Origin of the sequence: Nguyenibacter vanlangensis (genome assembly GCF_038719015.1) — a bacterium.
Classification (GTDB): Bacteria; Pseudomonadota; Alphaproteobacteria; order Acetobacterales; family Acetobacteraceae; genus Gluconacetobacter; species Gluconacetobacter vanlangensis.
Genome location: NZ_CP152276.1, coordinates 658341 through 714692 on the forward strand (window position 1 = coordinate 658341; position 56352 = coordinate 714692).

Below are 56352 nucleotides of genomic sequence, written 5' to 3' on the forward strand. Positions count from 1 at the left end.
CGGGCATGCTGCCCTCATACCGGCCGACGATGTTGCCCGCCGGGTCGATGCGCGCGCGCATCCCGGCCTCGGCCATCCAGGCGGCGATCCGGTCCAGGGTCGCCGCGTGCCCGCCGCCCAGATAGGGCCGGAACAACTGCCCCGGCACGTCCGAATAGGGTACCTCGCCCAAAAGGTCGCACCGCGATACCGCGCGGGCACCGGAGGGGCGATCACGCAGGAGCGGATCGGGCGTCGCGGTCACCATGCCGCCACCATGCCGTCGCTGCGCGGGTCGGATGCGCCCTCGATCAGGCCGGACGGATGCAGGACCAGGGCGCCGGCATGGCCCATGGTGGATGTGAAGGCGGGCATGGGCTCCAGCGCGTGTCCGGCCCGGGCCAGGCCGGCGATGACGTCCGGAGCGAACCGGTCCTCATATTTCAAGCTCGTGCTGTCCTCGCCCCAGGTCCGGCCGAGCAGCCAGCGCGGCGCGGTGACGGCCTGCTGGAGCGTCATGCCGTAGCGGGCGTAGCGGGTGAACAGGGCGGCCTGGGTCTGGGGCTGGCCCTCGCCGCCCATGGTGCCGTAGACCATGGTCCGCCCGTCCGCGAAGCGGGCGCCGGCCGGGTTGAGCGTGTGGAAGGGCTTGCGGCCGGGACGCAGCGCGTTCCAGCCATCCTCGGCCAACCGGAAGCTGCTGCCGCGATTCTGCCAGACGATGCCGCTGCGCGGCAGGACCAGGCCCGAGCCATATTCGAAATAGATGCTCTGGATCATGCTGACGGCGACGCCGTCAGCATCGACGGCACCCATCCAGGTGGTGTCGCCGGCCTGGGACGGCCGGGGCCAGGGGGATGCCGCCGCCGGGTCGATCGCGGCGGCCATGCCGTCCAGCCCGGCCGCGTCGTCCAGGATGGCCTGGGCATCGGTGGTCATGAAGGCTGGATCGCCGACATGGGCGTCGCGATAGAGGAAGGCCTGCTTGGTGGCTTCGACCAGTCCGTGAATATGGTCGAACCCGTCGGGGCGGTCGGCGCGCAGCCGGTCGAAGATGGCCAGGATCAGCAGCGAGGCCACGCCCTGGGTCGGGGGCGCCATGTTGAACAGGCGCGCGCCGGTGATATCGACATGCAGCGGGGGCCGGACCGTCGCGTGGTGCGCGGCGAGGTCGGCAGCGTCCAGCGGGCTGCCGAGGCGGCGGAGATCCTCGGCGATGTCGCGGGCCAGGGGGCCGCGATAGAAGGACTCCAGCCCGTCGGCCGCCAGGCGGCGGAAGGTCTGGGCCAGGGCCTGGTTATGCAGCATGTCGCCCGGCGCGGGCGGCCGGCCGCCCGGCAGGAACAGGTCGCGGAAGCCCGGAACCGCCTCCAGTTCAGCGGCCTTGGCCCGGGTCAGGGCGGCGCCGCCCTCGGTCACCGGTACGCCCTGTTCGGCGTAATAGATCGCATCGCGCAGCAAGCGGTGCAGCGACAGGCCCGGCTGGATCGCATGGCTGGCGGCCAGCGCCCGGTCCCAGCCGGAGATCGTGCCCGCGACGCTGTTGGCCGCGAGCGGACCGCGCCAGGGGATCGTGTCGTGGCCGGCGGCGCGATAGAACGCGGGGTCGGCCCGGCCCGCCGCCGCCCCGCAGGCATCGATCGTCTCGGCCCGGCCGTCCGGCCACAGGACCAGCCAGAAGGCGTCGCCGCCGATGCCGGTCATGTGCGGATAGACCACCGACAGGGTTGCGGCGGTGGCCACCACGGCTTCCAGCGCCGTGCCGCCGTCGCGCAGGACGTCCAGCCCGGCCTGGCTGGCCAGATGATGGGGGGATGTGACCATCCCCCGATGCGAGCGGGGCGTGTGCAGCATGGCCTATTGCCCCCCAGCCTTTTGCGCGGCCTTTTGGGGCGCTTTTTGAGGCAGCGGAACGCGGCCGGCCAGCCCGGCGTCGTGCAGCGCGGCCGCCACGGCGAACAAGGCGGCCTCGCGCCCCGGGGCGGCGATCAACTGGATGCCCAGCGGCAGCCCGCCGGATGCCGCCAGCGGGGCGCTGAGGATCGGCACGCCGGCCAGGCTGAGCGGCTGGGTATAGAGGCCGAGATTGGCCCGCGCGGAGACGGGTTGCCCGTCCACCAGGATGGTCGGCTGGTCGATCAGCGGAGCCTCGCCCACCGTGGCCGGCGCGATCAGCACGTCGGCCGAGCGAAACAGGGCGTGCACCCGTTCGCGGAACCAGGTGCGGAAGCGATGGGCCTGCAGCACCGTGCTGGCCGGCAGCAGCGCGCCCGCCATCAGCCGGTCGCGGGTCGCCGGATCGTACTGCATGGCGTGGCGGCGCAGGCGCGGCAGGTGCAGCGTGCCGCCTTCGGCCGCGGTGATGACGAAGGACGCGGCGCGGGCGCGCGCGACCTCGGGCAGTTCCACGGTCGGGCAGTCCCCGGCATGGGCGGCGAAATGCGCGGCGACGGCATCGATCGCCCCGGCCAGCGGCGCGGTCACGTTCTGCGCGAACCAGCCGCCCAGGCGCGCGACCCGCAGGTCGGACAATCGCGGCAGCTCGGCCATGGGCGCGCCGCGCATGATGTCATACACGACCCGCAGGTCGGACAGCGTGCCGGCGAACGGCCCGACGACATCCAGGCTGGCCGCGAACGGATAGGCGCCGTCATGCGGGACGGTGCCGTAGGTGGGTTTGAGCCCCCAGACGCCGCACAGCGCGGCGGGAACGCGGATCGAGCCGTTGGTATCCGACCCCAGGGTGAAGGGCAGCAGGCCCGCCGCGACCGAGGCGGCAGAGCCGCCGGACGAGCCGCCGGCCAGGCGCGTCAGGTCATGGGGGTTTCGGGTGATGCCGTAATGGGCGTTGTCGGTGGCGAATCCGTAGGCGAATTCGTCCATGTTCAGGCTGGCCAGCGGGATGGCGCCGGCGCCGCGCAGCCGGGCGACGACGGTCGCGTCCCGGGTGGCGGGACGCGATTCGCGCAGCACGATCGAGCCGGCGGTCGTGACTTCGTCGGTCACGTCGAACAGGTCCTTGACCCCGAACGGCACGCCGGCCAGGGGGCCCGGATCCTCGCCGGCCGCGATGCGGCGGTCGATCGTCTCGGCCTCGGCGACCGCGCGGGGGCCGAAGATGCGGGTGACGCTGTTGATCCGGGCGTCGCGGACCTCGATCGCCGCGATCGCGGCGGTGACGGTGGTGACGGCGCTGCGGCGGCGATGACGGATATCCGCCGCGAGCGCCAGGGCGTCGGGGAAGGTATCCGGGGAAGCAAGCGGGGGGGTATCGGTCTGGTCGGTCATGTCGGGCGTGCTCACGGCCGGTATTCGAAGGCGGGTTCGCAGGAATCGGGCAGCGGAAATTCGTGCAGCAGCCGGGCATAGGTCTGCAGCAGCGCACGGTTGGCGAGCACGCCCGGCATGAAGCCGTCGGCGATGGTCAGTCCGATATCGCGCGCCGCGGCCGCGACGAGCGCCTCGTCGGGGATGCGGTCGCTTTGATGGTCGCTCATCGAATAAATCCTCGTTCCGTTGGACCTGCCGCCTCGTGTCGCGTGCGGCATGGGTCGGAACGGATCATGCATCCGGAGGATCGAGGCTGACCAGTTCCGGCGTGGCATAATTCAGCAGGGACTCCAGATGCCATGCCCCGTCGGCCACGAACAGGTCCCGCCCCAGGCCGCGCGCCAGCCGTTCCACGCCGAAGCGCATGCCGCTGATGGAGGCGCCGGACAGGCCCATGCTGGGGGTCGCGCCGAAGGTGAAATTGTGGATGGCGGCCAGCATCGGCGCCAGCGGGTCGGCCGGATCGCGCGGCAGGAACTGGTAGGCGTCGCCCAGATAGGGATGCGCGGCCAGCAGGGCGTTCTCCTCGCCCGCCGGGGGGGTGAAGCGGTCCTGCCACAGGGCGACCGAACCCGCGAAGGAGGCCGTTTCCGGCCGGCGGGCCAGGTCGGTGGCGAAGCCGGTGCCGATGATCACGAAATCGAAGCGCATTTCGCCGTCCGGGGTGCGCATGACGATCTCCTCGCCGTCCATGCGCGCGCCCGTCCAGCCGCATCCGGTATGGTAGCTGAACGTCGGATGGCGGCGGCAGCGCCAGAACGTGTCCTGCGGCGGCGGCTGGTTGAGGTCGTAGATATGGCGCATGAAGCGCCAGCGCAGCGTGTCGGGCAAGGAGGGAAAATGGGCGAGGAAGCCGGTATTTTCCATCCAGCGATACGGGTTGACCGAGGGGATGACCCTGCGCCGCAGGCATAGCGCGACCGAGGCGGCGCCGGATTCGAGCGCGGTGGCGGCATTGTCGAAGGCCGAGGCCCCCGCGCCGAGCACGCCGATCCGCTTGCCGCGCAGGGCGGCGAAATCGATCCGTTCGGAGGTATGGGCATAGGCGCCGCGCGGCAGGGCCTGGCGGATGAAGTCCGGCACGTGCCACGCGCCGTTGCCGTCGATGCCGGTGGCCAGCACCAGCTTGCGCGCCAGATGGCGGTATTCCCTGCCCGCCGAATCGCGGAAGGTCAGGCGCAGCAGCCCGTCTTCGGGCTCGACGCGTTCGAAGGAGCGGTCATTTTCGACCGGAAGCGCGAGACTGTCGCGATACCAGTCCAGATAGGCCTGCCAGTCCTGGCGGGGGATCTTGTCCAGTTCGGCCCAGGCCTGGGCGCCGTAGCGGGCCGAGTACCAGGCGCGGGGGGTCAGGCTGGGCACCCCCAGGTCCGGACCGGTCACGTATTTCGGCGTCCGCAGGGTGATCATGCGGGCGAAGGTGATCCAGGGTCCCTCGCCGCCGCGCGGAGCGCGGTCGAAGATGCGGATATTGGTGACGTTGCCGCGGCGCAGGCCGAACCCGGTGGCCAGGCCGCCCTGCCCCGCGCCGATGATGGCGACGTCCAGCACGGGCTCGCCATCGCGGACCAGCCGCGGCGTCCAGTCATGGCGGGGATAGTCGATGACCTCCAGGTCCCGCCGGACGGCGTCGTTCAGGACGGCCAAGCCCCCCGTTTCGGTCGCGGTGTGGCTGTCGGCGGTCATGGGCGCCCCCTTTTGAAATGATCACGCGGCAGTATCAGGCGGATGGTCCGTGTCCCCCGACACGGACCGAGTTCCCCAACTCGCACCATCCTGGAATCGAAACTAACCGGATCGCGGGGTGTTTCGTCCAGTATAATAAAATGATCATCTTGTTGCCGATTGGGAAACGCCGAGACGGGCTTATCCGGGCGATCGCGGCGGATGGACGGGCGGGGCCTGCATCGCGCGCAGGGTGGCGCGGACCTCGGCGATGAGCTGTTCGAGGGCGGGGGGCAGCCAGCGCGCGTCGCGGACATAGGCGCCCAGGTCGGTCACGGCGCGCGGATCGTCCAGCGGGACATGGGCCAGGGCGCCGCGGCCGATATCGAATTCCAGCGCCAGGCGCGACTGGAAGGCCAGGCCGGCGCCGGCCATGACCATGCGGTTGGTCAGTTCGATCGACCCGGTTTCCAGCACCATGTCGATCTGGTCGCGCCAGGGGCGGAGCATCGGTTCCATGACGCGATGGAGCGACAGCGAGTCCGAGGGCAGGATCAGCGGCTGGTCCAGCAGGTCCTGGATGCCGATCCGGCGGCGCGTGGCCAGCGGGTGGTCGGTGCGCATCACCACGCCCACCGGGAAATGCGCCACCGCGACCTGGCGCAGTTCGTCGGGCGGTTCGAGGGAGAAGGCGATGCCCAGGTCGGTGGCGCCGGTGCTGAGCGCGGTGACGATCGCGGCGGGCGAGCCTGTCTCGGCATGCAGGTCGATGCCGGGATGGGATTGCGTCATGCGGGTGAGCAGCCGCGCCATCAGGTCGCCGGCGACGCCTTCGACCGTCATCAGGCTGATGCGGCCGCCGCGCAGGCCGCTGAGTGCGGCGATCTGCTCGTCGGTGCGCACCGCGTCCTGCATCACGGTGATGATGTGGCGGGAGATGATCTCGCCCGCCGCAGTCGGCACCATGCCGCCGGGCAGCCGGTCGAACAGCGGGCAGCCGATCTCGTCCTCCATCTGCGCGATCTGGCGGGTCAGCGCGGAGGGGGTGACGTTGAGCCGGCGCGCGGCCTCGCGGACCGATCGATATTCGCGGACCGCGTTGAAATAGACGATGCAGCGCGCATGCAGGCGCATGACCCGCGCCACCCGGTCGGCGCGGATCATGCGGCGCCCCGGATGATCCGGCCGGGCCGGCGCGCCGCGGCGTCATGCAGCAGGCGTTCGACGATTTCTGCCGCGACCAGGGCGGCGATGATTTCCGGCCGCTTGTCGCGGATGCCGCGATCGCCGATCGGGCAGACCAGGGTGGCGATGCGTGCCTCGGGCAGGCCGATGGCGCGGAAGGCGGCTTCGAACCGGCGGCGCTTGGTCCGCGAGCCGATCAGCCCGACATAGCGGAAATCGCCGCGCTCCAGCGCGGCGGAGACGATCAGCGAATCCAGCGCGTGGCTGGGGGTGAGCACGAGAATGCCGGCCCCCGGCGGGGCCGTGGCGATGGCGGCCTGCCAGTCGGCGGTGACCCGGGCCTGGACCCGCGCGGGCACGGGGCCGAATTCCTCGGCCCTGGGGTCGATCCAGGCCAGGTGCAGCGGCAGCGGCGCCAGCGCGTGCGCCAGGGCGCGGCCGACATGACCGGCGCCGAACATCAGCAGATGCGGCCAGGCGGCGCGGTCATCCGCCGCCTGGCGGCGCAGGTCGGCCACCAGGGCGGCGTCGGCGCGGGCGATCCGCACCCGGACCACGCCGCCGCAGCATTGGCCGCTCTCGGGCCCCAGCACGAAATCCTGCTCGATACCGGTTTCGGGGCCAGTTTCGGGGCCAGTTTCGGCGCCGGTTTCGGTGCCCGCCGGGCCGTCCTGCAGCAGCGCGCGGGCGCGGGCCAGGCAGTCCCATTCCAGGCGGCCGCCGCCGATCGTGCCGGCCTGCCAGTCGGGACCGGCCAGCATGAAGGACCCGGCCTCACGCGGGGTGGAGCCGCGCGCGGCCGTGACGCGGATGCAGGCCATCGGCGGCCCGTCCGGCTGCCAGCCGGACAGGGCGGCGAGGAGGTCGTCCATGGGCAGGGCCTAGCCGCCCGCGCGGGGGCGGAGCCGTTCCGCCGTGCGCAGGATGGTCTCGGGCGTCGCGGGGGCGTCCAGCCGCGGGCAGGTGCGGTACGAATCCAGGCTGGCCAGCGCGTCGGAGATGGCGTGGAGCACCGCGACCCCGTGCACGAAGGGAGGCTCGCCGACAGCCTTGGAGCGGAAGATCGTGTCCTCGCGATTGGGGGCGGCCTCCAGCAGCGCCACGTTGAAGATGCGCGGCCGGTCGGAGCAGGCCGGGATCTTGTAGGTGCTGGGGGCGTGGGTGCGCAGGCGGCCGGCCGAATCCCAGACCAGTTCCTCCATCGTCAGCCAGCCGGCGCCCTGGACGAAGGCGCCTTCGATCTGGCCGATATCGATGGCCGGGTTCAGCGACCGGCCGGCGTCGTGCAGGATGTCGACCCGTTCGATGCGCGTCTCGCCGGTCAGCAGGTCGATCGCGACCTCGGCGCAGGCGGCGCCGTAGGCGAAATAATAGAAGGGACGCCCCCGCCCGGTATCGGGATTCCAGGAGATCTTGGGCGTCTTGTAGAAGCCGCTCGACGACATCGACACGCGGGCGAGATAGGCGGCGCGGGTGAGGTCGGGGAACGGGACGATCGTCTCGCCGACATGCACGCCGTCGGGCAGGAAACGCACCGCGTCGGGTGCCACGTTCCAATGACCGGCGGCGAAGGCGATGAGCCGGTCCTTGATCCTGCGCACCGCGTCCAGCACCGCCATGCCGTTGAGGTCGGCGCCCGAGGATGCCGCGGTGGCCGAGGTGTTGGGCACCTTGCCGGTGGTGGTGGCGGTGATGCGCACCCGGTCGGACGCCAGGCCGAATTCGCGCATGGCGATCTGCACCATCTTGGTGTGCAGCCCCTGCCCCATTTCGGTGCCGCCGTGATTCACCTGCACCGAGCCGTCGGTATAGACATGCACCAATGCGCCGGCCTGGTTGTAATGGGTGGCGGTGAAGGAGATGCCGAACTTGACCGGGGTCAGCGCGATGCCGCGCCGGACGAACGGGCTGTCGCGGTTCGCCGCGCGCAGGGCGGCGCGGCGGTCGCGGTAGGTGCAGTCGCGCGCCAGTTGCTCCATGATCTCGGCGGCGATCGAATCCTCGACCGTCATGTGGTACGGGGTCAGGTCGCGCGTGCCGGTGCCGTAGACATTGCGCAGCCGGACATCCAGCGGGTCGAGCCCGGTGGCGAAGGCCACTTCCTCGATCACCCGTTCGGCGGCCACGATGCCCTGGGGGCCGCCGAAGCCGCGATAGGCGGTGTTGGACTGGGTGTTGGTCTTGAGCGGTTCGGAGCGCAGCCGGACGTCAGGATAGTAATAGGCGTTGTCGGCATGGAACAGCGCGCGGTCGGTGACCGGGCCGGACAGGTCGGCCGACCAGCCGCAGCGCGCCGCCAGCACCATGTCGACCGCCAGGATGCGGCCGTCATCGTCGAAGCCGACGTCATATTCCACGACGAAATCATGCCGTTTGCCGGTCATGACCATGTCGTCGTCACGGTCCAGCCGCATCTTGGCGGCGCGGCCGGTCAGTTCGGCGGCCAGGGCGGCCAGGCAGGCCGGGGTGTTGGCCTGGGATTCCTTGCCGCCGAATCCGCCGCCCATGCGGCGGATTTCGGTCGTGACCAGGTTGCTGGGGCGGTCCAGCACGTGGGCGACCATGTGCTGGGTTTCGGTCGGGTGCTGGGTCGAGGACCAGACGCGCATCTCGCCTTCCTCGCCCGGCTGGGCGAGGGCTGCCTGGCCTTCGAGGTAGAAATGCTCCTGCCCGCCCATGGTGACCTGTCCGGACAGGCGGCGCGGGGCCGCGGCCAGGCCGGCCAGCACGTCGCCGCGGGTCATTTCCAGCGCGCGCCAGACCAATGCCCCGCCGGCCGCGCGGGCCTGGGCGATGTCCAGGATCGCGGGCAGTTCCTCATACTCGATCCGCGCCAGCCGGGCGGCGCGGCGGGCGGCGGCGCGGGTTTCGGCCACCACGGCGAAGATCGGCTGGCCGTAATAGGAGACCAGGTCTTCGGCCAGCAGCGGCTCGTCGTTCTTGCCGACCGGGCTGATCTGGTTATGGCCGGGGATGTCGGCGGCGGTCAGCACGCGCACCACGCCCGGGGCGGCGCGCACCGCATCGAGGTCCATCGACAGGATGCGGGCATGGGCCCGGGTGCTGAGGCCCGGGACGACGTGCAGCAGGCCCTTGGGCTCGGGCATGTCGTCGATATAGGTGGCGCTGCCCGATACGTGCATCGCGGCGCTTTCATGCCGCAGGCTGCGCGAGGCGCCGCCGGCGACGATCGGGCCGTCAGCCGGGAGAGACGCGCCGCGCGCGAGTCCGGAGGCGTCACGGGCCGGAACGGGACCGGATTCGGCGGATATCGGATCAGACATCGGCGGCCTCCATCCGGCCCGCGAGCCGCGTTTCGGGTGGATGGGCGCCCGGCGCGGTTTCGGCGAACAGGCGGGTGAGCAGGTTGGCGGCGACCGTGCGGCGGTACCAGTCGCTGGCCCGCATGTCCGAGATCGGCGCGAAATCGGCATCGAGCGCGGCGCGGGCGGCGGCGAGTGCCGCGGCGTTCCAGGGGCGGCCGCGCAGCGCGTCCTCGGCCCCGCGGGCGCGCCTGGGGATGGCGGCCATGCCGCCGAAGGCGATGCGGGCGTGGGTGACGACCCCGTCCGCGTCCAGGGTCAGGGCGAAGGCGCCCAGCAGGGCCGAGATGTCCTGGTCGAACCGCTTGGAGATCTTGTAGGCGCGGAAGAGCGTGCGGGGACCGGGTGCGGGGATGGTCACGGCCTCGACGAACTCGCCCGGGGCGCGATCCTGCTTGCCGTAGGACAGGAAATAATCCTCGAGCGGCAGGGTGCGGCGCGCGGCGCCGCGCCGCAGGTGCAGGGTGGCGCCGGCGGCGATGAAGACCGGCGGTCCGTCGCCGATCGGCGAGCCGTTGGCGATGTTGCCGCAGACCGTGGCGGCGTTGCGGACCTGAGTGGAGCCGATGCGGCGGATGATTTCTCCCGCGTCCGGCAGCAGGGCGGCGATGCTGTCGCGCGCGTCCTGATAGGTGACGGCGGCGCCGATCCTGAGCCCTTCGGCATCCTGCGTGATCGTGCGCAGGTCGGGCACGCGGCCGATGGCCACGATATGCGGCAGATCGCGCAGGCCCTTGGTGACCCACAGCCCGACATCGGTCGCGCCCGCGACGATGGTGGCCTGCGGGTCGGCCAGCAGGGTTTCGGCCAGAGCGTCGGAATCGGCGGGGATGGTCACGCGCCCCGCCGGGCCGGCGAGCCGGACGCCGCGCCCGTCGGCCTGGGCCTCCAGGGCGGCCAGGCGGTCGGCGATGGCCTCGGCCTGTGCGTCGAAATGATCGGCCCCCGCCTGCATCGCCTGCTTCATCGCGCGCACGATGGGGGCGTAGCCGGTGCAGCGGCACAGATTGCCCGCCAGCGCGTCGTCGATCGAACCGTCGTCGGCCACCGCCCCCGGCGCCTTGCGGTGGGCGACCATCGACATGACGAAGCCGGGGGTGCAGAAGCCGCATTGCGAGCCGTGCTGCTCGACCATCGCCTGCTGCACCGGATGGAGCGTGCCGTCCGGCGCGCGCAGGTCCTCGACGGTGAAGAGCTGCGCGCCGTCCAGCATGCACACGAACTGGATGCACGCATTGAGCGCCCGCCAGACCAGGCGCCCTTCTTCGCGCCGGACGACCATCACGGTGCAGGCGCCGCAATCGCCCTCGTTGCAGCCTTCCTTGGTGCCGGTCAGGCCGCGCTGCTCGCGCAGCCAGTCCAGCACGGTCAGGGTCGGCGGGCAGTCGGGCAGGTCGTAGAGCCTGTCGCCCAGATAGAAGCGGATGGAATTGCGCATCATTCGGTTCCGTCGATCAGAATATGAGCCAGAATATGAGCGCTCTGGCCGCCCAGCCCCCCTCAAGGCAGACAACCGGAACACGGAGCGGGCGATGGACAGGCTGCCTGGGGACGCGCACGCCCGCGGCGGGGCGCGGAACAGGCATCTCCGGACAGGTCCCTGCCTCCCCCGAGGCAGACCCGCTCGGGCAATTTAGCGGGTCCGTCCCGCCTGGCAAAGAACAGTCTTGATTCCGGCCGTTGGTGCGGGTCCCCTCACTTCGGGCCGCCTCACTTCGGGCCGGCGGGAAGGTCGCCGCTTGTCCGGTTCAGCCGGAGCTGGGCCGTGAGGTCGGGTGCGAAGCAGGGCCGCTCGACATAACGTCCGGCGCCCCGCACGGCGCGCAGGTCGCCATCGGTCCAGACCAGGCGGCCGCCGCTGATCGTATGGCGCGCCAGGCCGGTGACCTGCATCCCCTCGAACACGTTGTAATCGACATTCTGGTGATGGGTTGCGGCCGAGATCGTGCGGCTGGCCGCGTCGTCCCACAGCACCAGGTCGGCGTCGGCGCCCGGGACGATCGCGCCCTTGCGCGGGTAGATGTTGAAGATCCGCGCGGTGTTGGCCGAGGTGACGGCCACGAATTCCTGCGGTGTCAGGCGCCCCGTGCGCACGCCGTGATGCCACAGGACGCTCATCCGGTCCTCGATCCCCGGCGTGCCGTTGGGGATGCGGGTGAAATCGTCGCGTCCCTGCAGTTTCTGGGGCGCGCAGAAGCAGCAATGGTCGGTGGCGGTGGTCTGGAGCTGTCCCGAGGCCAGGCCGGCCCAGAGCGCCTTCTGGTGGTGTTTCGGGCGGAAGGGCGGGCTCATGACGTGTCGGGCGGCGCCCAGCCAGTCGGGATCGGCGTAGACGCTGTCGTCGATCACCAGGTGCTGGGCCAGGACCTCGCCATAGACGCGCTGGCCGCGGGCGCGGGCGGCGGCGATCGCGGCGGTCGCGTCCTCGGTCGAGACATGGACGATGTAGACCGGGGCGCCGAGCAGGCCGGCGATGGCGATCACGCGCTGCGCGGCCTCGCCCTCGACCGCGGGCGGGCGGGAGAGCGGATGCGAGTCGGGGCCGGTCAGGCCGCGCCGCAGCAGGTCCTGCTGGAGGAAGGCGACGGCGTCGCCGTTCTCGGCATGCACGTTGCACAGCGCGCCCAGTTCCAGCGCCCGGCCGATCGAGCGCAGCAGCACGCCGTCATCGACCATCAGCGCGCCCTTGTAGGCCATGAAATGCTTGAAGGAATTGACCCCGCATTCCCGCGTCAGCGTGCCCATCTCGGCATGGACCTGGTCGTCCCAATGGGTGACGGCGACGTGGAAGGAATAATCGGCCACCGCCTTCGCGGCCTTGGCGCGCCAGTCCTTCCACGCCGCCAGCAGCGAGCCTCCCGGCTGGGGGATGACGAAATCGATGATCATGGTCGTGCCGCCCGCGACGCCGGCGGCGGTGCCGGTTTCGAAATCGTCGCTGGAGACCGAGCCCATGAAGGGCATTTCCATATGGGTGTGCGGGTCGATCCCGCCCGGCATGACCAGCAGGCCGCCGGCATCCAGCACGTCGCAGCCGGTAGGCGCCGCGATCGCGGGCGCCACCTGGGCGATCCGTCCCGCATCGTCGCACAGCACGTCGGCCCGCCAGCTTCGCTCGGCCGTCACAACCGTTCCGCCACGCACCAGAAGCATCGTCGGTCTCCTTTTCGGGTGCCGGGCCGCCCGTCATGGGAAGCGCCGGCCCGTTCCGCCATTCCTGCCGCAAAACAGAGCAAATCGCGTGCCGCAGGGGAATAGTGCCGCACGGGAATAGCCGGTTTCGTGATGCTGCAGATGACAATAGCGCGCCCCGTCCCTATCGTTACGGTGATCAGACGAGAGGTATGGCCGGATGCCGGACAGTCCGTCGAAAGCCTGGTTCGCGGCCAAGCGCTACGGCTACGGGGCCGGGCGGCCCATCGCGTGGCAAGGCTGGGCGGTGCTTGCCGTCTTCGTCGCGATCCTGGTATCCGCCCGGGCGATCCTCGGATTCCTCGGAATCGGCCGTGCCGGCATGGTCACGACCATTATCGATGCCGTCGCCCTGGCGGTGCTTCTGGCGATATGCGCGTTGAAGACCGAGGGTGGCTGGCGGTGGCGCTGGGGTGAGCGGCGCTAGCGGGGACGGCGCATGTTTCCGGCTTGCCAGCCGGGCGCAAAGGCGGGACGGTACCTCATGCGCAGTTCCGCTTCTTCTCCCCCGTTCGTGCCCCGTCCCGTTCGCCGCCAGGAGCAGGCGGCGGGGGCGCCGCGGCGGGCCAGCACGCAGCAGATCTTTCGCGCGGCCGAGCGCCTGTTCGGGCGTGACGGGTTCAAGGGCGCCAGCATGGCGGCGATCGCCGCCGAGGCCGGGCTGCCGAAGGCGAACATCCATTATTATTTCGGCACCAAGGAAGAGCTGTATCGCGCGGTGCTGGAGAACATCCTGACCGACTGGCTGGCGGACGCCACGGTGTGGATTCGTCCCGACCAGACGCCGCGCGCGGCATTGGAGGGCTATATCCGCGCCAAGCTGGCGTTCTCGCGCGAGCGGCCGGATGCGTCGCGGATCTTCGCCCACGAAGTCCTGCAGGGGGCGACGCATATCAGCGTCTTCCTGCAGACGTCGCTGCGGCGGCATGTCGAGGAGCTGGACGAGACGTTCCGCGCCTGGCAGCGCGCCGGGGCGATGCGGGCGGTGTCGGGGCCGCATCTGATGTTCTGCCTGTGGGCGATGACCCAGACCTATGCCGACATGGGGGCGCAGATCGGGGCGGTGCTGGGCCAGCGCACGCTGCGCGAACAGGATTACGAGGACGCGGCGCGGACGATCCTGACGCTGGTGATGGCCGGATGCGGCGTGGATTGAAATACGGGCAATTGCGCCGTTTTGTGCCTTGTTTCTGGTCGCTTCTGGTCGTCTCTACGATCTTTTGTCTGGAAATTCCACTAACTTGACTCATTGGTCAGAATTTTCGCTACCATATCGAAAGAATCCGGCATAGGCTCGGCACGGATTATGTGCGGTGCGGTGCGCGCGCATGTCGGCCCGGCCGATACGCGTGTATAACCATGTGACTATAACCGTGCGGCGGGGATCCGACCGGTTCGGAAACGATCGGGCGAATGGCTGGAGGTAGCGAATGAGCGAGGCGGGCGGCCTGCGGAGCGGGGACAATGTCACCGTGGATGGCGCATCGTTATGGAACGACATCCTGGAGACCGCGCGTTTCGGCGCGACCCCGAAGGGCGGGATCAGGCGCCTGACCCTGACCGAGGAGGACCGGCAGGTGCGCGACTGGTTCGCCGCCGCCTGCCGGGCGCTGGGATGCAGCGTCAGCCATGATTCGATGGGCAACCAGTTCGCCCGCCGCGAGGGCGCCGACCCGTCCCTGCCGCCGATCACCATGGGCAGCCATCTGGACACGCAGCCGACGGGTGGCAAGTTCGACGGGATCGTCGGCGTGCTGGGCGGCCTGGCGGTGCTGCGGGCGTTGCGGGAATCGGGGCATGAGACGCGCCACCCGATCGAGGTCATCAACTGGACGAACGAGGAAGGGGCGCGATTCGCCCCGGCGATGCTGGCATCGGGGGTGTTTGCCGGCGTGTTCACCGAGGCGGAGGCGCTGGACAAGACCGACCGGGCGGGGGTGCGCTTCGGCGATGCCCTGGCGGGGATCGGCTATCGCGGGCCGGAGCCGTGCGGCCGGCACCCGATCGCGGCCTATTTCGAACTGCATATCGAGCAGGGGCCGATCCTGGAAGCCGAGGGCAAGACGATCGGCGTGGTGACCGGCGTGCAGGCCATACGCTGGTACGAAGTGACGGTGACGGGGCGGGATTCCCATGCGGGCAGTACGCCGATGACCATGCGGGCCGATGCCCTGCTGGCGGCGGCGCGGATGATCGAGGCGGTCAACGCGGTGGGACTGGCGCATGGGCCCGACGCGGTGGCGACGGTCGGGCTGGTCGAGAACCGGCCCAACAGCCGCAACGTGGTGCCGGGCGAGGTGTTCCTGACCATCGACCTGCGCGATCCCGACGATGCGGTGGTCGGGCGCATGGAGGACGCGCTGCGCGAGAGGATCGCGGACATTGCCGCGGCATCGGGCGTGCGGGCGGATTTCGCGCGCGTGTGGGATGCGCCGGCGGTGCATTTCGACCCGGCCTGCATCGAGGCGGTGCGGCAGGCGGCGGAGTCCTTCGGCTATCCGGCCCGCCGGATCGTGTCGGGCGCGGGGCATGACGCGGCGTATCTGGCGCGGGTCGCGCCCACCACGATGATCTTCGTTCCGTGTGCCGGCGGGTTGAGCCACAACGAGGCCGAAAGCGCGGAACGCGGCGACGTGGCGGCCGGGGCGAACGTGCTGCTGCGGGCGGTGCTGGATGCCGACCGGCGGCTGAACGCCTGACGCCCCTGCCCTCTCCGTCCTTTTTTCCCGCCTTACCTGACCAGCAGATCGCAGGAGTTACGCGATGTCGGCGACCAATCACGACGCGTTCTGGATGCCTTTTACCGCCAACCGGCAGTTTCGCCGCACGCCGCGCATGCTGGTCGCGGCCGACGGCATGTATTACACCGCCGATGACGGGCGCCGGGTCCTGGATGGCTGTGCGGGGCTGTGGTGCGTCAATGCCGGCCATAATCGTCCGCGCATCACCGAGGCGGTGCAGAAGACGATCGCGACCCTGGATTTCGCCCCGACCTTCCAGATGGGCCATCCGCTGGGCTTTGCGGCGGCCGACCGCATCGCGGCGCTGGCGCCGGGCGACCTGAACCATGTGTTCTTCTGCAATTCGGGGTCCGAGGCGGCGGATACGGCGCTGAAGATCGCCATCGCCTATCACCGCGTGCGGGGCGACGCGGCGCGCACGCGGCTGATCGGGCGGGAGCGCGGTTATCACGGCGTGGGATTCGGCGGGATTTCCGTGGGCGGAATTTCGGGCAACCGCAAATTATATGGCGGGCTGCTGACCGGGGTCGATCATCTGCCGCACACCCATGACCTGGCGCGCAACGCGTTCTCGAAGGGCTTGCCGGAGCATGGGGCGGAACTGGCGGACACTCTGGAGCGGATCGTCGCCCTGCATGACCCGTCGACCATCGCGGCGGTGATGGTCGAGCCGATGGCCGGATCGACCGGCGTGCTGCCCCCGCCGGTCGGCTATCTGCGGCGGCTGCGCGAGATCTGCGACAAATACGGCATCCTGCTGATCTTCGACGAGGTCATCACCGGTTTCGGTCGGCTGGGCGGGCCGGCCTTCGCGGCCGAGAAGTTCGGCGTGATCCCCGACATCATGACCTGCGCCAAGGGGGTCACCAACGGTACGATCCCGATGGGCGCCGCCATCGTGCGCGAACATGTGCACGCGGCCTTCATGGACGGCCCCGAGAGCGGGATCGAACTGCCGCACGGCTATACCTATTCCGGCCATCCGGTGGCCTGCGCCGCGGCGATCGCGACGCTGGACACCTATGCCGAGGAGAATTTGTTCGCGCGGGCCGACGACCTGGCCCCCTATTTCGAGGAAGCGGCCCATGCGCTGCGCGGGCTGCCGCACGTCGTCGATATCCGCAATGTCGGGCTGGTCGCCGGCATCGAGCTGGAGCCGCGTCCGGGCGCGCCGGGCGCGCGGGCCTATGAGACGTTCGATCGGGCGTTCCGCAAGGGCGTGCTGGTGCGCTACACCGGCGACGTGATCGCTGTGTCGCCGCCGCTGATCATCGAGAAGGCGCAGATCGACCAGTTGTTCGGCACCATCGCCGACATCGTGCGCACGCTGGACTGAGCCGGCCCCCTTTCGCCCGTCGATCCGTCAGGAGACCCCGCCATGACCGAGAGTTCGTCCCCTGCCCCGGACCCCTCGCCGACCGGTTCCTATGCGCCCGACCTGTATAATGCCGACCTGGCGCCGGTGCCGCCCGAGCGGCGGGACTGGAGCTGGGTGAACATGGCCACGGTGTGGATGGGCATGGTCCATAACATCGTGGCCTATGAGGCGGCGTCGGGGCTGATGGCGCTGGGATTTTCGGCGTGGCAATGCCTTGAGATCGTCGCCGTCGCCTATCTGATCCTGTTCCTGGCGATGTGGTTCAACGCCAGGGCGGGGACACGGTACGGCATTCCGTTCTGCGTGCTGATCCGTTCGGCCTTCGGGCCGTTCGGGGCGCAGTTGCCGGTGGTGTTGCGCGGGTTCTGCGCGATCTTCTGGTTTTCGGTCCAGTCCTATGCCGCCGCGCAGGCGGTGGATGCGATATTCTCGACCCTGAATGCGGGCTGGGCGTCGCTGCAGGCGCCGTTCCTGGGCATGCAGCTTCGCATGTGGCTGGCGATGGCCGCGATCTGGGCGCTGCATGGCTGGATCGCCAGCCATGGCGTGCATCGGATCCGAAATTTCGAGCTGGTCGCCGGGCCGCTGGTCATCCTGGTCGGATTGCTGGCCACGATGTGGGGATTGCATGTGGGCCACGGGCTGGGCCCGCTGTTCGCGCAGCCGTCGCATCTGCACGGAGCGGAATTCTGGTCGCGGTTCGCCATGGGGGTGACCGGGATGATCGGGATGTGGGCGACCTTCGCCGTCAATATTCCCGACCTGTCGCGCTTCGTACGCTCGGAACGCGACCAGGTGGTGGGACAGGCGATCGGGCTGCCGGTGACGGCGCTGGTCTTTACGCCCATGGGAATCATCACGACCTCGGCGACCGTTATCCTGTTCGGCCACCCGATCTGGAACCCGGTGGAGCTGCTGGTGGCACTGGGCCATCCGGTGGTGACGGTGCTGGGCGGGGCAACGCTGGTGCTGGCGACGCTGTCGGTCAACGTCGTGGCCAATATCATGCCGGCGGCCTATGACCTGGTGAACCTGATGCCTCGGCGCCTGGACTTCAACCGCGCGTCGCGGCTGGTGCTGGTGCTGGGCGTCTTCTTCATGCCCTGGCTGTGGTTCAACGAGGCGGCGAGCATCTATCGCGCGCTGGACCTGATCGGCGGGCTGCTGGGGCCGGTGACGGGGATCATGCTGGCGGATTTCTATGTCGTGCGCCGCCAGGTGCTGGACGTGCCGGACCTGTACCGCCACCAGGGCCGCTATGCCGGACGGAAGGGCTGGGGCCTGCCGGGTCTGGGGGCATTTGCCGCCGGCGGGCTGGTGGCCTCGGCGGGGCACATCCTGCCGGGCCTGGCGGGGTTGAACGCGGTCGCATGGTTCGTCGGCGTGGCGGTGGGCGCCGGCGCCTATCTGGCGCTGGCCCGCCGGCAGCCAGTGCCGGCGGACGACACGGCCGAGGCGCTGTCACGGGCCTGAAACGGCCCTTTCAGGGATGGGCGGGAAGCGGCCGGCCGGGTTCGAACCGGGCAATCGCGCAGGCATGGTCCTGCAGTTCCTCGCCCGAGGCGCGGTCGCCCGAGAGGGGCTTGACCATGTCGTCCAGCAGGATGAAGCCCGGATGCCCATCCGGCCAGACCGTGCCGACGACGACGAGCGTGTGCTCGCCCATCTCGCGCGCCGGGTCGGCCAGCGCGGCGGCCAGGCGGCGGAACGGCAGGGCGCCGGCCAGGTCGGCGCCGTCGATCCGGGTGGCGCGATAGGTATGGCCGTCCAGCACCAGGTTGGTCCATCCGTGGCCGATATGCGGACGCGCCCAGTGCAGGGCGACGCGGATATCGGGCGCCAGGCAGTCGATATGGATGTGCAACTGGTTCTGCGACCGGCTGTAGGCCGAGTTGACGGATAGCGCCATCGTCTCACGCGGCATGGTATGGCCCAGCCGCGCCAGGGCGCGGTCGAGTTGGTGCCAGGCGGCGCCGAAATAATCCGGCGCGTCCGGCGACAGCAGGGACGCGTCCTCGATCCCCGTCACGCGGGCGGTCGGGATCAGCAGATACTGCGCGCGGCCCGTGCGGTCCTTGAGCACCGCATAGCCGGCGGCGGGATCGACCGCTTCGCAGGGGGCTGGGGTCTGCTGGCCGACCTGGTTGGGCACGCAGCGCCCATGGACGATGCGCCACAGCACGTTGGGGTCGTGCGGATCGGGCCGGGTGGGGCCGCTGGCATGGGCGACCGCGAGCCAGACGCCGGCCAGCACGAGGGCCGGCAGGCCGGCATGGGAGAGGACATGTTTCATGATTCGGCGGGTTCTTCGATCCGGGCCGGGAGGGAGAGGATTTCCGCCAGGCGGTCCAGGCGGCGGCGCACGCTTTCGCCGCGGACGGCGGAACGGCCGCCCGCCAGATGCAGCGCCAGGCCCTGCGCGGTTTTTTCGATCCAGGTGCCGTCCAGCAATTCCGCGGTCCCGCCGCAGACCGTATAGGCCAGGCGCAGCGCCAGCCCCAGCGTGACCGCGCGGATATAATCCTCGGACGGCAGGAGCAGGCGCGAGGGCTGGAGGAAATCCTGGCCCAGCTCGGCCTCATAGCGCACGGCGAGGGTCAGCGCCACGGCGGCGCGGGCCGGGTGGTCGAAGCCCACGCCCTGCATGCGCAGGATGCGCAGATAAGTCTGTTCCGCGCGATATTCGGGATGGTCGTACGACCCGATATCGGACAGCAGGCAGGCGGCGCGGCGCAGCCTGCGGGAAGACGCGCTTTCGTCGGCGAAGAGCGGGGCCGTCCAGTTCATCAGCCGGTCGGGCAGGGTTTCGCTGCGGCCGAGGCGGGCGCACATTTCCCGGGCCACGGCTTCCTGCGGGTCGAGATGGGCGACCGAGGCGGCGACGCGGCGCATGTACCAGCCCTCGCGCAGTCCATCGACGCAGAACACCACGCGGGTGGGCTGCAGCCGGCGGACCAGCCGGCGCAGCACGATGGCGGCGAAGGGCACGTCGTCCAGGCGCTTGCGCGGGGCGCCGGGCAGCCGGTCGAGCGTGCGGCGGGGCGCGGTGGCGGCCCAGTCGGCCATTTCCTTCGCCGCGTCGCCGGACAATGTGTAGAGATGGACGATGTTCAGCGGGTAGTTGGTGCGCGCGATCTGCAGCCGGGCCAGCGCGCGGAAGGCGCCCCCGACCAGATAGAGCGGCCTGCCCTGCAGGGTATCCAGCCAATCGACCTGCGCGATGTCGGCATCCGCGATCGCACGGGCCTTCTGCAGGTCGCCTTCGGCGCGGTCGTTCAGGCGGATGACGCCCAGGCGCAGGGTGCAGGCCTCGTGCTTCTGGCCGCCGGACAGGCGGATCAGCTCCAGCGATCCGCCGCCGATATCGGCCACCAGCCCGTCGGCCTCGGGCAGGCCGGCCAGCACGCCGGTGGCGGAGTAATCGGCCTCTTCCTCGCCCGACAGGACGCGGATCGGCACGCCGGGCATGCGCGCGCGCAGGGCGGCGACGAATTCCGGGCCGTTGGAGGCGTCGCGCACCGCGGCGGTGGCCAGGATCTCGAACGGATCGGCCTCCATCCCCCGGGCGATGGCATAGAAACGGTCCATGACCTGCATGGCCATGCCGACGCCGCCTTCGTTCAGGCGGCCGGTCGCGTTCAGGCCGCGCCCGAGCCGCAGCACGGATTTTTCGTTGAAGATGGTGATCGGGTTGCGGCTGACGCCGTCGAAGACGACCAGCCGGACCGAGTTCGACCCGAGATCGACGACGGCCGAGCGGCGATGGGTGCCGGCGGTCATGCCGCCCCGCGCGTTACGAAAGGGGCGGGCGACGGAGCCGCCTTGGATTGCGTCATGGCGAAATCCTCAATCATCGAGAATCCGGTCCTGGTGGCGGGGCAGCGGCGTGCCGACGCGGATCTGGGCATCCTGCGCCGCCAGGCCGCGTCCGGACAAAGACGGGTTGGTCATGAAATAATCGTGCGCCGAAAACGGCCGGGCCCCGGGTTCCAGCCGCCGCCATGCCCCGTTCTGCTGCAGGATCCAGGCTTGCAGATTGTCCTTGAGGTCGGTGACCATGATCTGGTCGAGGACCTGGGCGTGGACGGTGGGGTCGCGCATCGGCACCATGCTTTCGACCCGCCAGTCCATGTTGCGGACCATCCAGTCGGCCGACGAGATGTAGATCTTGGCGTGGCGCGACGGCAGGCGGTGCCCGTCGCCGAAGGCGAAGATGCGGGCATGTTCGAGAAAGCGCCCGACGATCGACTTGATGCGGATATTCTCGGACAGGCCGGGCACACCGGGACGCAGGCAGCAGATGCCGCGCACCACCCCCATGATGCGCACCCCGGCGCAGGAGGCGCGATAGAGCCGGTCGATCAGGTCGGGATCGACCAGCGAATTCATCTTCAGCCAGATCTGCCCGGGACGGCCGGCGCGCACATGCTCGATCTCGCGCTGGATCAGTTCCTCGATCGTGCGGCGGACGGTGACGGGCGAGAACGCGATGGCTTCCATGCGCGTCGGCACCGCATAGCCGGTCATGTAATTGAACAGGCGGGCGGAATCGCGCGCCAGTTCCGGATCGCAGGTGAAGAAGGACAGGTCGGTATAGATGCGCGCGGTGATCGGGTGATAGTTGCCGGTGCCGAAATGGGCGTAGGAACGCAATGTCCCGCCCTCGCGCCGGACCACCAGGCTGAGCTTGGCGTGGGTCTTGAGGTCCGAGAAGCCGAACACGACCTGCACGCCCGCGGCTTCGAGCGCGCGGGCGAGGCGGATATTCGCTTCCTCGTCGAAACGGGCCCGCAATTCGACCATGGCGGTCACGGACTTGCCGGATTCGGCGGCCTCGATCAGCGCCTTGACGATCGGGCTGTCGCGCGAGGTGCGGTAGAGCGTCTGCTTGATCGCGACCACCGCCGGGTCCAGCGCCGCCTGGCGCAGGAACTGCACCACCACGTCGAAGCTTTCGAACGGGTGGTGGATGATCATGTCCTTCGCCCGGATCGCGGCGAAGCAGTCGCCGCCGAAATCCAGCACGCGCTCGGGGAAGCGGGGCGTATAGGGCGGGAAGAGCAGGTCGGGCCGGTCGTCGACGATCAACTGCCTGGTGTCGACGACGCCGATCAGGCCAGGCTGGATCTCGACCTCGTCGGGCGGCACGTCCAGTTCGGCGGCGACGGCCCGGCCCAGGTCGGCCGGCATGTGCGAATCGATGTCGAGATGGATCACCACGCCGCGGCGCCGGCGCTTGAGCGCGGTTTCGTAGGAGCGGACCAGGTCTTCGGCCTCGTCCTCGAATTCCACGTCGGTGTCGCGGATGACGCGCAGCACGCCCCATTCGCTTGCCACCAGCGCGGGAAACAGCCGGTCGATGCACAGCGCGATCAGGCTTTCCAGCATGATGAAGCGCGCCGCGCCGGACGGGCTGAGGGCGGCCGGAAGACGGATGAAGCGTTCGATCTGCGCCGGCAGCAGGATCATCGCGCTCATGACGAAGCGGCCGGTGTCCTTGGCTTGCAGGCGCAGCGACAGGGCCAGGCCCATATGCGGGATGAAGGGCAGCGGATGGGCCGGGTCGATGGCCAGCGGGGTCAGGACGGGAAAGACCCGGTCCATGAAGAAATGATCCAGCCAGTCGCGCTCGGCGTCCGTGACGGTGTCGAGGCTGCACAGCACGATCCCGGCCTCGGCCAGTTGGACGCGCAGTTCCTTCCAGATGCGCTGCTGCTCGCGCAGCAGGCGGGCGGTCCGGTCGCGGACGGCCGCGAGCTGCTGGGCCGGGGTCAGCCCGTCGGGCGAGGTGGTCAGCAGCCCCTCGCGCACCTGGCCGACCAGGCCGGCGACGCGCACCGAATAGAATTCGTCGAGATTGCCGGCGCTGATCGACAGGAAGCGCAGCCGCTCGAGCAGCGGGTTGCGGGGATTGTCGGCCTCTTCGACGACGCGCTGGTTGAAGTCGAGCCAGGAGAGTTCACGATTGATGAAGCGCGCGGGCGAATCCATGTCCGCGATCGGCGGGCCGGCGACGGCGCCCGCGGTCGCCGCGGCCGGGCGCCGCCGTGTGGTCGTGGTCGTTTTTTTGCGAACCGTGCGCGCGGTGGCCCGGCGCGGGGGCTGTCTGCCCGTCGGTTTTGTCAATCCGATCTCCTGCCACAAAAAAACCGTCGTCGCGCCAAACTAGGCAAAAACGGGACGCGCTGCCAGCGCATCATCGGTGAAGTTTTTCGAAATGAGCGGTCAGCCCGCGCCGTCGTCGGGCATGCCGCCTTCCCGGACAGGATCGTCCTGAACCAGGCTTTCCGGGATCGGGCCGTCCGGGACCGGGCCCTCTGGGATCAGGTCTTCTGGCATCACGTCTTCTGGGGCCAGCATGTCGTGCAGCGCGCCGACGGCCAGGGCGCGGGTCACGCGCCGGCCGGCCATGAGTCCGGCCTGGTCCAGGCGGGCCGCGGCGTCCCGGATGGCCGAGGCGGTGCGCGGCAGCCGGCGCAGCAGCCATTCGGTGACGGGCTGGCTGACCACGATCTGGCGGGCGGCCAGGTGGCGCAGCAGCAGGATGCGCAGCAGCGAGTCCTCGGGCTGGCGTAGTTCGGCGGCCATCGTGGCCCGTAGCCGGCTGGCCAGGTCGGGCAGTGGCGACGGCCAGCGGGCGGGCGGCAGCCGCGCGGCCATGGCGACCTTCAGCCGGTGCTCGCGCGCCATGTTCAGCAAGTGCAGAAGCGCGCGCGGCTCGGCGGCGCGGTCGGCGTCGTCCACCGCGACGCCGGCGAGGCGGGCGGGCGATTCGGCGAACAGCCGGCCCAGCGTCGCCGTGGTGACGGTCGCCGTGGTGACGTCCCGGCCGTCCAGCATTACCGCGCCGCTTTCCCGGGCCCAGACATGCAGCAGGTGGGTCTTGCCGGCGCCGGCCGCCCCCCACAGGGCGAGGCGGTATTCCGGCCAGTCCGCGCCGCCCAGCAGCAGGGCGCGGGCCGCTTCGTTCGACCGTGCCGCCACGAAATCGGCCCGGTCGAACCGGGAATGGTGGACGAAGGGCAGCGCCAACTGGCCGGTCGCGCTGGTCGCGCCGGCCGTGGCCGCCGCATCGGGCGCCGCGCCGGGATGTTCGGGATGTTTCTGTGCCGTCCGTTCAACCACCGCTTTGCGCGCCGCCTTCCTCTGCCGTAAAGGAACCGGTGAGCGTTTACCCTACCTTGTCCCGTTCTTCGACCCCCGCGCGGCGCGCCGGGCGAAATTCGCGGCAATCTGACGACGAAGGCCAGCCCCCATGCGTTCCGTCCCCCCTTCCCTGCCGGCCGCCACGTCTTCTGGCGGCGCCACCTATCGCGATGCCGGCGTGGATATCGCGGCCGGTGACGCGCTGGTCGATGCGATCAAGCCCGCCGCCAGGGCGACCGACCGGCCCGGCACCATGGGCGGGCTGGGCGGATTCGGCGCGCTGTTCGACCTGAAGGCGGCGGGGTTCGCCGATCCGGTCCTGGTGTCCTGCACCGACGGGGTGGGTACCAAGCTGATGGTCGCGATCGAAAGCGGTCTGCACGAGACGGTGGGAATCGACCTGGTGGCGATGTGCGTCAATGACCTGGTCGTCCAGGGAGCGGAGCCGCTGTTCTTCCTGGATTATTTCGCGACCGGGCGGCTGGCGGTGGACGACGCGGCCAAGGTGGTGCGCGGCATTGCCGAGGGGTGCCGGGGAGCGGGGTGCGCGCTGGTCGGCGGCGAGACGGCCGAGATGCCCGGCATGTACGGGCCGGGCCATTACGACCTGGCCGGTTTTTCGGTCGGCGCGGCCGAGCGGTCCGCCCTGCTGCCCGCCGGGATCGCGGCGGGCGACGTGCTGATCGGCCTGCCGGCCAGCGGGGTGCATTCCAACGGGTTTTCGCTGGTGCGGGCCATCGTGACGCGCAGCGGGCTGGGCTGGGACGCCCCCTGCCCCTTCGCCGCCGGCCCCCTCGCCGCCGGCCCGAGCCTGGCCGAAGCCCTGATGACGCCGACGCGGCTGTATGTGAAGCCGGTCCTGGCGCTGCACCGGCAGGGGCTGATCACGGGGGCGGCGCACATTACCGGCGGCGGCCTGCCGGGCAATTTGCCGCGCGTCCTGCCGGCCGGGCTGACGGCGGTGATCGATGGCGCGTCCTGGCCCGTTCCGCCGGTGTTCGGCTGGCTGGCACGGACCGGGCAGGTCGATGTCGCGGAGATGCTGAAGGTCTTCAATTGCGGCATCGGCATGGTGCTGATCGCCCGCGACCGCGATGCGGTGCTGAGCCAGTTGCGCGCGGCGGGCGAGGAGGCGTTCGTGATCGGGCGGCTGGAAGACGGCGCGGCGGGCGCGCCCGCCGGGCTGCGTTTCACGGCAATGCCGGATTTCGGTCCGGCCGGGGCCTGAGCGTACCGATGCCCGAGACTCCGGCACCCGACATGCCGCGCCGCCCGATCGCGATCCTGATCAGTGGGCGCGGCAGCAACATGCGCGCGCTGATCGACGCGTGCGCCATGCCCGATTTTCCGGCCCGCATCGCGCTGGTGCTGAGCAACCGGCCCGACGCGCCGGGGCTGGAGGTGGCGCGGTCCGCCGGGTTGCGGACCGAAGTGGTCGATCATCGTCCGTTCCGCGGCGATCGCGCGGCGCATGAGAGGGCGATCGACGCGGCGCTGCGCGACGCGGGGGCCGAACTGGTCTGTCTGGCGGGCTATATGCGGCTGCTGACGCCCTTCCTGACCGGAGCCTGGGCGGGGCGGATGCTGAACATCCATCCCAGCCTGCTGCCGGCCTTCCCTGGCCTGCATACGCATGAGCGCGCGCTGGCGGCCGGGGTGAAGCTGCATGGCTGCACCGTGCACCTGGTGACGGAGGCCATGGACGAGGGCCCGATCCTGGGCCAGGCGGCGGTGCCGGTGCATGCGGGCGACACGCCGGGCCAACTGGCGGCCCGCGTGCTGGAGCAGGAACATGTGCTGTACCCGGCGGCGCTGCGCAGGCATCTGACCCGTGATGCGACGGCGGAAACGGAGCCGACGGCGGGGCCGCTGCTGTTCCTGTAGGGGCGGGCCGCAACGAAGAAAGGCCGGCGCCTTGCGGACCGGCCCTTCATTTTTCGTATTTTTCGCGCGTCAGGTCGTGACGCGTCAGGTCGTGATCAGGGTAGGATCTCGATCTGCGAGAAGAAGAAGGCGATTTCGTTGGCCGCGTTTTCCGGGCTGTCGGAGCCATGGACCGAGTTGGCCTCGATGCTCTCGGCGAACTGGGCGCGGACGGTGCCGGGGGCGGCCTTCTTGGGGTCGGTGGCGCCCATGACGTCGCGGTGCTTCAGGACGGCGTTCTCGCCTTCCAGCACCTGCACGACCACCGGGCCCGACACCATGAACGAGACCAGGTCGCCGAAGAACGGCCGGTCCTTGTGCACGGCGTAAAACGCGCCGGCCACCGCCTCGGTCAACTGCATGCGCTTCTGGGCGACGATGCGCAGGCCCGCATCCTCGAACACCGCGTTGATCTTGCCCGTCAGGTTGCGCCGGGTCGCGTCCGGCTTGATGATCGACAGGGTACGTTCGGTCGCCATCGGGCGGCTCCTTCCTCTTGCTCGAAACATGTGGGGGACCCGCAGCCCGGCCGGACCGGCGCCCCTTCCGCGCGCCATCTAGAGCATATTGGCCGGGACTGGTAGGTACAGCGGCACGAATCCTGTGCCGTGCGGCGCACAACCGGCGGCGCGATCCATCCGGCGGCGGCCGGATCCGTTGTCTGTCAAAGGGTTGGCGCCGCAGGGCCGCCCGCGTTCCGGAGCCCCGATCCCGTGAGTCTGCTTGTCATTTCCGACCTGGTCCTTCGCATCGCGGGGCGCGCCCTGCTGGACGGCGCGTCGCTGAGCGTCGATCCGGGGCGCAAGATCGGGCTGGTCGGGCGCAACGGGGCGGGCAAATCGACCCTGCTGGCGGCGATTGCCGGGGATATCGCGCCCGATGGGGGCATGATCCGCCTGTCGTCGCGCGCCCGCATGGCGCGCATCCGCCAGGAGGCACCGTCGGGGGACGCCAATTTGCTGGACACGGTGCTGGCGGGCGATACCGAACGGACCGACCTGATGCGCGCGGCCGAGCGGACGGCGGACCCGCTGCGGCTGGCCGACATCCATGAGCGGCTGCGGGCCATCGGGGCCGACAGCGCGCCGTCGCGGGCGGCGAGCATCCTGTCGGGGCTGGGGTTCGACAGCGCGGCGCAGGCGCGGCCGGTTTCGGATTTTTCCGGCGGCTGGCGCATGCGCGTGGCGCTGGCCACCGCGCTGTTCCTGAACCCGGACCTGTTGCTGCTGGACGAGCCGACGAACCATCTGGACCTGGAGGCGACGATCTGGCTGGAAGGCTGGCTGGCCCGGTTTGCCGGCGCGGCGCTGATCGTCAGCCACGATCGCGGGCTGCTGGACCGGTCGGTGGATGCGATCGCGCATCTGGACCAGCGGACGCTGAGCCTGACGCCCGGCGGCTATGAGGAGTTCGTGCGCATCCGCACCGAGCAGGCGTTGCAGCAGGCGCGCGCGGCCGAGCGGATCGCCGCCCAGCGTGCGCATATGCAGTCCTTCGTCGACCGGTTCCGCGCCAAGGCGACCAAGGCGCGCCAGGCCCAGGCCCGGCTGAAGGCGCTGGAGAAGCTGCCGGTGATCGAGGCGGTGGTGGAGGCCGCGCCGACCCGCTTCGCCTTTCCCGAGCCCGCCCCGCTGCCACCGCCGATGCTGACCCTGGACCGGGTGACCGTCGGCTATGAGGGCCGGCCGATCCTGTCCGGCCTGACATTGCGGCTGGACATGGAGGACCGGATTGCCCTGCTGGGCGCGAACGGGAACGGCAAATCGACCTTCGCCAAGCTGATTGCCGGCCGGCTGGCGCCGATGCAGGGCGGCATGGCCCATAGTCCGAAGCTGCGCGTCGGCTATTTCGCGCAGCACCAGGCCGAGGAACTGGTGCCGGAGGACAGCCCGGTCGCGCACATGGCGCGCGCCATGCCCAAGGCCCCGCCCACCGCCGTACGCGCCCAACTGGCGCGATTCGGCCTGGATGCCGAACGGGCGGACACGGTGACGCGCGACCTGTCGGGCGGCGAGAAGGCGCGGCTGCTGCTGGCCCTGGCCACCCGCGAGGCGCCGCACCTGCTGATCCTGGACGAGCCGACCAACCATCTGGACCTGGATGCGCGCGAGGCGCTGATCCGCGCCCTGGCGGAATTCGAGGGCGCCGTGCTGCTGATCAGCCATGATCCGCATCTGGTCGAACTGGTCGCCGACCGGCTGTGGCTGGTGGGCGACGGCACGGTGCGGCCCTTCGACGGCGACATGGCGGAATACCGGACCTGGCTGGCCGAGCGGGCGCGCGCCGCCGTCCGGCCCGCCGCGTCGGCCGCGCCGCGCCGCGACGACCGGCGCGAGCGCGCCGAGGCGCGCAAGGCCATCGCCCCGCTGCGCAAGCAGGCGAAGGATGCCGAGGCGAGGATGGGCAGGCTGGCCGAGGAGCGCGCCAGACTGGAAGCGCGCCTGGCCGACCCCGCCTTGTATGAGGCGGGCGGGGCTGACGAGGTGACCCGGATCAATACCCGCCTGGCGGCGATCGGCCGCGCGCAGGCGGAGGCCGAGGAAGAATGGCTGCTGGCCGAGACGGCGATCGAGGAAAGCACCGCGGAGTGAATTCACCCCGTGGGTTCATCCAGATAATATTTTAAAAACAACATTGTCTAAGTAAATATTGCGTTTTCGGCTCAGGCGGCCTGTTCGATGCGGCGGCCGACGAACCGGACGGCCAGGGCCGCCAGGAAGATGGCGAGTCCGCCCAGGGCCAGGGCGGCGCCGGCCCAGCCGACCGATTGCGCGCCATAGCCGGCGCCGATCACCAGGCCGCCCAGCCAGGCGCCCAGGGCGTTGGCGACGTTGAAGGCCGAATGGTTGAGCGATGCAGCCAGGGTCTGGGCGTCGGCCGCAACATCCATCAGGCGGGTCTGCAGCGCGGGCACCAGCGCGATGATGCCGCCCAGCAGCAGGATGACGGGCACCACCGCCCAGGGGTTGACGGCGGTGACGGAGAACAGGCCCAGGGTCAGCATGCTCCAGACCAGGGCGGCGATGACGGTCATGTTCAGGTTGATGTCGACCAGGCGCGCGCCGATCAGGTTGCCGATGACCATGCCCACACCCCACAGGGCCTGGATGAAGGGCACCGCGTAGGCCGGATAGCCCGAGACATTGACCAGCACGTCGGACAGATAGGTATAGACCGCGAACATGCCGCCGAACCCGACCGCGCCGGTGCCGAGGGTGAACCAGACCTGGGCGCGGCGCAGGGCCCCGAGTTCGCGCAGCGGCGAGGCGCCGGGATGGGGCGGGTCGGCCGGGACGTTGCGGGCCACTAGGAGCAGGCTGGCCACCGAGACCAGGCCGATCAGGGCGTAGGTGGTGCGCCAGCCGAGAAATTCGCCGCCCCAGGTCGCGAACGGCGCGCCGATCACGTTGGAGATGGTCAGGCCCGCCATGACCCGCCCCACCGCCCGGCCGCGATGGGCGCGATCGACCAGCGAGGCCGCGACCAGCGCGGCGACCCCGAAGAACGCGCCATGGGGCAGTCCGGTCAGGAAGCGCATGATCTCCAGCGTGCGGGCGTCGGGCGAGAGGGGCGCCAGCAGGTTGCCCAGGACGAAGACCCCCATCAGGATCATCAGCAATGTGCGGCGCGGCAGCCGCGCGCCGCACACCGCGATCAGCGGCGCGCCGACGACGACGCCCAGCGCATAGGCGGCGATGACGTGGCCGGCGGACGGGATGGTGATGCCCAGCGACGACGCCATTTCCGGCAACATGCCCATGATCGCGAATTCGCCGGTGCCGATGGCGAAGGTGCCCAGCGCCAGGGCGAATTCCGCGGCGGCGACGCCGTGCGGCGCGTCGTAATGGCCGACCGGCGTATCGTCTCCGATTTCGGTGTCCAAGGCGATGTCCTTTCGTGCGGACGAGCGTCCGAGGCCAATGTGTCTGGGACCGTTGACATGTCGCCGGCCAGTATGCCGCCTGGGCCCGGGATCATAACGGCGATTGATGCGTCAACACCTTACGGATTTTCCGGAAGATGGTACGGATCGGCTGTATCTGCCTGTCATTGCTGATGGAATCGACGCGCGCCGGCTGGTATGCCAGATAGCGCCCTGTCACAGCCGGAACGGACCATGACCCCGATGCACGCGGCCGCCAGGCGGCCGGACGACACGCCCGCCGGTACGGCGCCCCCCGAGCGGGAGATGGACCCGCGGGCGGTGCAGTTGGCCCGGATTCACAGCCTGCTGCAGGTTACGGTGCTGCTGGCGGTGCTGGTGCTGTCGATCTGGCTGATCGGCGACGTGCTGATGGTGGTGTTTGCCGCGACGCTGGTCGCGGTGATCCTGCATAACCTGGCGATCCGCCTGGAGCGGGCGATGCGCCTGCCCTACTGGCTGGCGTTGAGCCTGGTGGTCGCGGGGGTGCTGGGGGCGTTCGTCGCGCTGTTCTGGAGCAGCGGGCCGGCGATTTCCGAACAGGCGGCCCGGCTGCGCGCCGCGCTGGCCACCCAGGCGCATTCGCTGCGGGGCCAGTTGAACGCCAGCCCGCTGGGCCGGACGGTGCTGGACCATCTGCCGCAATCGCTGGGCGGGAACGAGGCGGGCGGCGATGTCGGCGTGGGGTCGCGGATCGCGGGATCGATGACCGGGGTGGTGTCGCAGGCCTTCGGCGCGGCGGGCACGCTGGCGGTCATCTTGATCGCCGGGCTGTATTTCGCGCTGTCGCCGGGCTTGTACGCCAACGGGCTGCTGCGGTTGATCCCGCCGGGGCACCGGCCGGCGGCGCGGGCGATGCTGGTGGTGGCCGGGCGCACCCTGTGGGCCTGGACGGCGGGTCAGGCGCTGGACATGGCGGTGGTGGGCATCCTGTCCGGGCTGGGGCTGTGGTGCATCGGCGTGCCGCTGGCCCTGGCGCTGGGGGTGGTGGCCGGGATGGCGAATTTCATCCCCTATATCGGCGCTTTCGTCGGCGCGGTGCCGGCGGTGCTGGTCGGGCTGTCGCAGGGTACGCGCGAGGGGCTGCTGGTGCTGGCGCTGTATGCGGCGATCCAGTTCTTCGAGGGCAATGTGATGGCGCCGCTGATCCAGCGGCATGCAGTGCAGATGCCGCCGGGCCTGACCATCCTGTCGCAGACCGTGTTCGGGACGATCCTGGGCCTGCCCGGGCTGATCCTGGCCTCGCCGCTGACGGCGGCGCTGCTGGCGGTGATGGACCACGCCACCCCGCCCCTGGACGAGACGGACCGGCTGGGCCCGCCCGATGATCAGCCAGGCGACCAGCCGGGCGACCCGGCGCGCGATCAGGCTTGCGATGAGGCGTGAGGGCGGCCGGACGACATGATGTAGGGCCGGACATCCACCGCGCGCATGCCGGCGGCATCGGCCGCGGCCAGGCCTTCGGTGCTGTCCTCGAGCACCAGGCAGCCGGCCGGAGGGACGTTCAGCCTGCGCGCGGCCTCGAGAAACAGATCGGGAGCGGGTTTGGGGCGGCGGACGTCATCCACCGTCACCACCGTGTCGAAGAGCGGCAGCAGGCCGGTATGGGTGAGCGACGCGACGACGATCTGCCGTGAGCCGCTGGACGCGACCGCCATGGGCAGCGCGGTGCGATAGCGCCGGGCCAGGTCGGCGACGATGCCGATTTCGCGCAAATCGGGCAGGATCTCCAGCACCGCCTGCCGGGCCGCGCCGACGATGGCCGGCCGGTCCAGCGTCCGGCCCAGTTCGGCCTCGAGCAGGTCCAGGACCATCTGTTCGGACAGGCCGCCGCGCCCGTGGAACCATTCGGGCGCCAGCACGTGGCCGGCCGCCGTTTCGAAGGCGCGCAGCCATGCCTGCAGGTAGAGCGGCAGGGAATCGACCAGCGTGCCGTCGCAATCGAAGAGCAGCGCCTGTGTGCCGGCCGGAACCTGGATCATGGGACGGGGATCATGGGACGGGGATCATGGGACGGGGATCATGGAAAAGCGCTTCGTTCGTAGGGATAGCGGTCCACCAGGTGCCGCAGGATGGCGAAATCGGCGTCGGAGACCTGCCGGACGCGGATCACGGCGCCGGGCCGGTCCTCGATGAAGAGCGTGTCGTTCCAGTCGGCGGCGCTGATTCCCGTCCACAGGGTGATGCGGTAGGGCACCGGCTTGCCGTCCGGGCCGGCGGGGCGGTCGGCCACGAGGTCGAGCGTCGCGTCGCCCGAGGATGGCGGGGTCTGGCCCAGCGGACCCCAGCCGCCGTGATGGCGGCCCAGCCAGTCGTTCAGCGTGGCGAGATCGGCGGCGGACAAGCCGTGCGTGGTGTGCATCGGCCCGACGCTGATGGTGCCGGCCGTCATGCGCGGGATGGCCAGCGGGCGGAAATTCGGCAGGGCGAACGACCACAAGACGGCGGCGGTGCCGACGGTGATCGCGAAGAACCCCAGCAGCAGCGCGGTTTCCCGTTTCATGTCCCTCGATCCTGCTCGTTCAACCCTGATTCCTTCAACCTTGGCCCTGCACCGCCGCGATGACCCGCGCGACCTCGCCGTCCGTCAGTTCGGGATGGATGGGCAGGGCGAGGATACGGGATGCCAGGTCTTCGGCAACCGGCAGGCGCGCGCCGTCATGGTGGGCCTGGTATGCGGGCTGCAGGTGCAGCGGGCGGGGATAATAGATCGCCGAGGGCACGCCGCGCCCCTGCAGGCGCGCCTGCAGCGCCTCGCGGGCCGGGGTATCCTCGGTCAGGACGGCATAGACCGCCCAGGCGCTGGCGGAATCGGGCACCCGGGCGGGAATCGCGACATGGCCGGCGAGCCCGGCATCGTAAGCCCGGGCGATCGCCTCGCGCCGGGCGAGCTCGGCGTCGAATCCTTCCAGCTTGGCCAGCAGCACCGCCGCCTGCAGCGTGTCCAGCCGGCCGTTCATGCCGGTGCGCAGGACCTCGTAGCGCGTGCGGCCCTCGCCGTGGGTGCGCAGCGAGCGGTAGAGTTCGGCCCTGTCGGGATCGTCGGTCAGGATCGCGCCGCCATCGCCATAGGCGCCCAGCGGCTTGGAGGGGAAGAAGGACAGGGTGGTCGCCGTGGCCTCGCGCCCCAGCTTGCGGCCGGACAGCGCGCCGCCGAAGGATTGGGCGCAGTCATCCATCAGGAACAGGCCCTCATGCGCCGCGATCGTCCGCAATGCGGGCCAGGGCGCCGGCTGGCCGAACAGGTCCACGCCGATGATGGCGCGCGGACGCAGCCGGCCGGCCGCGCGGATGTCGGCGATGCGGGCACGCAGGCTGTCGGGGTCGATCTGGAAGGTCCGGGGATCGACATCGACGAAGACCGGCGTCGCGCCCAGCAGCAGCGGGACCTCGGCCGTCGCGGTATAGGTGAAGGCCGGCAGGAAGACGGCGTCGCCCGGGCCGATGCCTTCGGCCATCATCACGATCTGGATCGCGTCGGTGCCCGACGAGACGCCCACGCATTCGGCGGCGCCGGAATAGGCGGCCAGCGCCCGTTCCAGTTCCGCGACCTCGGGGCCCATGACGAAGCGGCAATGGGCCATCACCGCGTCCACGCGCCGCCTGACGGCGTCGCCCAGCCGCGCCTGCTGCGCCGGAAGGTCGAGGAACGCGATGGGGGCCGAATCGGGGACGGGCCGGTCGGGTGCGGGATGCTGGGCTGTCATGTCGGCATGGTCCTTTCGGCATCGGTCGCGTCGGCGCCGGTTATGTCGGCATCGATTGTGCCGACATCGGTTGAGTGGGGGCGCGTTTCGCGCACCGTGCCCGTCGCGTTATGGACGAATTCGGGGACGAGTCCGGCGATCAGGGCCAGCACGGCCGGCACGTCGTCGTCATGGCAGGCGGCTTCCAGCCGGTCGATCGTCCGCCCGACCTGGTCGCGGTCGACCATGCGCGGGGTGGCCATCCGCAGGCCCGGATGCTCGGTGGGGGCCGGGGCCTCGCGCCCGTGGAACAGTTCCTCGAACAATTTTTCGCCGGGGCGCAGGCCGGTGAAGCGGATCGGCACGTCCCGGTCGGGCCGCAGGCCGGCCAGGCGGATCATCTGCCGTGCGAGATCGACGATCTTGACCGGCTTGCCCATGTCCAGCACGAAGATGCCGCCGCCGCGCAGCAGGGCGTCGGTGCCGCTGCCGGCCCGGGCGCGGATGGTGCCGCGGACGCTGGCCTGCAGGACCAGGCCCACGGCCTCGGACACCGTCATGAAATAGCGTTGCATGTCCGGATGGGTGACGGTAAGCGGTCCGCCGCGTTCGAGCTGGCGGCGGAAGACCGGCACCACCGAGCCCGTCGAGCCCAGCACGTTGCCGAACCGCACGGTGACGCAGCGCATCGCACCCGGCGCGTCGCCCGCGCGGGCCAGGACGTCGAGCGCCTGGCAGTACATTTCGGCCGCGCGCTTGGACGCGCCCATCAGGCTGGAGGGATTCACCGCCTTGTCGGTCGAGATCATCACCAGCGCGCGGGCGCCATGGCGGGCGGCGGCGTCGGCGACGATACGGGTGCCGATCACGTTGGTCAGCATGCCCTCGCACGGATTGGCCTCGACCATCGGCACGTGCTTGAGCGCGGCCGCGTGAAAGACCAGCTCGGGCCGATGGCGGGCGAAGACCTGTTCGATCCGTTCGCGGTCGCGGATATCGGCCAGGATCGTTTCGCGCCGGACCGCGGGGAAGCGTTCGGACAGTTCCAGGTCGATCTGCCACAGCGCGAATTCGCCGTGATCGAGCAGCAGCAGGCGGCCGGGCGCATATTGGGCGATCTGGCGGGTCAGTTCCGATCCGATCGAGCCCCCTGCCCCGGTCACCATCACGGTGCGGCCGCGCAGCAGGGCCGCCATGCCTTCGTGATCCAGCGTGACCTGTGGGCGGTTGAGCAGGTCCTCGATGGCGACGGGGCGGAGTTCGAGCCGGTTGGCGGGGGCCAGGTCGGTCAATACCGGCGCGCGCTGGACCACCAGCCCGCGCCGTTCGGCGACTTCCAGCACGGCGGCCAGATCCTCGCCCCGGAAATCGGCGTCGGTGACGACCAGGCGGTGCGGGACCAGCGTGTCCGGGCGCAGCCGGGACAGGACCGCATCCAGCGTGTCGACATGGCCCAGGATCGGGACGCCGTGGATGCGCCGCCCGGCCTGGCCCCGTCCCTGTGTCAGGATGCCGGCGATGCGGAACGGCGGGTCGGGGTCGCGTTCGACGGCGCGGATGAGCAGGTCGGCGGCATTGTCCGAGCCGATCAGGATGACCTGGCTGCTCGCCTGGCGGCGGGTCGCGCGGCGATAGCTGACCCGGTAGACGATTCGCGCCCCGCCCATGCAGACCAGCAGCACCAGGCCATGGATGACGGGAAAGGTCGGCGTGGGGATCGGAAAGCCGGTCAGGTGCAGGCCCAGCGCGAACAGGGCGGCGCTGGCGAACGACGCCCCGGCGATGCCCAGCAGGTCGCCGACGCCGGAGAACCGCCAATATTGCAGCGGCACGCGGAACGGCAGGCTGCTGAGCAGGAACGTGATCGCCCCGCCCGCGAGGAACCAGAGCGGGTGCAGCAGGCCACCATGCGGATCGGCCAACCAGCGGGCCAACGGCGCCGAGAGCGCGCCGAGCCCGCCATCGAGCATCATGTTGACGGCGATGCGGTTGACCGGGCGCAGCCTGTCAGCGGACAGCCGGGTATCAGGGCATTGCGTGGCCATTGTCCCGCCCATATAGCCCAGCTACTTGCATGCTAGAAGCAGCCATGACGACAAAAACCGCCCCCTGATGAGCAATCCCCCCATCGATCCAACAGTTCCGGCCCTGGCCGCCGGACCCTTCGTCGTTCTGCTGGCCGCGACCTGGGCCGCCGCTGCGCTGATGGTGGCGGGCGCGATGCGGCTGGGGGTGATCGATCATCCGGGACATCGCAGTTCGCACACCCGTCCCACGCCGAAGGGCGGCGGGATCGGCATCGTGCTGGCGTTCGTCGCGGCGGTGCCGGTCGCGCGGCTGCTGGGCGGCCTGCCCCCGCTGGACGGCCCGGTGGCCGGGCTGCTGGGCGCCACGATCCTGCTGGGCGGCGTGTCCTGGCTGGATGACGTCCATCAATGGCCGCCCGTGCTGAAGCTGGCGGCGCAGTTCGCCGCCGCGATCCTGGTCGTGGCGACCGGGCCGTATCCGCACGGCGCCCTGTCCCCGATCATGGGCGACGTCCCGGGCGCCGTTCTGGGGGGCGTCCTGTCGGTCCTGGGGCTGGTCTATCTGACCAATGCGGTCAATTTCATGGATGGGCTGAACGGGCTGATCTCGGGCGTGGTCATGCTGGCCTGCCTGGTGCTGGGCGGTTTGATGTTGGGGGGCCCGATGCTTGGGGGGATGGGCCTGGGCGCGATGGCGCTGATCCTGGCGGCGGCGCTGGCCGGGTTCCTGCCGTTCAACTTCCCGGCGGGCCGGATCTTCATGGGCGACGTGGGCAGCCAGAGCTGCGGCCTGCTGATCGGCGCGTTCGGCCTGGCCTGTGCCGCCGGCCAGCCTGCGGGCGCCGCGTGGAGCGCCGTGCCGCTGATGCTGGCCGGCGTGCTCTATGACGTGACCTATACGCTGGTACGGCGCTGGCGGCGGGGGGCGCGGCTGATGGAAAGCCATCGCGAACATCTGTACCAGCTTGCGACCACGGGCGGCCTGTCGCCGGTGGCGGTGACGCTGGTGCAATGGGGGTTCGTCCTGTGGGGCGGCGGGATCGCGCTGCTGGTCACGCGGGGCCGCCTTGCGACCGTGACGGCCATGGGTCTGGTATTGCTGCCGCAACTGGGCTGGACCTGGCTGGTGCGGCACCGGCTGCGGCAAGCCGCGTCGCGGGCGTGAGCTTGCCCGCGACGACGGCCCGCCGGTGCGGCGGCCTGTACGCGGCCTTGCGGCCTTACTGATCCAGGGTGAGTTCCAGGCCCTGCGCGGCGGTGGCCAGGCGGGCGCCCTTGGATACGGTGTCGATGCGGATGGTCACGCCATTGCCGTTATGCAGCACCGAGCCGCCGACGCCGTTGCCCAGCGTCGCTTCGCCGTTACCGGCGACATAGGTGCCGTCGAAATCGTGCAGGTGCTTGAGATTATAGACCGTGCCGGTCCCGACGACCTTCGAGTAGCCGACGGCGACGACCGTGCCGCCCTTGACCGTGAAGCTGTAGCGGTGATGGCCGTAGACCAGCGTACCATGTCCCCAGGTCCAGCCGACGCCGACATCGGCCGACTGGGCCACCAGGGTGATCTGCCCCGACGGGGTTCCCAGGCCCTGGGCGGAGGCGGCGCCGCCCAGCAGCGACGTGGCGATGATGGCTGCGGCAGCCATGCGGGAGGTCATATGCATGATATCATCCCTTGATCATGGATGGGTGGCGCGGATCCGGGGCCGGCAATCGCCGCCGGGCCCGCCGTTCCACCCTTGCAGTTTCGAAGATGCGGTTCCGAAGGGCCGGAACCGGAGACCGTCCATGGAAGCGGTCCTCCCATGAAACAGTCGTCAGGCGGTTTTGTTGCGCGCAACGCCCCGCGATGCGGCAAGGACGCCGCATCGCGATTCGTTGTAGCCGGAATCTCGCGAAAGCCGGAGTCTCGCGGTCCGAGACTTGCGGCCTCGGGGGGATCAGCCGGCGCGGCGGGTCGCGCGCTCTTCGCGGACGACCTTGGCGCCGCGCGTGGCGGCCGGCGCGCCCGCGGCCTCGTTCATGATCGAACGCAGTTCACGCAGATAGGCCGCGCCCTTGAGCGTGCGCTGCACCAGGACCGAGCGGCGGTCCATCGGGTCGACCTTGCGGCGGGCCAGGTCCAGTTCGCCCAGCCGGTCGAGCGCGCGCGTGATCGCCGGCTTGGACACGTTCAGCGCCGCGGCCAGGCCGCGCACCGTGTGGGCGCCGTCCTGCAGGTAGCAGGTCAGGAACACGCCGAGCTGACGGGCCGACAGGTCGGGACCGTCGCGGCGGACCATCGCAACGACCGTGTCGCGCAGGGTGTTGATCAACTGATCGGACATCGCCGAATTCTGGGCCATAGAAAAAAACCTTCGTTGCGAAGCCGACTGGCCGGCTTCCTGTGTTTCGTCCCCTGGGGCCGCCTTGTGCGCCCCCGGGTCATTCCAGCGGCGTATATAGTTTCGAATTACGGCGGATATAAGCCCACCCGGGCGAAATAGTTCGTTCCCTATGTCGTTACTTGGCTATTCTTTTATGTCGGTTGTGTTAAGGATTTGCAACAATGCTGCCGAAAGCGCCCTGAGTCCTTGTGTTTCTCCGCCTTCCGGGCGGCCGGGACGGTAATGATCATTCCAGGCGTAGCTGTCGATATGTGCCCAGCGCACCCCTGTTTTGATAAATTTTCGTAAAAATAAAGCTGCCGTAATGGCTCCGGCCATCGGTTTTGCCGACACGTTGTTCAGGTCGGCGACCGGACTGTGCAGCCAGTCGGCATAGCCGTCCCAGAGCGGCAGGCGCCAGAGCGGGTCGTGGCAGGCCTGACCCGCCTGCAGGAGGGAATCGGCCAGTGCGTCGTCGTTGCTGAACAGGGCGGGCAGGTCGGGCCCCAGCGCGACGCGCGCCGCGCCGGTCAGGGTGGCGGCGTCGATCAGCAGCGCGGGATCGGATTCGCAGGCTTCGGTCAGCAGGTCGCACAGCACCAGCCGCCCTTCGGCGTCGGTATTGCCGATTTCGACCGTCCGGCCCGAGCGGGTGGTCACCACGTCGGAGGGACGCATCGCCTGGCCCGAGATGCTGTTTTCGACGCAGCCCAGCCGCAATTCCAGCCGGATCGGCAGGTCGCGGACGATGACCAGACGGGCCAGGGCCAGCATCAGGGCCGCGCCGCCCATGTCCTTCTTCATGCGCAGCATGCCGGCGGCGGGCTTGAGGTCGTATCCGCCGGTATCGAAGCACACGCCCTTGCCCACCAGGGAGAGCAGCGGCGCGCCGGCGCCGGCCCCGCTGCCCTGCCAGCGGGCGACGAGGACGCGCGGCGGCCGCGCCGACCCCGCGCCGACATGGGCGATGGTGGGATAGGCGGCGGCGAGGTCGCGCCCCTTGATCACCTGGACCGCGGCCCCCAGGGCCCGCAGGTCGTGCCGGGCGGCGCGGGCCAGTTCGGCCGGTCCCATCAGGTTGGGCGGGGTGTTGATCAGGTCGCGGCCCAGCCATACGGCACGGGCGATGCCGGCGGCCGATTCGGCGCCGGCGGGCACCATCAGGCGCGGCATCGCCGGGGCGGGTTCGGCCGTCCGCCCGAAGGCGGGCATGCGATAGGCGCCCAGGCAGAAGCCGAGCACCGCGGTCTGCGGCGCGATCGCATCGGGCAGCGCGATCTTCCACGGCCCGGGGGGTAGCGCGCCGGCCAGGGCGCCGAACTGGAACGGGTCGGCGCCGCCGGCCACCCCCAGCACCGCCGCCGCGACTCCGCCGGGGCCGGGGACCAGCGCCAGTTCGCCGGGTTCGCCCCGGAAGCCGCCATCGCGCAGGAAGGCGGCGCCGGCCGCGCCGATTCGCTGCGGCAGAGAGGGGACATCCTGTTTCTGCACGGCGTGAATCGTGCGCTCGCGGGCGCGACGGCCGCGCGTCGGCGGCAGCAGGCACGGCAATTCTTCCATGGACATCAGTAACCTCCGCGATCCGGTTGCGGCCAGCCTGCGGCCATGAACGGCGCGGCGCAACCGCCGCGTGATCATTCCGTCGCAACGATGCGGGCGCAACGATGCGGGTTTTTCTTGCAATCCGCGCGGCGGCATCTGAGCATGAGCCCATGATGGGTGTACCCTCGGGGGCAGGCCCCCTTCGCACTGTGCGCGCCTCCTTCAGCCCTGCGGCGGCCACGCGTGTCAGGGCGGTTCTCGGCCCGACCAATACGGGCAAGACCCATCTGGCGATCGAACGATTGCTGGCGCATTCCAGCGGCATCATCGGCTTTCCGCTGCGGCTGCTGGCGCGCGAGAATTACGAGCGCATGGTCGCCGCCAAGGGCGCGGCCGCAGTGGCGCTGATCACCGGCGAGGAGAAGATCGTCCCGCCCGGCGCGCGGTGGTTTTCCTGCACCGTCGAGGCGATGCCGCTGGACCAGATGGTGGAATTCGTCGCCGTGGACGAGATCCAGCTTTGTGCCGATCCGGACCGCGGCCACGTCTTTACCGACCGGCTGCTGCGCGCGCGCGGGCTGGTCGAGACCATGTTCCTGGGCGCCGAGACGATCCGGCCGCTGATGCGCCGGCTGGTGCCGGGCGTGGAGATCGAGACCCGGCCGCGCCTGTCCAGCCTGGCCTATCTGGGGGCGAGCAAACTGACCCGCCTGCCGCCGCGATCGGCCATCGTCGCGTTTTCGGCGACCGAGGTCTATGCCATCGCCGAGCTGATTCGCCGCAGGCGGGGCGGGTGCGCCGTGGTGATGGGGCAATTATCGCCACGGACCCGCAATGCGCAGGTCGCGCTGTACCAGGAACGCGAGGTCGATTACCTGGTCGCCACCGACGCGATCGGCATGGGGCTGAACATGGACGTCAACCATGTGGCCTTTGCCGGGCTGTCGAAATTCGACGGCAGCCGGGTGCGTCCGCTGACCCCGGCGGAGGTGGCACAGATCGCCGGGCGCGCGGGGCGCGGCATGCGCGACGGCACCTTCGGCACCACGGGCACCTGCCCTGCCCTGCCCGACGAGACCGTCGAGGCGGTCGAGACCCATCGTTTCGATCCGATCGAGCGGCTGTTCTGGCGCAACAGTGACCTGGATTTCTCCAGTCCGGACGCGCTGCTGGCCAGCCTGAACCATGCGCCGCCGGCGCGGGGGCTGGGATCGGGCAACGAGGCGTCGGACGTGCTGACCCTGTCCAGCCTGGCCGCGATCCCGGAGATCCGGTCGCTGGCGCGATCCAGGACCGCGACGCGCATGCTGTGGGACGCCTGCCAGATCCCGGATTTCCGCAAGCTGGGCGACGAGACGCATACCCGCCTGTGCGCGCGCGTGTTTACCCATGTGGTCCGCGACGGCCATGTGCCCGCCGCCTGGCTGGAATCGCAGATCGCTTCGGTCGCGCGGACCGAGGGTGAGATCGATTCGCTGATGCATCGGCTGTCGGGGATCCGTGTCTGTTCCTACATCGCCGCGCGGCGCGACTGGGTGCGGGACGCCGCCCAATGGCAGGCGCGCGCGCGCGCGGTGGAGGACCAGTTGTCCGACGCGCTGCATGAGCGGCTGACGGCGCGTTTCGTCGACCGGCGCGCGGCATCGCTGATCCGCCGGCTGGACGCGGCGACCGGGGCAGAGGACCTTCTGTCCGCCGTGACCGCGCATGGCGAGGTGGTCGTGGAGGGCCATCCGGTCGGGCGGGTGGCCGGGCTGGACCTGCTGCCCGATCCGGATTGCGACCATCCCGACCGGCGGCTGCTGCTGCGGGCCGCGCGGCGCGCGTTGCGGGCCGAGATTCCACGGCGCGTGCGCAGCCTGGCCGATGCGGGGGACGATGAATTCGACTTTTCGCAGGACGGGCGGTTCCTGGCCTGGGACGGCACGCCGATCGCGCGGCTGCGCAACGGAGGCGACATGCTGCGCCCGCGTATCGAGGTGCTGGACAATGCCTTTCTGGACGGCGGGCAGCGCGAGCGGATTCGCGCGCGGCTGGCCGCGTGGCTGGAGCGGCAGGTGCATGAGGTCATGGCGCCGCTGTTCGCCGCCCGTGCGGCGGTGGCGCAGGAACCGGCGCTGCGCGGGATTTTGCACCTGCTGACCGAGCAGGGCGGCGTGGCGATGCAGCCCGGACCGGTGGCGCCGGTGGTGCGCGCGCGCCTGAAGACGCTGGGGGCGCGGGTGGGCCGGCATGCGCTGCTGATGCCCGCCCTGCTGCGGCCGCAGGCGATGCGGCTGCGCGCGATCCTGCTGGCGGCGCAGACCGGGCAGAAGGTCCCGGCCCTGCCGCCGGCCGGCGCGGTATCGGTGCCGGTGGCGGAGTATGGCGACGCGCTGCTGGCCAAGCTGGGCTGGATCGTGACGGGGCCGGTGCGGCTGCGCCTGGATATCGCCGAGCGACTTTCGGCCGAGCTGCGCTGGCGGGCGCGCAACGGCCCGGTGCCCCTGCCGGACGGGCTGCCGTCGCGCCTGGGCGTGCGGCCCGAGGCGGTGGCGGCGATCCTGAAAGCGCTGGACATTCCGGTGCGGGCGGCCCGTCCGCTGAAGGACAGCGAATATGGCCCGGTCGCGCCGCCCATGCTGGCGGTCACGCAGGATGCGCGCCGGCGGCAGCGCCAGTCCCACCGGATCAAGCTGGCCGCCCAGCCGGCCGCACCGGCGCAGGAGGAGCCCGTGCGGGCCGCCCGGCGGCCCGTCCCTGCCCCTGCCCCTGCCCCTGCTCTGGCATCCGGCACCGCGACCCGGCTGGATGGGCGGGCCCGCCCGCCGGCTCGGGCGGCCGACGGGCCGTTCGCCGCACTGGCCGTACTGAAACAGCGCCGGTCCTGAGCGCATGACCGATACCGAGTCGATTGCGGCGCAGCGGCTGGATATGTGGCTGTGGTGCGCGCGCTTCGCCCGCAGCCGCCCGGATTGCGCGCGCCTGGCGCAAAGTGGACTGGTGCGCATAAACCGCCAGCGGACCGAGAAATCACACGCCCAGGTGCGGCGCGGCGATATCCTGACCCTGCCCGGCCCGGGCGGCCGTGGCGTCATGGTGCTGCGCGTCGTCGCGCTGGCGCCCCGGCGGGGGCCAGCCACGGCGGCGCGGCAGCTTTACGAGATCGTGCCGGAACCGGGCGATGCCGCGCCGATGCAGCCGATGCCATAGCCATGCGACACGTGATGGGGTCTTTGGCTTGCCATGGCGTCAAAAGGCTTTCATATCTGCGCGCATTGTAGGCGAGGGCCAGCGCGGCCGGTGCCTCGCAGGCCCCCAAAGCTGGCGGTGTTGCGCCAGCGACAGATGATCGGAGACGAACGATGACCTACGTGGTCACCGAAAACTGCATCCGCTGCAAATTCATGGATTGTGTCGAGGTCTGCCCGGTCGATTGCTTCTATGCCGGCGAGAACTTCCTGGTGATCAATCCCGACGAATGCATTGATTGCGGCGTCTGCGAACCCGAATGCCCGGCCGAAGCCATCGTTCCCGACAGCGACGATCGGGCCGCGGCGTGGGCCGAGATCAACGCGTCCTATTCCGCCAAATGGCCGAACATCACCCGCAAGGGCACGCCGCCGGCCGATGCCGACGCATGGAAGGACAAGCCCGGCAAGAAGGACATGCTGTCGCCGGAGCCGCACAAGGACTGAGGCGGCGGGCACGTCGCCGGCCCGCCCGCGCGGGCGGGCCGTTAGATTGGAAAAAGGCCGGTGAGGATGATCCTCACCGGCCTTTTTCATGACCGTCGCACGAAGAGTGCCGAACCGGAGCCCTTGGCTGGAACCTTGGGCCAAAACCTTGGGCCGGATGACCCGATCCTGTGCGATCGGGCATCCGGCCGACGGCGATCAGCGCGACATCATGTTGATGGCGGTGTCGTGCATGATGAACAGGGTGCCGAGGATCAGGATGAAGACCGTCATGATCGTGAAGGCGAAGGCCATGACGTTCCAGCGCTGCTCGGACGAGCTGTTCATGTGCAGGAAGAACACCAGGTGGACGAAGACCTGGACGATGGCCAGCACCGCGATCGCCGCCAGCGTGCCGGCCGGCGAGAAGCCGTGCGCGATGACGATGCCGAACGCCGCCGCGGTCAGCAGGACGGAAATCACGAACCCGGTAAGGTAAGACCCTACGCTTCCGTGGCTCGAGCCCGAATGGTGGCCCGGATGATGGGCGGTGTGCGCGTCAGCCATCAGATCACACTCATCAGATAGACAAAGGTGAAGACACAGATCCAGACGATGTCCAGGAAGTGCCAGAACAGGCTGAGGCAGGTCAGCTTGTTCATCATGCGCTCGGACAGCACGGTCTTGCCGGTCGACTGGATCATCAGGACGGCCATCCACAGCATGCCGCAGGTGACGTGCAGCCCGTGCGTGCCGACCAGGGTGAAGAAGGACGACAGGAACGCGCTGCGGTCCGGGCCGTTGCCTTCGGCGACCATGTGCGAGAATTCACGGATTTCCATGAACAGGAAGCCCGCGCCCAGCAGGAAGGTGATGACGAGCCAGGCCCGCATCGCCCCCAGCTTGGTCTGGTGGGCGCAGATCATCGCGAAACCATAGGTGATCGAGCTGAGCAGCAGGATCGCGGTTTCGATCCCGACGCCCGTCAGGTCGAACAGTTCCTTGCCGGTGGGGCCACCGGCAAACTGGTTGCGCATCACCGCGAACACCGCGAACAGGGTGCCGAAGATGAGGCAGTCGGTCATCAGATACAGCCAGAACCCGAACACCACCGGAGATTCGTGGTGTTCCTCGTGGGCGTGGGCCGCATCAACAGTCATATCGTGCGCCATTATTCCGCCGCCTGTGCTGCCATGAGATTGCGGGTGTGCTCATTCTCGATGCGGGCAACTTCGGCCGCCGGGACATAATAGTCGACGTCGTTGTTGGCGCTGCGAATGATGATCGTCGCGATCACGGCGGCCAGGCTGAGGGCCGCGAGCCACCAGATGTGCCAGACCGCGGCGAAGCCCAGGGCCAGGCTGAACACACCGACGAAGAAGCCGGCGGAGGTGTTCTTGGGCATGTGGATCGGGGCGTAGGCCGCGCCGGCCGCGCGGGTGTCGATGCCGGCTTCCTTGTGATGGGCGAAGGCATCGAGTTCATGCACCGTCGGGATGACGGCGAAATTGTAGAACGGCGGCGGCGAGGAGGTCGACCATTCCAGGGTGCGCGCATCCCACGGATCGCCCGTCAGGTCGCGGTTTTCCGGCAGGTTGCGGTCGCGGATCGAGACATAGAGCTGGGTCAGCTGGCAGACGATGCCCAGCGCGACCAGCACGGCGCCGAACGCCGCGATCAGCATCCAGGGATGCCATTCCGGATTGTCGTAATGGTTCATGCGACGGGTCATGCCCTCGAAGCCCAGGACATAGAGCGGCATGAACGCGAAGTAGAAGCCGAGGAACCAGAACCAGAAGGCGCGCTTGCCCCATGCCTCGTTCAGCTTGAAGCCGAACGCCTTGGGGAACCAGAAATTCATCGCCGCGACATAGCCGAAATACACGCCGCCGATGATGACGTTGTGGAAATGGGCGATGACGAACAGGCTGTTGTGCAGGACGAAGTCGGCGGCCGGAATGGCCAGCATGACGCCCGTCATGCCACCGATGGTGAAGGTGATCATGAAGCCGATCACCCAGTACATGGTCGCGTGGAATTCGACGCGGCCCTTATACATGGTGAACAGCCAGTTGAAGATCTTCACGCCCGTCGGGATCGCGATGATCATCGTCATGATGCCGAAGAACGCGTTCACGTTCGCGCCGGCGCCCATGGTGAAGAAATGATGCAGCCACACCAGCAGCGACAGGACCATGATCGAGCACGTCGCATAGACCATGGTATTGTAGCCGAACAGCGGCTTGCGCGAGAAGGTCTGGGTGATTTCCGAGAACGCACCGAAGGCGGGCAGGATCAGGATGTAGACTTCCGGATGGCCCCACGCCCAGATGACGTTCAGGTACAGCATCTGGTTGCCGCCGCCGTCATTGGTGAAGAAATGCATGCCCAGATAGCGGTCCAGGCCCAGCAGCCCCAGCGCCACGGTCAGGATCGGGAAGGCCAGCATGATCAGCACGGTGGTGCAGAAGATGGTCCAGGTGAAGACCGGCATCTTCATGTAGGTCATGCCCGGGGCGCGCATCTTCACGATGGTCGTGAAGAAGTTGACGCCGGTCAGCAGCGTGCCGACGCCCGAGAGCTGCACCGCCCAGATATAGTAATCGACGCCGACGCCGGGACTGAACTGCAGTTCGGACAGGGGCGGATAGGCCAGCCAGCCGCACTGCGAGAACTCGCCGATGAACAGCGAGATGTTGATCAGCACGAAGGCGACCGTCGTCATCCAGAAGCTGAGCGAGTTCAGGAAGGGGAAGGCGACGTCACGCGCGCCGATCTGCAGCGGCACGACCACGTTCATCAGCCCGGTCATGAAGGCCATCGCCATGAAGAAGATCATGATCGTGCCGTGGGCCGAGAAGATCTGGTCGTAATGGTGCGGCGGCAGGTAGCCGGGGTTGCCGGCATAGGCCAGCGCCAGTTGCGAGCGCATCATGATGGCGTCCGCGAAGCCGCGGAACAGGGCGACCAGGGCCAGGACGATATACATCACGCCCAGCTTCTTGTGGTCGACCGAGGTCAGCCACTCTTTCCAGAGATAGCCCCACTTGCCGTAATAGGTGATGAGCCCGAGGACGGCCAGGCCGGCGATCGCGGCGCCGGCGAACGTTCCGACGAGAATCGGCACATCGAAGGGGATGTCCGACCAGCTTAATTTTCCTAACATCTGTCCTATTCCTTCATATTCATGTCGGACATCGCGGACTGCACGTGCAGCATCTTGCCGGTGCTCTTATCCATGACCATGCCATTATTGTATTTGGCGACGATCCCGTCGAAGAGGCCGGGTGCGGCATGCGAGAAATACTCGACCGGGTTCGCCTCGCTGGGCGCGGCGAGCTTGGGGTAGTTGGTGCTGTCGAGTTGTTCGGAGGACGCCTTCACCTTCTGGATCCAGGCGGCGTAGTCGTCATTGCTCATGGCCAGGGCGCGGAAGCGCATGTCGGAGAAGCCGCGGCCGGAGAAGTTAGCGGATTCACCCAGGTAATTGCCGGCCTCGCTGGCGATCAGGTGCAGTTGGGTCTGCATGCCGGCCATGGCGTAGATCTGCGAGCCGAGCTGGGGGATGAAGAACGAGTTCATCACCGAATCCGACGTGATGCGGAAATCGACCGGCGTGTTCACCGGGAAGGCCAACTGGTTGACGGTGGCGATCCCCTCGTCGGGGTAGATGAACAGCCACTTCCAATCCAGGGCGACGACATCGACGTGGATGGGCTTGACGTTGGTTTCGTCGTTCAGCGGGCGATAGGGGTCGAGCGACTGGCAGGTCTGGTAGGTCAGGACGGCCAGGAAGAGGATGATCAGGCTGGGGACCGTCCAGATCACCACCTCGATCTTGTTGGAATGCGACCATTTCGGCAGATAGTCGGCGCTGGTGTTCGTATGGCGGTACTGCCACGCGAAGAGCAGCGTCAGCACGATGACCGGCACCACGACCAGCAGCATCGCATAGGTCGACGTCAGCAGCAGGCTCTTTTCCTGGACGCCGATAATGCCCTTGGGGTTGAGGGTAGCCCAGTCACATCCCGCCAAGAGGAACGCTGAGGACAAACTCAATAAACTCGATAGTCTTGGCAAGATTTTTTTCTTCATCTCACGCCTCGTTGGTTTCGACATCACCCTTGCTCACATGCTCGCTTCGTCCACGGGCTTAAAAGAACCACGGCCACGTTTCGTGATGCGGTGTCGCGTCACGTGACATCCGGCCTTCTTCGCCTGCCCGGCCGGGAGAGAAAATCCCGGAAACGGGCGGGCCGTCGTCTGGTCGATCCCGTCATGAAGTCACGGCCGCGTGTTCGGCCATGATCTCGATCAAGGATTCGGCCCGGTATCGGCGCCTGGCCGATGCCGGGGGGAAACGGGTCCCGGTGCCGCCTGGTGTGCGGAAGCGTCCTCTCTACGCAGCTACACCCTTTCGTCTTGTTCTCTTCCTGCCTTATCCGACCGGAACGTTGTGACAAGCAAGCCTTCACATAATGTTTCCATTAATTTCATACTCAATCGGTCCTGATTTTCAACATATTGATAAAAAACGATATGCCTGCGATTGCCTTCGATCACAGCGCCGTCATCCCACTCTTTCCAACGTAGAATAAGTCATATTTTAGCCTGGATCGGGACTGTCCGGCCGCGAATGTTCCGGTCCTGTTCCTGACGCGGCCGCGTCATGAAACGAGTCACAAAAAAAAGCCCCGCCGGATGGCGGGGCCTGCGATGTTCCCCGTCGGGCGGGGCGATGTCGGCGGTGCGTCAGTTGTTCTGGTTGTTCCGGACGCCCATGAACTGAAGCAGGAACTGGAACAGGTTGATGAAATTCAGATAGAGCGTCAGCGCGTCATAGACCGAGCGCTTCGCCGCGGCCTCGGGGCCCTCGTAATAGGCGAATTGCTGATAGGTCAGCTTGATACGCTGCGTATCGAACGCCGCCAGCCCGACGAAGACCAGCACGCCGACGACGCTGTAGAGCATGTAGACGGCCGCGCTGTGCATGAACATGTTGACCAGCCCGGCGATGACCAGCCCGAACAGGCCCATGATCAGGAACGAGCCGAAGCGCGTCAGGTCGGTCCGGGTGACGTAGCCCCAGATCGACATGGCCGAGAACGTGCCCGCCGTGATGAAGAACACCCGCACGACCGACACGCCGGTGAAGGTGAGCAGGATGCTGGACAGGCTGGCACCCATGACGGCGCAGAACAGCCAGAACAGGGTCTGCACCGCCTGGCGCGACAGGCGGTTGATGCCGAGTGACATGACCAGGACGAAGCCGAGCGGCGCGATCATCGCCAGCATGCCCAGGCCGGTCGGCCGGACGGCGACAGCGCCCATCGGCGTGACGACCTGGGCGAAGAACGCCTCGCGCAGGGCGGTATTGGCCACGAGATAGGCCACGATCCCGGTCAGCAGCAGCCCCGATGCCATCCAGTTATAGACCCGGAGCATATAGGCGCGCAGTCCCTGGTCGATGGCCCCGGCGGCGGTGCCTGCGCCGGCGGGGCGCGGCATGGTTCGAAAATCCGGGCTGAAAGCCATGGTGTCCTTCCTCTGTCCGGGCAATCCGGACATCTCGCGTCTGTGATGTGGGGTCCGGCCGGACCGTTTCAAGCAAAAATCGTCCCGGCGCCGAATTACAAACCGGAAACATGAGACAAGACAATTGCACGGTACGGACTATACAGGTCCGGGCGAGGCATGAAAACTTTCCCGTTCGCACGAACGGGCGATCCTGTTCGCAGACGGCGCAGATGGAGAGATCGGGATGCGGTTGTTCGTGGCCTTCGAGATCGGACCGCCGCTGCGCGACGCGATGGCCGCCCTGCGCGGCAGCCTGGGCGGCGTGCGCTGGACCGAGCCGGAGACTTATCACCTGACCCTGCGCTTCATCGGCGAGGTGCGCGAGCGCGCGCGGCAGGAGGAGATCCATCACGCGCTGGCCGCGATCCGCGCGCCGTCCTGCCTGCTGGTGCCCGAGGGGCCGGGCCTGTTCGCACACGGCGAAGGGCGCGACACGCTATGGATCGGCATCGCGCGGACCGACGCGCTGATGCACCTGCAGCGCAAGATCGACACCGCGCTGACCCGCGCGGGAATCGCGATCGCCGACCGGCGGAAATTCATCCCGCACGTCACCATCGGCACCCTGCCGCGCCAGTTCCCGGGGACGGTCCCGTCGGCGGCGCAATCGCCAACGCATTCGACCGCGCTTTCGGCCTGGATGGCGCGATGGGGCGCCACCCCCCTGCCCCCGCTCGAAGCCGCGCAATTCACCCTCTACCGCTCGGTGCGCGGTGCCGGGCAGCCGGTCTATGTGCCGCTGGCCGATTACGATTTCGGGCAATGAGCAGCATTCCGCCGCTTTCACGGGCCGTTAACGTCCGCGACGCTAGAGTGTCCACAACATTCGATTAAGAACAGAATATCATCCATTGTCCGAATAGTTTTCCATTGTCTGAATAATTATCGTCGAGACCAGTCATCGCCGCCGCGGCCGGCCTGGGCGTGTGCGGCGAACCGGACGGAGCTGCTTTGCTCTGTTTTCCGCCGTCTGCTTTCTGCCGAGAGGACATCGGACATGATACGGGCCGCATTCGGACGTTTCGCTGGGCGTATCATGGCAGCCGGCGTAATGGGCGCGGCGCTGTGCGGAGGGACGGAACCGGCGCGGGCCGCGGATTCGGCGCCCGGCGCGACGGACGCGGCGATCCTTTATGCGGACGACCATCCCGGCGACTGGCCGACCTATGGCCGGACCTATTCCGAGCAGCGCTACAGCCCGCTGGCGCAGATCGACCGGTCCAACGTCCGGACGCTCAAACTGGCCTGGTATGACGACCTGAATACCAATCGCGGGCAGGAAGGCACGCCGCTGGTCGTCGACGGCGTGATGTACGCGACGACGAACTGGAGCAAGATGAAGGCGCTGGACGCCGCCACCGGCCGGCTGCTGTGGGAATATGATCCACACGTGCCGGGCGCCATCGCCGACAGGGGATGCTGCGACACGGTCAATCGCGGTGCAGCCTATTGGAACGGCAAGGTCTATTTCGGGACGTTCGACGGGCGGCTGATCGCGCTGGATGCCAGGACGGGCAGCCTGGTCTGGAGCGTGAACACCATCCCGCCCGACGCGGCGCTGGGCCATCAGCGGTCCTATACCGTCGATGGCGCGCCGCGCATCGCCAAGGGACGGGTGATCATCGGCAATGGCGGCGCGGAATTCGGGGCGCGCGGCTTCGTTTCGGCGTTCGATGCCGAAACGGGGCGGCTGGATTGGCGTTTCTTCACCGTGCCCAATCCGACGAACGCCCCGGACCATGCGGCGTCGGACGGCATATTGATGACCCGAGCCTATGGAAGCTGGAGCCCGACGGGGGCGTGGACGGCGCAGGGCGGCGGCGGCACGGTGTGGGATTCGATCGTCTACGACCCGGTGACCGATCTGGTTTATCTGGGCGTCGGCAACGGGTCGCCCTGGAACTACAAATACCGTTCGAATGGCGTGGGCGACAATCTGTTCCTGGACAGCATCGTGGCGCTGAGGCCCGAGACCGGCGCCTATGTCTGGCATTTCCAGGAAACGCCGATGGACCAGTGGAACTACTCCGCCGTCCAGCAGATCATGACGCTGGACCTGCCGATCGACGGGACCATGCGCCACGTGGTCGTGCACGCGCCGAAGAACGGGTTCTTCTATATCCTCGACGCGCGGACCGGGGCATTCCTGTCGGGCCGGAACTATGTCTATGTGAACTGGGCCAGCGGGCTCGATCCGAAGACGGGGCGGCCGCTCTACAACCCCGATGCGCTGTATGCGCTGAACGGCAAGGACTGGTACGGCATTCCCGGCGGTCTGGGCGCCCATAATTTCGCGGCGATGGCCTATAGCCCGCGCACCGGCCTGGTCTATATCCCGGCCCAGCAGGTGCCGTTTCGGTATTCGGGCCAGCCCGGCGGCTTTACCGCGCACCCGGATAGCTGGAATCTCGGCCTGAACATGGCCAAGGCCGGCATTCCCGACAGGCCCGAGGCCAGGCTGGCCTTCGCCCGCGACCTGAAGGGCTGGATCATCGCCTGGGATCCGGTGCGGCAGCGTGAAGCCTTCCGGGTCGACCATAAGGGCCCGTGGAACGGCGGCATCCTGGCCACGGGGGGCGACCTGCTGTTCCAGGGTCTGGCGAACGGCGAATTTCATGCCTATGACGCGACCAACGGCCGCGATCTGTTTCGTTTCGCGGCGCAGAGTGGGATCATCGCCCCGCCCGTGACCTATCTGGCCCATGGCAGGCAATATGTCGCGGTGGAGGTCGGCTGGGGCGGGGCTTATCCGCTTATCCTGGGCGGGCTGGCGCGGACCGGCGGCTGGACGGTCAACCGTTCGCGGATCATCGCCTTCTCGCTGGACGGGACGGAAGCGCTGCCGCCGCAGAACGACGCAGGCTTCCTGCCCGTCAGGCCGCCGGCGAACGACGCCCCGGCACGGGCCGCCAACGGCTATTCCGAATATCAGACCTATTGCGCGTCCTGCCATGGCGACGATGCCGAGGCCGGCGGGGTGCTGCCGGACCTGCGCTGGTCGGGGGCGATCCGCAGGCGGAGCGATTTCTACAACGTCGTCGGATGCGGGGCGCTGACGGCCTTTGGCATGGATCGCTTCGACAGTTCGATGCGGCCGGAGCAGATCGAGGATATCCGCCAGTTCCTGATCAAGCGTGCCAACGACACCTATCGGCGGGAGATCGATGCGCGGCGCAATCCGGCGGCTGTGCCCACGCCATGACGCGGCCGTCGACCCGCGCCGTCGGCATCATGACATCGGGACGGGGGTGAGCGGGATGCGCAGGCTCGTCATGACGTTCGGCGTGATGGTACTGGGCCTGCTGGCGGGCGTTGCATCGGCACGGCCCGATGCGGCAGGCGTGCCGGCACGGCATGACATGACCGGCCCGGCCACGCCGATCGATCGGCCCCTGGTCGATCGGGGGGCCTATGTCGCGCGGCTGGGCGGCTGCGCGGCGTGCCATACCGCGCTGCACGGCCGTGCCTATGCCGGCGGGCTGGAGATCAGGACCCCGATCGGTGCGATCTACTCGCCCAACATCACCCCCGATCCGCGCCACGGGATCGGCCGCTACAGTTTCGCGGATTTCGACCGCGCGGTGCGGCGTGGCGTGCGGCGGGACGGGGCGAGCCTGTATCCCGCGATGCCCTATCCCGCGTTCGCGCGCATGACCCAGGAGGACATGCGCGCGCTCTATGCCTATTTCATCCATGGCGTGCGGCCCGTATCGCAGGCCAACCGGCCGGTGGAGATCGCCTGGCCGCTATCGATGCGCTGGCCGCTGGCGGTCTGGCGCGCGCTGTTCGCGCCCGCGCCGGCCGCCTTCGTGCCGGCCCCCGGCGAGGACCCGGTGGTGGCGCGGGGGGAATATCTGGTGACCGGTCCGGGTCATTGCGGCGCCTGCCATACGCCGCGCGGCTTCGCGATGCAGGAGGTGGCGCTGGATGCGCGCGGCGGCGCGGCCTATCTGTCGGGCGGCGCGCCGATCGACAACTGGGTGGCGCCCAGCCTGCGCAGCGATCCGGTCCTGGGGCTGGGACGCTGGTCCGAGGAAGATCTGTATTATTTCCTGAAATCGGGGCGGACCGATCATGCCGCGATCTTCGGCGGCATGGCCGACGTGCTGGCCTGGAGCACGCGATATTTCACCGACGGCGATCTGCGGGCGATCGCCAGATACCTGAAGCACCTGCCGGCAGTCCCCCCGGCGCGGGGCGATTACGTCTATGACCCCTCGACCGCCGAGATGCTGGACGAAGGCAAGATCGCCGGCGTGGCGGGGGCGGAAATCTATCTGCGCGAATGCGCCGTCTGCCACAGCGTCGACGGCGCCGGCATTCCGCGGCTGTTCCCGCCGCTGGCCGGCAACCCGGTGGTGGTGACCGACGATCCGACATCGGTGGTCAATGTCGTGACCAATGGCGGGGTGCTGCCGCCGACCGACCGGGCGCCGTCGGCGGTGGCCATGCCCGCCTATGGCGCGACGCTGTCGCCGCAGCAGATCGCCGACGTGGTGAACTTCATCCGTACCGGCTGGGGCAACGATGCGCCGGCCAATGTCTCGCCCGCGGAGGTGGTGAGGCTGCGTGACGGAGGGAAGCCGATATCGCCCGGCTGGAATGAATCGGGCGGCGGATGGCTGATCCTGCTGCCGCAGCGTTATGGCGCCGGCTGGACCTTCGCCCCGCGGACCCATGCGGGAATCGATGATGCGCAATAGGCGACGCGCAATAAGAGTGGCATTCGGGCATGATCGCGCCCATCTCTGTCCTTTCCATCGTTCGATGCGTGACGCGAGGCGGGAGCATGCGCAATATCGTCGTCCTGACGGGCGCCGGGATCAGCCGGGAGTCCGGCCTGCACACATTTCGCGACGGCGACGGGGTCTGGAGCCGTCACGACATCGCGGAGGTCTGCACGCCGGCGGCCTTTCGCCGCGACCCGCTGCTGGTGAACGGTTTCTATAACGACCGCAGGGCGGAGGTGATGCGGGCGGCGCCCAATGCGGCGCATCACGCGCTGGCGCGGCTGGAGCGTGCCGCGCGCGACGGGCAGTGGGCGGGCGACATCCTGGTCGTGACCCAGAACATCGACGATCTGCACGAGCGCGCGGGCAGCCGCGACGTCGTGCATATGCATGGCGAAGTCCGCCGGGTGCGCTGCATATCGTGCGGCGCGACGCCGGGCTGGGACGATGATTGCCTGCCGCACACGCCCTGCCCGCGTTGCGGCGCCGCGTCGCTACGGCCCGACATCGTCTGGTTCGGCGAGATGCCCCTGCATATGGAACGGATCCAGGCGGCGCTGGCGGCCTGCGACCTGTTCGTCACGATCGGCACCTCGGGCACGGTCTATCCGGCGGCAGGTTTCGTGGCGCAGGTCTGCGCCCATGCCGACACGCTGGATATCAACCTGCGTCCGCCGGCCGAACCGGGGCTGTTCGACCGGTCCATGGTCGGCCCGGCCAGCCGGACGGTGCCGTGCTGGGTCGCGGAGGTGCTGGCCGGATGAGGCCCGGGACGGAGGAAGCGGCGCTGGAGGCGCTGGTGCGCGAGGTCCGGGCCTGCCGGGCCTGTGCCGGCAGCCTGCCGCTGGGCCCGCGGCCGGTGCTGCATGTCTCGACGACCGCGCGGCTGCTGATCGCCAGCCAGGCGCCGGGCACGCGGGTGCACGAGACGGGGATTTCGTTCAACGACGCGTCGGGGGATCGGCTGCGCGGCTGGCTGGGGATCGACCGGGACCTGTTCTATGATTCCCGCCGCATCGCCATCCTGCCGATGGGGCTGTGCTATCCGGGGCGGCTGGCCGGCGGAGGGGACCGGCCGCCGCGGGCGGAGTGCGCGCCGCTGTGGCGCGCGCGGCTGCTGGCGGCGATGCCGCAGGTGCGGCTGACCCTTCTGGTCGGCGCGTACGCGCAGGCGGCGGTACTGGGACCCGGGCGGGTCGAGGACCGGGTGCGGGCCTATCGCGACCTGGTGCCGCGATATTTCCCCCTGCCCCATCCCTCGTGGCGCACCGGCGCGTGGGAGCGGCGCAACCCGTGGTTCGCCGAGGAGGTGATTCCGGCGCTGCGCGCGGCGATCGCGCCATTCCTGGAGCAGGCCCTAACACGCTCCAGATCAGCCTGAGCCGGCGGCGGCGCGCACGATGCCGAGCGCCAGGCCCTTGATCCCGGACGAGAGGATCTGCACCCCGATGCAGAGCAGGATCAGCGCGGCCAGGCGCGAGACGATGCGCGCGCCGGTCACGCCCAGCAGCGCCATCAGCCGCTCGGCATAGGCGTAGGCCAGCCAGATCGTGGCGGCCACGACGATCGCGGCGACCGACAGCGCGACATAGAAGGCCGGCCAATCGCCGTCGGTCGGGCGCGCCGCGCTGAGCGCGATGGCCACCGAGATGGTGCCCGGGCCGACGGTGAACGGCATGGTCATGGGAAAGAACGCCATTTCCGTCCAGCTTGGGGCGGCGGCGGTGCGGCCGCCCTGCAGGGCCTGCTGTTCCTTGCGGGCGGCAGCGGCCTCGGGCGCCTGCAGCAGAGCCCAGGCGCGCACCGCCACCACCAGGCCGCCGGCGATTCGCAGCGAATCGATGGTGATGCCAAAGAAGGCCAGGATGGCGCTGCCGATCCAGATCGAGGCGATCAGCAGGCTGGCGGAATAGAGGGCCACGGCCCGGGCCAGCGCGCGCGATTCCGAACGCGGCCGGCCTTCCGTCACCTGGGTGAAGATCAGCGCGGCGCCCAGCGGGTTGACGATGGAGAACAGGGCCGGAAAGGCGAGCAGGAACGTGTTGCTGAATTCCGTGACCGCATGTCCCCAATCGCGGGTGACGGCGGCGTGCAGGCCAGGGGGCATGGCGATCGTTCCCGGGCGCGGGTCCGCCGGGCCATCCATGGCGGACGGCCGGGGCGGGTGCGGTCCTGGAACGTGTTTACGAAGACGTGACGCCCGTCAAGGGGCGGCCGGCGGCATTCCGTCGGCGGCCAGCCCGTGCATGGTCGCGCGCACATCCGCGACGCTCTGCGGCAGGCAGCACAGGAAGCTCTGCCGCGTTTCGTCGCCTTCCTGGATCGGCCAGGAGGTCAGGCCCAGATCGTTATAGACGTCCAGCATGGACGGTCCGACGCGCCAGAAGACGGGCTGGCGGCCTTCCTGCACCGCCAGGTCGCGCAGCCACCAGATGGCCGAGGCGCAATCGTCCCATGCGCCGGCGGGATCGCCCAGGCCGATCAGGTAGGGCCCGACGCGCAGGAAGGGCAGCAGGGCCGCGCCGGCCTCGCCGGGCAGCAGGCCCGCCGGCGTCAGGGGGCCCAGATCGTCCAGCGCGTGGTCCAGGGCGTGATAGTGGGCGCGCCCGGCCTCGTCCCACGCCTCGATCGCGATTCGGCCGGGGCGGATCAGGCGGCCGATCATCACCAGCCCCAGCACCACCGCCAGCCCGACGGTCCAGCGCGCGACCCCGTGGGTCGAGGTGAAGAGCATGACCTCCCACCAGCTCCCGCCGACCTCGTCCTGCGGGCCCGAGCAGGCCAGCACCAGGACGCAGCCGATCAGCAGCACCAGCGACAGGATGGTCGGGAATGCCAGCGGTTCGCTGAGGATGCGCGCGTGGCGGTAATAGGAACTGCGGAACGGCGCGATCAGGATCGCGACCAGGGCCAGGATGCCCGGCACGGCGGGGGATGCGCCGCGCAGCAGGGTCAGCGCGGCGGCCCCGATCAGCAGGGCCAGC

At 69.3% G+C, this 56352-nt stretch carries 49 protein-coding genes (2 of these 49 running past the window's edge); 19 read left to right on the forward strand and 30 right to left on the reverse strand.

Translation table 11 applies throughout. The features are described 5' to 3' along the window. The 10 genes from AAC691_RS03105 to hydA form a co-directional block, all read right to left on the reverse strand. Positions 1 to 247 carry the start of an allantoate amidohydrolase gene (locus tag AAC691_RS03105; RefSeq protein WP_342628911.1) on the reverse strand. Its footprint begins 1061 nt before the window's first position, so the window shows 247 of its 1308 coding nt (coding positions 1–247); its start codon is at positions 245 to 247; its stop codon lies off the left edge, out of view. Beyond that, complete coding sequence (locus AAC691_RS03110) at positions 241 to 1833, reverse strand: gamma-glutamyltransferase family protein (RefSeq protein WP_342628912.1); 1593 nt, start codon at positions 1831 to 1833, stop codon at positions 241 to 243. The genes AAC691_RS03105 and AAC691_RS03110 overlap by 7 nt, the downstream gene beginning before the upstream one ends. A 3-nt stretch (positions 1834 to 1836) precedes the next feature. Next, entirely contained in the window at positions 1837 to 3267 is a 1431-nt protein-coding gene (locus AAC691_RS03115) for an AtzE family amidohydrolase (protein ID WP_342630125.1), read from the reverse strand. Between the two features lie 11 nt (positions 3268 to 3278). Further along, on the reverse strand, positions 3279 to 3476 hold the full coding sequence (locus tag AAC691_RS03120; protein ID WP_176640616.1) for a DUF4089 domain-containing protein: 198 nt from the start codon (positions 3474 to 3476) through the stop codon (positions 3279 to 3281). 64 nt (positions 3477 to 3540) lie between these two features. Beyond that, positions 3541 to 4995, reverse strand: a complete 1455-nt coding sequence (locus tag AAC691_RS03125) for an NAD(P)/FAD-dependent oxidoreductase (RefSeq protein WP_342628913.1) — start codon at positions 4993 to 4995, stop codon at positions 3541 to 3543. 180 nt (positions 4996 to 5175) lie between these two features. Then, on the reverse strand, positions 5176 to 6138 hold the full coding sequence (locus tag AAC691_RS03130) for a LysR family transcriptional regulator (protein ID WP_342628914.1): 963 nt from the start codon (positions 6136 to 6138) through the stop codon (positions 5176 to 5178). Next, a complete protein-coding gene (gene xdhC, locus AAC691_RS03135; protein WP_342628915.1) occupies positions 6135 to 7031 on the reverse strand; it encodes a xanthine dehydrogenase accessory protein XdhC in 897 nt (298 codons plus the stop codon). Before xdhC ends, AAC691_RS03130 begins: the two co-directional genes overlap by 4 nt. Before the next feature lie 9 nt (positions 7032 to 7040). After that, positions 7041 to 9443, reverse strand: coding sequence for a xanthine dehydrogenase molybdopterin binding subunit (xdhB, locus tag AAC691_RS03140; protein WP_342628916.1), 2403 nt, complete (start codon positions 9441 to 9443; stop codon positions 7041 to 7043). Next, positions 9436 to 10920 carry a xanthine dehydrogenase small subunit gene (xdhA, locus tag AAC691_RS03145; RefSeq protein ID WP_342630126.1) on the reverse strand — a complete coding sequence of 495 codons (1485 nt, stop codon included), beginning with the start codon at positions 10918 to 10920 and terminating at the stop codon, positions 9436 to 9438. The genes xdhB and xdhA overlap by 8 nt, the downstream gene beginning before the upstream one ends. Positions 10921 to 11192: 272 nt before the next feature. After that, a complete protein-coding gene (gene hydA / locus AAC691_RS03150; protein WP_342628917.1) occupies positions 11193 to 12635 on the reverse strand; it encodes a dihydropyrimidinase in 1443 nt (480 codons plus the stop codon). A 199-nt stretch (positions 12636 to 12834) separates the two neighbouring features. On the opposite strand from hydA, the gene AAC691_RS03155 reads away from it, so the two are divergent. The 5 genes from AAC691_RS03155 to AAC691_RS03175 all read left to right on the forward strand — a co-directional run bounded on the left by AAC691_RS03155 (position 12835) and on the right by AAC691_RS03175 (position 18266). Next, positions 12835 to 13101 carry a hypothetical protein gene (locus AAC691_RS03155; protein WP_342628918.1) on the forward strand — a complete coding sequence of 89 codons (267 nt, stop codon included), beginning with the start codon at positions 12835 to 12837 and terminating at the stop codon, positions 13099 to 13101. Positions 13102 to 13158: 57 nt separating this feature from the next. Next, the gene (locus AAC691_RS03160) at positions 13159 to 13830 is read left to right on the forward strand and encodes a TetR family transcriptional regulator C-terminal domain-containing protein (protein WP_176639946.1); all 672 of its coding nucleotides are present in this window, start codon (positions 13159 to 13161) and stop codon (positions 13828 to 13830) included. A 274-nt stretch (positions 13831 to 14104) separates the two neighbouring features. Then, entirely contained in the window at positions 14105 to 15373 is a 1269-nt protein-coding gene (locus tag AAC691_RS03165; protein WP_342628919.1) for a M20 family metallo-hydrolase, read from the forward strand. Between the two features lie 64 nt (positions 15374 to 15437). Continuing rightward, entirely contained in the window at positions 15438 to 16751 is a 1314-nt protein-coding gene (locus tag AAC691_RS03170; protein WP_176639948.1) for an aspartate aminotransferase family protein, read from the forward strand. Between the two features lie 42 nt (positions 16752 to 16793). Further along, the gene (locus AAC691_RS03175) at positions 16794 to 18266 is read left to right on the forward strand and encodes an NCS1 family nucleobase:cation symporter-1 (protein WP_342628920.1); all 1473 of its coding nucleotides are present in this window, start codon (positions 16794 to 16796) and stop codon (positions 18264 to 18266) included. A 10-nt stretch (positions 18267 to 18276) separates the two neighbouring features. Here the strand turns inward: AAC691_RS03175 and AAC691_RS03180 are convergent, their stop codons facing one another. The 3 genes from AAC691_RS03180 to AAC691_RS03190 all read right to left on the reverse strand — a co-directional run bounded on the left by AAC691_RS03180 (position 18277) and on the right by AAC691_RS03190 (position 22784). Then, positions 18277 to 19086, reverse strand: coding sequence for a CDP-diacylglycerol diphosphatase (locus AAC691_RS03180; RefSeq protein WP_342628921.1), 810 nt, complete (start codon positions 19084 to 19086; stop codon positions 18277 to 18279). Continuing rightward, positions 19083 to 20573 carry a Ppx/GppA family phosphatase gene (locus AAC691_RS03185; RefSeq protein WP_342628922.1) on the reverse strand — a complete coding sequence of 497 codons (1491 nt, stop codon included), beginning with the start codon at positions 20571 to 20573 and terminating at the stop codon, positions 19083 to 19085. Before AAC691_RS03185 ends, AAC691_RS03180 begins: the two co-directional genes overlap by 4 nt. Positions 20574 to 20639: 66 nt before the next feature. Further along, positions 20640 to 22784: an RNA degradosome polyphosphate kinase gene (locus tag AAC691_RS03190; RefSeq protein ID WP_342628923.1), complete on the reverse strand. Its 2145-nt coding sequence runs from the start codon at positions 22782 to 22784 to the stop codon at positions 20640 to 20642. On the opposite strand from AAC691_RS03190, the gene AAC691_RS03195 reads away from it, so the two are divergent. Further along, positions 22762 to 22962, forward strand: a complete 201-nt coding sequence (locus tag AAC691_RS03195; protein WP_342628924.1) for a hypothetical protein — start codon at positions 22762 to 22764, stop codon at positions 22960 to 22962. The two genes, AAC691_RS03190 and AAC691_RS03195, sit on opposite strands and share 23 nt — an antisense overlap. Positions 22963 to 23018: 56 nt before the next feature. On the opposite strand, the gene AAC691_RS03200 is transcribed toward AAC691_RS03195, so the two are convergent. Continuing rightward, positions 23019 to 23918 carry a chromosomal replication initiator DnaA gene (locus AAC691_RS03200; protein WP_408906051.1) on the reverse strand — a complete coding sequence of 300 codons (900 nt, stop codon included), beginning with the start codon at positions 23916 to 23918 and terminating at the stop codon, positions 23019 to 23021. A gap of 130 nt (positions 23919 to 24048) precedes the next feature. Here AAC691_RS03200 and purM point away from each other — a divergent pair, with 130 nt between their 5' ends. Then, positions 24049 to 25167 carry a phosphoribosylformylglycinamidine cyclo-ligase gene (gene purM, locus AAC691_RS03205; RefSeq protein ID WP_342628925.1) on the forward strand — a complete coding sequence of 373 codons (1119 nt, stop codon included), beginning with the start codon at positions 24049 to 24051 and terminating at the stop codon, positions 25165 to 25167. An 8-nt stretch (positions 25168 to 25175) separates the two neighbouring features. Beyond that, entirely contained in the window at positions 25176 to 25823 is a 648-nt protein-coding gene (purN, locus tag AAC691_RS03210) for a phosphoribosylglycinamide formyltransferase (protein WP_342628926.1), read from the forward strand. 95 nt (positions 25824 to 25918) lie between these two features. Here purN and ndk read toward each other — a convergent pair whose 3' ends face one another. Further along, positions 25919 to 26341: a nucleoside-diphosphate kinase gene (ndk, locus tag AAC691_RS03215; RefSeq protein ID WP_176641369.1), complete on the reverse strand. Its 423-nt coding sequence runs from the start codon at positions 26339 to 26341 to the stop codon at positions 25919 to 25921. 234 nt (positions 26342 to 26575) lie between these two features. On the opposite strand from ndk, the gene AAC691_RS03220 reads away from it, so the two are divergent. Then, complete coding sequence (locus AAC691_RS03220; RefSeq protein WP_342628927.1) at positions 26576 to 28453, forward strand: ABC-F family ATP-binding cassette domain-containing protein; 1878 nt, start codon at positions 26576 to 26578, stop codon at positions 28451 to 28453. A gap of 71 nt (positions 28454 to 28524) precedes the next feature. On the opposite strand, the gene AAC691_RS03225 is transcribed toward AAC691_RS03220, so the two are convergent. Beyond that, the gene (locus tag AAC691_RS03225) at positions 28525 to 29745 is read right to left on the reverse strand and encodes an MFS transporter (protein WP_342628928.1); all 1221 of its coding nucleotides are present in this window, start codon (positions 29743 to 29745) and stop codon (positions 28525 to 28527) included. Between the two features lie 243 nt (positions 29746 to 29988). Between AAC691_RS03225 and AAC691_RS03230 the strand changes: the two genes are divergently transcribed. Beyond that, positions 29989 to 31170: an AI-2E family transporter gene (locus AAC691_RS03230; RefSeq protein WP_342630128.1), complete on the forward strand. Its 1182-nt coding sequence runs from the start codon at positions 29989 to 29991 to the stop codon at positions 31168 to 31170. On the opposite strand, the gene AAC691_RS03235 is transcribed toward AAC691_RS03230, so the two are convergent. The 4 genes from AAC691_RS03235 to AAC691_RS03250 are packed head-to-tail and all read right to left on the reverse strand — an operon-like array spanning position 31149 to position 35515. Beyond that, positions 31149 to 31766 (reverse strand): HAD family phosphatase, encoded by a 618-nt coding sequence (locus AAC691_RS03235; protein ID WP_342628929.1) that lies wholly within the window; start codon positions 31764 to 31766, stop codon positions 31149 to 31151. The two genes, AAC691_RS03230 and AAC691_RS03235, sit on opposite strands and share 22 nt — an antisense overlap. 38 nt (positions 31767 to 31804) lie before the next feature. After that, complete coding sequence (locus AAC691_RS03240) at positions 31805 to 32287, reverse strand: hypothetical protein (RefSeq protein ID WP_342628930.1); 483 nt, start codon at positions 32285 to 32287, stop codon at positions 31805 to 31807. A 34-nt stretch (positions 32288 to 32321) separates the two neighbouring features. Next, the gene (locus tag AAC691_RS03245) at positions 32322 to 33491 is read right to left on the reverse strand and encodes a DegT/DnrJ/EryC1/StrS family aminotransferase (RefSeq protein ID WP_342628931.1); all 1170 of its coding nucleotides are present in this window, start codon (positions 33489 to 33491) and stop codon (positions 32322 to 32324) included. Further along, positions 33488 to 35515, reverse strand: coding sequence for a nucleoside-diphosphate sugar epimerase/dehydratase (locus AAC691_RS03250; RefSeq protein ID WP_342628932.1), 2028 nt, complete (start codon positions 35513 to 35515; stop codon positions 33488 to 33490). Before AAC691_RS03250 ends, AAC691_RS03245 begins: the two co-directional genes overlap by 4 nt. A 67-nt stretch (positions 35516 to 35582) precedes the next feature. Between AAC691_RS03250 and AAC691_RS03255 the strand changes: the two genes are divergently transcribed. Beyond that, positions 35583 to 36662, forward strand: coding sequence for a glycosyl transferase (locus AAC691_RS03255; RefSeq protein WP_342628933.1), 1080 nt, complete (start codon positions 35583 to 35585; stop codon positions 36660 to 36662). Between the two features lie 55 nt (positions 36663 to 36717). Here AAC691_RS03255 and AAC691_RS03260 read toward each other — a convergent pair whose 3' ends face one another. From AAC691_RS03260 to AAC691_RS03270, 3 genes are all read right to left on the reverse strand, one after another. After that, on the reverse strand, positions 36718 to 37161 hold the full coding sequence (locus AAC691_RS03260) for a hypothetical protein (protein ID WP_176641852.1): 444 nt from the start codon (positions 37159 to 37161) through the stop codon (positions 36718 to 36720). Positions 37162 to 37437: 276 nt separating this feature from the next. Next, complete coding sequence (locus AAC691_RS03265) at positions 37438 to 37842, reverse strand: MarR family transcriptional regulator (protein ID WP_342628934.1); 405 nt, start codon at positions 37840 to 37842, stop codon at positions 37438 to 37440. A gap of 165 nt (positions 37843 to 38007) precedes the next feature. Next, positions 38008 to 39429 carry a leucyl aminopeptidase family protein gene (locus tag AAC691_RS03270; protein ID WP_342628935.1) on the reverse strand — a complete coding sequence of 474 codons (1422 nt, stop codon included), beginning with the start codon at positions 39427 to 39429 and terminating at the stop codon, positions 38008 to 38010. 146 nt (positions 39430 to 39575) lie between these two features. On the opposite strand from AAC691_RS03270, the gene AAC691_RS03275 reads away from it, so the two are divergent. The 3 genes from AAC691_RS03275 to fdxA all read left to right on the forward strand — a co-directional run bounded on the left by AAC691_RS03275 (position 39576) and on the right by fdxA (position 43082). Further along, positions 39576 to 42275, forward strand: a complete 2700-nt coding sequence (locus AAC691_RS03275) for a helicase-related protein (protein WP_342628936.1) — start codon at positions 39576 to 39578, stop codon at positions 42273 to 42275. A 4-nt stretch (positions 42276 to 42279) separates the two neighbouring features. After that, entirely contained in the window at positions 42280 to 42597 is a 318-nt protein-coding gene (locus AAC691_RS03280; RefSeq protein ID WP_342628937.1) for a S4 domain-containing protein, read from the forward strand. A gap of 152 nt (positions 42598 to 42749) precedes the next feature. Further along, complete coding sequence (fdxA, locus tag AAC691_RS03285; protein ID WP_176639414.1) at positions 42750 to 43082, forward strand: ferredoxin FdxA; 333 nt, start codon at positions 42750 to 42752, stop codon at positions 43080 to 43082. 198 nt (positions 43083 to 43280) lie between these two features. Here fdxA and cyoD read toward each other — a convergent pair whose 3' ends face one another. From cyoD to AAC691_RS03310, 5 genes are all read right to left on the reverse strand, one after another. Further along, positions 43281 to 43628, reverse strand: coding sequence for a cytochrome o ubiquinol oxidase subunit IV (gene cyoD / locus AAC691_RS03290; RefSeq protein WP_176639413.1), 348 nt, complete (start codon positions 43626 to 43628; stop codon positions 43281 to 43283). Next, complete coding sequence (gene cyoC, locus AAC691_RS03295; protein WP_176639412.1) at positions 43628 to 44233, reverse strand: cytochrome o ubiquinol oxidase subunit III; 606 nt, start codon at positions 44231 to 44233, stop codon at positions 43628 to 43630. Before cyoC ends, cyoD begins: the two co-directional genes overlap by 1 nt. Beyond that, a complete protein-coding gene (gene cyoB, locus AAC691_RS03300) occupies positions 44233 to 46227 on the reverse strand; it encodes a cytochrome o ubiquinol oxidase subunit I (protein ID WP_176639411.1) in 1995 nt (664 codons plus the stop codon). Before cyoB ends, cyoC begins: the two co-directional genes overlap by 1 nt. A 5-nt stretch (positions 46228 to 46232) precedes the next feature. Beyond that, complete coding sequence (gene cyoA, locus AAC691_RS03305) at positions 46233 to 47156, reverse strand: ubiquinol oxidase subunit II (RefSeq protein ID WP_342628938.1); 924 nt, start codon at positions 47154 to 47156, stop codon at positions 46233 to 46235. Between the two features lie 657 nt (positions 47157 to 47813). Further along, the gene (locus tag AAC691_RS03310) at positions 47814 to 48596 is read right to left on the reverse strand and encodes a Bax inhibitor-1/YccA family protein (RefSeq protein ID WP_342628939.1); all 783 of its coding nucleotides are present in this window, start codon (positions 48594 to 48596) and stop codon (positions 47814 to 47816) included. Between the two features lie 226 nt (positions 48597 to 48822). On the opposite strand from AAC691_RS03310, the gene thpR reads away from it, so the two are divergent. The 5 genes from thpR to AAC691_RS03335 all read left to right on the forward strand — a co-directional run bounded on the left by thpR (position 48823) and on the right by AAC691_RS03335 (position 54749). Further along, positions 48823 to 49404 carry an RNA 2',3'-cyclic phosphodiesterase gene (gene thpR / locus AAC691_RS03315; protein WP_342628940.1) on the forward strand — a complete coding sequence of 194 codons (582 nt, stop codon included), beginning with the start codon at positions 48823 to 48825 and terminating at the stop codon, positions 49402 to 49404. Positions 49405 to 49674: 270 nt separating this feature from the next. Then, the gene (locus AAC691_RS03320) at positions 49675 to 51840 is read left to right on the forward strand and encodes a PQQ-dependent dehydrogenase, methanol/ethanol family (RefSeq protein WP_342628941.1); all 2166 of its coding nucleotides are present in this window, start codon (positions 49675 to 49677) and stop codon (positions 51838 to 51840) included. A gap of 55 nt (positions 51841 to 51895) precedes the next feature. Beyond that, on the forward strand, positions 51896 to 53341 hold the full coding sequence (locus AAC691_RS03325; RefSeq protein ID WP_342628942.1) for a cytochrome c: 1446 nt from the start codon (positions 51896 to 51898) through the stop codon (positions 53339 to 53341). 86 nt (positions 53342 to 53427) lie between these two features. Beyond that, complete coding sequence (locus AAC691_RS03330; protein ID WP_342628943.1) at positions 53428 to 54132, forward strand: NAD-dependent deacylase; 705 nt, start codon at positions 53428 to 53430, stop codon at positions 54130 to 54132. After that, complete coding sequence (locus AAC691_RS03335; protein WP_342628944.1) at positions 54129 to 54749, forward strand: uracil-DNA glycosylase family protein; 621 nt, start codon at positions 54129 to 54131, stop codon at positions 54747 to 54749. Before AAC691_RS03330 ends, AAC691_RS03335 begins: the two co-directional genes overlap by 4 nt. Here AAC691_RS03335 and AAC691_RS03340 read toward each other — a convergent pair. Both AAC691_RS03340 and AAC691_RS03345 read right to left on the reverse strand, forming a co-directional pair. Continuing rightward, positions 54741 to 55475 carry a MarC family protein gene (locus AAC691_RS03340; protein ID WP_342628945.1) on the reverse strand — a complete coding sequence of 245 codons (735 nt, stop codon included), beginning with the start codon at positions 55473 to 55475 and terminating at the stop codon, positions 54741 to 54743. The genes AAC691_RS03335 and AAC691_RS03340 overlap by 9 nt on opposite strands. A gap of 96 nt (positions 55476 to 55571) precedes the next feature. Then, positions 55572 to 56352, reverse strand: the end of a protein-coding gene (locus tag AAC691_RS03345; protein ID WP_342628946.1) for a lysylphosphatidylglycerol synthase domain-containing protein. Its footprint extends 1295 nt past the window's final position; 781 of the gene's 2076 nt are visible here — the last part of the coding sequence; its start codon lies beyond the right edge, outside the window; its stop codon occupies positions 55572 to 55574.

Excerpts from the sequence above, each read along its gene's own strand:
- AAC691_RS03110 (WP_342628912.1), bottom strand. The coding sequence starts at position 1,833 with ATGCTGCACACGCCCCGCTCGCATCGGGGGATGGTCACATCCCCCCAT.
- AAC691_RS03115 (WP_342630125.1), bottom strand. The coding sequence starts at position 3,267 with ATGACCGACCAGACCGATACCCCCCCGCTTGCTTCCCCGGATACCTTC.
- AAC691_RS03120 (WP_176640616.1), bottom strand. The coding sequence starts at position 3,476 with ATGAGCGACCATCAAAGCGACCGCATCCCCGACGAGGCGCTCGTCGCG.
- AAC691_RS03125 (WP_342628913.1), bottom strand. The coding sequence starts at position 4,995 with ATGACCGCCGACAGCCACACCGCGACCGAAACGGGGGGCTTGGCCGTC.
- AAC691_RS03130 (WP_342628914.1), bottom strand. The coding sequence starts at position 6,138 with ATGATCCGCGCCGACCGGGTGGCGCGGGTCATGCGCCTGCATGCGCGC.
- xdhC (WP_342628915.1), bottom strand. The coding sequence starts at position 7,031 with ATGGACGACCTCCTCGCCGCCCTGTCCGGCTGGCAGCCGGACGGGCCG.
- xdhB (WP_342628916.1), bottom strand. The coding sequence starts at position 9,443 with ATGTCTGATCCGATATCCGCCGAATCCGGTCCCGTTCCGGCCCGTGAC.
- xdhA (WP_342630126.1), bottom strand. The coding sequence starts at position 10,920 with ATGCGCAATTCCATCCGCTTCTATCTGGGCGACAGGCTCTACGACCTG.
- hydA (WP_342628917.1), bottom strand. The coding sequence starts at position 12,635 with ATGCTTCTGGTGCGTGGCGGAACGGTTGTGACGGCCGAGCGAAGCTGG.
- AAC691_RS03155 (WP_342628918.1), top strand. The coding sequence starts at position 12,835 with ATGCCGGACAGTCCGTCGAAAGCCTGGTTCGCGGCCAAGCGCTACGGC.
- AAC691_RS03160 (WP_176639946.1), top strand. The coding sequence starts at position 13,159 with ATGCGCAGTTCCGCTTCTTCTCCCCCGTTCGTGCCCCGTCCCGTTCGC.
- AAC691_RS03165 (WP_342628919.1), top strand. The coding sequence starts at position 14,105 with ATGAGCGAGGCGGGCGGCCTGCGGAGCGGGGACAATGTCACCGTGGAT.
- AAC691_RS03170 (WP_176639948.1), top strand. The coding sequence starts at position 15,438 with ATGTCGGCGACCAATCACGACGCGTTCTGGATGCCTTTTACCGCCAAC.
- AAC691_RS03175 (WP_342628920.1), top strand. The coding sequence starts at position 16,794 with ATGACCGAGAGTTCGTCCCCTGCCCCGGACCCCTCGCCGACCGGTTCC.
- AAC691_RS03180 (WP_342628921.1), bottom strand. The coding sequence starts at position 19,086 with ATGAAACATGTCCTCTCCCATGCCGGCCTGCCGGCCCTCGTGCTGGCC.
- AAC691_RS03185 (WP_342628922.1), bottom strand. The coding sequence starts at position 20,573 with ATGACCGCCGGCACCCATCGCCGCTCGGCCGTCGTCGATCTCGGGTCG.
- AAC691_RS03195 (WP_342628924.1), top strand. The coding sequence starts at position 22,762 with ATGAAGCGCGCGGGCGAATCCATGTCCGCGATCGGCGGGCCGGCGACG.
- AAC691_RS03190 (WP_342628923.1), bottom strand. The coding sequence starts at position 22,784 with ATGGATTCGCCCGCGCGCTTCATCAATCGTGAACTCTCCTGGCTCGAC.
- purM (WP_342628925.1), top strand. The coding sequence starts at position 24,049 with ATGCGTTCCGTCCCCCCTTCCCTGCCGGCCGCCACGTCTTCTGGCGGC.
- purN (WP_342628926.1), top strand. The coding sequence starts at position 25,176 with ATGCCCGAGACTCCGGCACCCGACATGCCGCGCCGCCCGATCGCGATC.
- ndk (WP_176641369.1), bottom strand. The coding sequence starts at position 26,341 with ATGGCGACCGAACGTACCCTGTCGATCATCAAGCCGGACGCGACCCGG.
- AAC691_RS03230 (WP_342630128.1), top strand. The coding sequence starts at position 29,989 with ATGCACGCGGCCGCCAGGCGGCCGGACGACACGCCCGCCGGTACGGCG.
- AAC691_RS03235 (WP_342628929.1), bottom strand. The coding sequence starts at position 31,766 with ATGATCCAGGTTCCGGCCGGCACACAGGCGCTGCTCTTCGATTGCGAC.
- AAC691_RS03240 (WP_342628930.1), bottom strand. The coding sequence starts at position 32,287 with ATGAAACGGGAAACCGCGCTGCTGCTGGGGTTCTTCGCGATCACCGTC.
- AAC691_RS03245 (WP_342628931.1), bottom strand. The coding sequence starts at position 33,491 with ATGACAGCCCAGCATCCCGCACCCGACCGGCCCGTCCCCGATTCGGCC.
- AAC691_RS03250 (WP_342628932.1), bottom strand. The coding sequence starts at position 35,515 with ATGGCCACGCAATGCCCTGATACCCGGCTGTCCGCTGACAGGCTGCGC.
- AAC691_RS03255 (WP_342628933.1), top strand. The coding sequence starts at position 35,583 with ATGAGCAATCCCCCCATCGATCCAACAGTTCCGGCCCTGGCCGCCGGA.
- AAC691_RS03260 (WP_176641852.1), bottom strand. The coding sequence starts at position 37,161 with ATGCATATGACCTCCCGCATGGCTGCCGCAGCCATCATCGCCACGTCG.
- AAC691_RS03265 (WP_342628934.1), bottom strand. The coding sequence starts at position 37,842 with ATGGCCCAGAATTCGGCGATGTCCGATCAGTTGATCAACACCCTGCGC.
- AAC691_RS03270 (WP_342628935.1), bottom strand. The coding sequence starts at position 39,429 with ATGTCCATGGAAGAATTGCCGTGCCTGCTGCCGCCGACGCGCGGCCGT.
- AAC691_RS03275 (WP_342628936.1), top strand. The coding sequence starts at position 39,576 with ATGATGGGTGTACCCTCGGGGGCAGGCCCCCTTCGCACTGTGCGCGCC.
- AAC691_RS03280 (WP_342628937.1), top strand. The coding sequence starts at position 42,280 with ATGACCGATACCGAGTCGATTGCGGCGCAGCGGCTGGATATGTGGCTG.
- fdxA (WP_176639414.1), top strand. The coding sequence starts at position 42,750 with ATGACCTACGTGGTCACCGAAAACTGCATCCGCTGCAAATTCATGGAT.
- cyoD (WP_176639413.1), bottom strand. The coding sequence starts at position 43,628 with ATGGCTGACGCGCACACCGCCCATCATCCGGGCCACCATTCGGGCTCG.
- cyoC (WP_176639412.1), bottom strand. The coding sequence starts at position 44,233 with ATGGCGCACGATATGACTGTTGATGCGGCCCACGCCCACGAGGAACAC.
- cyoB (WP_176639411.1), bottom strand. The coding sequence starts at position 46,227 with ATGTTAGGAAAATTAAGCTGGTCGGACATCCCCTTCGATGTGCCGATT.
- cyoA (WP_342628938.1), bottom strand. The coding sequence starts at position 47,156 with ATGAAGAAAAAAATCTTGCCAAGACTATCGAGTTTATTGAGTTTGTCC.
- AAC691_RS03310 (WP_342628939.1), bottom strand. The coding sequence starts at position 48,596 with ATGGCTTTCAGCCCGGATTTTCGAACCATGCCGCGCCCCGCCGGCGCA.
- thpR (WP_342628940.1), top strand. The coding sequence starts at position 48,823 with ATGCGGTTGTTCGTGGCCTTCGAGATCGGACCGCCGCTGCGCGACGCG.
- AAC691_RS03320 (WP_342628941.1), top strand. The coding sequence starts at position 49,675 with ATGGCAGCCGGCGTAATGGGCGCGGCGCTGTGCGGAGGGACGGAACCG.
- AAC691_RS03325 (WP_342628942.1), top strand. The coding sequence starts at position 51,896 with ATGCGCAGGCTCGTCATGACGTTCGGCGTGATGGTACTGGGCCTGCTG.
- AAC691_RS03330 (WP_342628943.1), top strand. The coding sequence starts at position 53,428 with ATGCGCAATATCGTCGTCCTGACGGGCGCCGGGATCAGCCGGGAGTCC.
- AAC691_RS03335 (WP_342628944.1), top strand. The coding sequence starts at position 54,129 with ATGAGGCCCGGGACGGAGGAAGCGGCGCTGGAGGCGCTGGTGCGCGAG.
- AAC691_RS03340 (WP_342628945.1), bottom strand. The coding sequence starts at position 55,475 with ATGCCCCCTGGCCTGCACGCCGCCGTCACCCGCGATTGGGGACATGCG.